The organism is Hafnia sp. CBA7124 (genome assembly GCF_002355555.1).
GTDB lineage: Bacteria > Pseudomonadota > Gammaproteobacteria > Enterobacterales > Enterobacteriaceae > Hafnia > Hafnia alvei.
On record NZ_AP017469.1, the window covers coordinates 3972551 to 4030221 of the forward strand.

Below are 57671 nucleotides of genomic sequence, written 5' to 3' on the forward strand. Positions count from 1 at the left end.
GATGATCGTCCCCGCACGCGGTGCAAGCCCATGCCAAAGTAGTTTGGCTGCGATTGGCAGCGGTGGTGTATATTCCACGCCAGAAGATATGCAGCGTTGGATGCAGCAGTTTCTATCCTCGTCAACCCATCCTCGTAGCCCATATGCCGATAAGTTGCTGAAAATGTACTATCAGCGCGAAAAACTGACTTTGGTTAAAGGAATGGATGTTCCGGGTAAAGCCTCGGCGTTGGGCTTAGGCTGGGTATATATGGCACCGCAAAACGGTTTGCCGGGTATCATACAAAAAACCGGCGGCGGCGGAGGCTTCATTACCTATATGGCGATGATCCCAGACAAAAACGTTGGCGTATTTGCGGTTGTTGCCCGCACTGAACTAACCAAATTTACTAATATGAGCGATGGTGTTAATCAGTTAGTCAGCGAGCTCGCGCAGCAGCAGCAATAACTTTGGCTTGAGTATAATCATATTTATTAAGGGGCATATTTATGCCCCTTAATTCGATCTAAGAATTATATTAAACATATACATAAAATCTATTCCACCCAACCAATAATAATATTTTAATATTGAAAAATATAATAATTTTCACCCTAAATAAATTTAGGTTATCTCCGATAACGCAATTACCACGGAAAAACCTTTCCAAAGATGTGGTTTACTAATGGAGCTACACCTATGTTTAAAAATATTAAAATCGCCAGCGGGATGCTGTTGGTGCTGTATTTATTTGGTTTGATACAAATAGGCTCTAACTTGATTGGCTTCTATTTCATCAAAAAAAATAGCGATAGCATTAGTACGATGAGTGTTATCGCCGATGAGCAAAATGCATTAAGCAGCAGCGGCGCGTATCTCCAACAAGCTCAGTCGGCCATCAATAATATTGTTCTCGAATATGCCGTTAACCCACAAGGCGCTGTTAATAAAGAGTCTCTCCAAGTCGCTCGTGAAAAGATGGCGCTAGCCAATAAGTCTTTTGATATTTTTTGGGGGATCCCTGGGTTAACTAATCACGATCTCAAACTAGGTGATGAGATAAAAAATGCATACAAAAACAACGCCGATAATATAGAGAAACAGATAAACATTGCTTTATCAGAACCCTCCGCAAGCATCGTGGTTGATAAGCTTTTTCAGTTGAAAACCGAAAAATTAGAAACGCGAGCCATATTTCAAGGATGGGTGAAAAAATACATTGGCATCTCGCTTAAAAACAACGACGACGCTAGAGACGCAGCCCTACAGGCCTATTCCGAATTTATTCGTTTGCTCATCATTGCCCTAATTTTATGCGTATTGATGTGCTTAGCCGTACATTTTTGGATTAAAAGAGTCCTCGTTCATCCACTGCGAGAAGCGACTGGATACTTCGAACTCATTGGGCAGGGTGACCTACGTAGCGTCATTAACATACAAAATAGCAACGAGATTGGACTGTTAATGGCTGGGTTGCAAAAAATGCAGGATGGATTACGCACAACCGTTTCTAGCGTGCGACAGGGCGTTGAGTCTATCAATATAGGCACTCACGAAATCTCTGCGGGTAACACTGACCTTTCGAGCAGAACCGAGGAACAGGCGGCGGCGCTGGCTCAGACAGCCGCCAGCATGGAGCAAATCACCGCCACCGTGCAGCAAAACGCCGATAATGCGCAGCAAGCCGCCCAAATGATCAATAGTACCGCCAGCATTGCCCATAGCGGTGAACAGGTGATGGAGTCGGTCATTGCTAAAATGCGTACGATTAACCATAGCGCACAGAAAATGAGCGATATTATCAGCGTAATCGACGGCATCGCCTTCCAAACCAATATATTAGCCCTTAATGCCGCAGTTGAAGCCGCTCGAGCGGGAGAGCAAGGGCGCGGTTTTGCCGTTGTTGCCGGTGAAGTCCGTAGCTTGGCTCAGCGATGCGCACTTTCAGCAAAAGAGATCAACGATCTTATTGCAACGTCTAGCAACGATATTAAAGAAGGGATGTCACTCGTTGAGCACGCAGGAGAAACCATGGCCGACATCGTGCTTAACGTCAACAAAGCAACCAGCATCGTCGACAGTATTTCTTATGCCTCTGACGAACAAAGCCGCGGTGTTGCTCAGGTAAGTATTGCCATTAACCAGATGGATCAGGTGACCCAGCAGAATGCTGCGTTAGTGGAACAAGTTGCCACTACCGCTGCGAATGTAGAAGAGCAGGCCGATACGCTAGCCAAGGCAGTCTCTATTTTTCAACTCACTGAGCAGCTATGGCAGGAGCCAAAAAAGAATCTTGAGTTAACACCGAGGCCAGATCCACACGATACCCATTGGATTTAAACATAAAAAAACGGGCCATAAGAATGGCCCGTTTTATATTTAGAGATTGCGCTACGTCACTACGATTTTCTGAGCAGCATATAAATACTGATCAACAAGAACAGCAGACTTGGCAGCAGAGCGCCTAATACTGGAGGTACGCTGTATACCAAACTTAGCGGCCCAAAAATCTGGTCAAGTACGTAGAACAAGAAGCCAAAGCTGATACCCGTCAATACCCTCACGCCCATCGGAACGCTACGTAATGGACCAAAAATGAAGGACAGCGCCATCAACATCATTACCGCGACAGACAGCGGTGCAAAAATTTTGCTCCACATATTGAGCTGATAACGGCTAGATTCTTGACCGCTTTGCTTGAGGTATTTCACATAGTGGTAGAGGCCGCTAATCGACAGCGAATCAGGGCTCATGGCAACCACGCCCAGTTTGTCTGGCGTTAGGTTGGTTTTCCACATACCGCTAATCGTTTGTGAACCGGTGATCCTTTTGCTGTCGGTGAGATTTGATTCTTCCACCTGCGAAAGCTTCCACTGATTGCCCTCAAACGTTGCTGAGTTGGCATAGCGCAGCTTTTGCAAATGACGTTCTTTATCAAAGGTATAAATACTTATACCTTGAATCGTCTTCTCACCGGTCACACGCTGAATAAAGATAAAATCGCTACCGTCTTTTGCCCATAGTCCGTTTTGCGTCGATAGCAACGAACCGCCATACATCTGTTGGGCACGATAGTTGCGTGCAGCCTGATCGCCCTGTGGCGCAACCCACTCACCAATGGCCATCGTAAGGATCACCAACGGAATCGCGGTTTTCATCACCGAAGAGGCAATCTGCATACGGGTATAACCAGCCGCCTGCATCACCACCAACTCACTGCGCTGAGCCAGCATACCGAGGCCTAATAGCGCACCCAGCAAGGCAGCCATTGGGAAGAAGACTTCAATATCCTTTGGCACGCTGAGCAAGGTGAAAAGACCCGCGCCTGCCGCGGAGTAATCGCCCTGCCCCACTTTACGTAGCTGATCAACGAACTTGATAATCCCAGACAGCGACACCAGCATAAACAGCGTTGCCATGATGGTGCTGAAAATCGTGCGCCCAATGTAACGGTCTAATACTCCAAGCATCAGGCGACTCCTTTACCGGTGATTCGCGCACGGATCCGGCGCATCGGCAGCGTATCCCAAATATTCAACGCAACTGCGAGCAACAGATAGAATCCGTTCACCGCCCAAACCCAGATAAACGGATCAATTTTGCCCTTCGCCGCATTAGAACGTATCGAGCTTTGCAGCAGGAAGAAGATTAGATAGAGCAACATGGCTGGCAGCATACTCAGCACACGCCCTTGGCGTGGGTTAACCACGCTCAAAGGAACCACCATCAGCGCCATCACGAAGACAGAGAACACCAGCGTAATACGCCAGTTCAGCTCCGCACGGAAGTCGTTTTCTTTGGATTCCCACAGCGCTGTCATCGGCGCCTGATCGGCATTGCTTGGATTAAGCACCACCGCCTGATGGCCGATAACGGCTTCGTAATTCACAAAGTCGGTGATACGGAAATCACGCAGCATCGCGGTACCTTCATAGCGCGTACCGGTATCCAATACCACCTGCTGAGAACCGTCTGGTCGCCCTTCCATATGGCCAGTATCCGCCACAACTACCGATGGGCGTTGGGTGCCGTTAGGACGGAGCTGAGCTAAAAAGATATTTTCAAACTTTTTGCCCTTCACGTCGCCCACAAACAGCACGTAGTTGCCATCTTTCGACGGCTGGAATTGTCCTTCTACCATCGAAGCTAAACCAGGGTTTGCCTTGGCTTCGGCCATCACTTCATCAGAGTGGAACGACGACCACGGACTCACCCAAAACGCGTTGACCAATGCAAACGCGCCGGTAATGAAGGCAAGGATCATCGCGGTTTTTATCAGTACGCCTTTGCCTAAGCCGCAGGCGTGCATAACCACGATTTCACTTTCGGTATACAGTTTACCCAGCGTCATCAATAGCCCAAGGAACAGGCTAAGAGGCAGAATAAGCTGAGCCATCTCGGGCACACCCAGCCCAAGGAGAGATAACACTAAGTTTGTCGGAATTTCGCCGTCAACCGCCGCTCCGAGTATCCGCACCATCTTTTGACAAAAAAAGATCAGCAGCAGGATAAATAGAATAGCAATCTGACTCTTAAACGTTTCCCGTACCAGATATCTAATGATGATCACGCTTATTACGCCTGTGAAAACTTGTCTTTTTGCAGGAAAATAGATAATTTCTACGCTAACCCGCCATTTTTATGATGATTATGGCGGCGGTTACAATCAGAATAGCATTACAGCATGTGTCTCAAGTGTAACCTATAGGAACACACTTATAACTGACACATCGTAGAAGGCTAATCACCCACTACGTATGATGCATACCCAAACTTGTTGTCGTTGCAGCAAACAACGAACACCGCAGCAACATCGCGATAAGCAGGGTAAACTGATTGTACAGTAAAACAATTGTACCGTAATCGTTAGCAACGAAAACGAGAAAATAACTACCGATTATATAACGTCCCTCTGCACAGCCCATAAAAAGCCTTGCAGAATGAGAGAAAATCGCGCGATTTCCTATGAAAAAGTGGATAAAAGCCACCATCATCAGAGAAAACCGTGAATGAGTGTTCCAGTCAGTTCAACGGCAAAGGGCCGAGATAATAGTGACTTGAGCAATGTTTCTGGCTTCAAGAAACGAGTATAGCTTAGTCATCGCCCCGCGCCGCTGCCTTTAAGATTCAGGAGAGTGCATGGAGTTCAGTGTAAAAAGCGGTAGCCCGGAAAAACAGCGTAGCGCCTGTATCGTCGTCGGTGTTTTCGAACCGCGCCGACTGTCCCCAATCGCCGAACAGCTCGATAAAATCAGCGATGGCTATATCAGTGCCCTACTGCGCCGTGGCGAACTGGAAGGTAAAGTGGGTCAGACACTCTTGCTGCACCACGTACCTAACGTACTCTCAGAACGCATTTTGCTGATTGGCTGTGGCAAAGAGCGAGAGTTGGACGAACGTCAGTATAAACAAGTCATTCAAAAAACGATTAATACCCTGAATGACACCGGTTCTATGGAAGCGGTTTGCTTCCTGACTGAGCTGCACGTCAAAGGCCGTAATACCTATTGGAAAGTGCGTCAGGCGGTCGAAACAGCAAAAGAAACGCTTTATACCTTCGATCAGCTGAAAAGTAATAAAGCAGAACCACGCCGCCCACTGCGTAAAATGGTGTTCAACGTTCCAACGCGTCGTGAACTCACCAGCGGCGAGCGCGCTATCCAGCACGGCTTAGCCATTGCTGCCGGTATTAAAGCTGCAAAAGATCTTGGCAATATGCCGCCAAACATCTGCAACGCAGGCTATTTGGCTTCACAGGCTCGTCAGCTTGCCGATAGCTTCAGCCCGAACGTTAGCACCCGCGTTATCGGTGAACAGCAGATGAAAGAGCTGGGCATGAATGCCTATCTCGCCGTGGGCCAAGGTTCACAAAATGAATCGTTGATGTCCGTGATTGAGTATAAGGGCAGCAAAAATCCAGATGCTAAACCTATCGTATTGGTTGGTAAGGGTTTAACCTTTGACTCTGGCGGTATTTCAATCAAGCCTGCTGACAGCATGGACGAGATGAAATACGACATGTGCGGTGCCGCTTCTGTATACGGCGTGATGCGCATGGCTGCTGAGCTTCAGCTTCCGCTGAATATCGTGGGCGTACTGGCTGGCTGTGAAAACATGCCGGGCGGTCGCGCTTATCGTCCTGGGGATGTTTTGACCACCATGAACGGCCAAACCGTTGAAGTGCTCAATACCGATGCCGAAGGACGTTTAGTTCTGTGTGACGTGTTAACCTACGTTGAGCGTTTCGAACCTGACGTGGTTATCGATGTGGCTACGTTAACGGGTGCCTGCGTTATCGCGCTGGGTCATCATTTGACGGGCTTAATGGCAAACCATAACCCATTAGCTTCAGAGCTTATCAGCGCATCAGAACAGGCCGGTGACCGCGCATGGCGTCTGCCGATGATGGATGAATTCCAAGATCAGCTAGATTCCAATTTTGCCGATATGGCCAACATCGGTGGTCGTCCTGGCGGCGCGATTACCGCAGCGTGCTTCCTGTCTCGATTCACCCGCAAATATAGCTGGGCGCATCTGGATATCGCAGGCACCGCATGGCGTTCAGGGAAAGCAAAAGGTGCAACGGGTCGTCCTGTTGCCATGCTTTCTCAGTTCTTGCTCAATCGCGCAGGCCTAAACGGCGACGATTAACAAAATTGAGTTAAAATAAAGAGAACCCCCACCCCAGCCCTCGGTTTGAGAGGTGACTGGGAGGGGGTCTTTCGTTATTGTATTTCATTACTTCATAAGTGCTGCACAAGCGTAAGGCTATATCACATCATGAAACAGGCAACCTTCTATCTCATGGAGCATCATCAACCCGATGGTGAACTGGATGCCGTTGAGGCTTTGGCCTGTGATCTCGCCGCCCAACACTGGCGCTCCGGTAAACGAATTTTATTGGCTTGCCAAAGTCAGGAACAGGCTCAAAAGTTAGATGAAGCCCTTTGGGCCCGCGACCCGCACCAGTTTGTGCCGCATAATCTGGCCGGTGAAGGCCCGCATTATGGTGCTCCTGTCGAACTTTCATGGCCGGGAAAACGGGGCAATTCGCCGCGTGAACTGATGATCTGCTTGCAGACCGAGTTCGCAGATTTTGCTACTGCTTTCCATGAAGTGATAGACTTCGTTCCTTATGAAGACGCTTTAAAACAGTTGGCGCGTGAGCGCTATAAAATCTACCGCAGCGTCGGCTTTCAATTGACCACGGCTACGCCGCCAACTCACTGATCGATAAAATCAAAGAACAGACGAACCATGGAAAAGACATATAACCCGCAAGACATTGAGCAGCCGCTCTACGAGCACTGGGAACAGCAGGGCTACTTCAAGCCGAATGGCGACACCAGTAAAGAAAGCTTCTGTATTATGATCCCGCCGCCGAACGTCACCGGCAGCCTGCATATGGGTCATGCTTTCCAGCAGACCATCATGGATACCATGATCCGTTACCAGCGCATGCAGGGCAAAAATACCCTGTGGCAGGTTGGTACCGACCACGCCGGTATCGCCACTCAGATGGTCGTCGAGCGCAAAATTGCAGCCGAAGAAGGCAAAACTCGTCACGACTATGGCCGTGATGCCTTCATCGACAAAATCTGGCAGTGGAAAGAAGAATCTGGCGGCACCATTACTCGTCAGATGCGCCGTCTGGGCAACTCCGTCGACTGGGAGCGCGAGCGCTTCACCATGGACGATGGCCTGTCTAATGCGGTGAAAGAAGTTTTCGTTCGTCTGTATAAAGAAGACCTGATTTATCGCGGTAAGCGTCTGGTTAACTGGGATCCAAAACTGCGCACGGCAATCTCCGATCTGGAAGTAGAAAACCGTGAAACCAAAGGCTCCATGTGGCACCTGCGTTATCCGCTGGCCGATGGCGCTAAAACCGCCGACGGTAAAGATTATCTGGTGGTGGCTACTACGCGCCCTGAAACCCTGTTGGGCGATACCGGTGTTGCCGTTAACCCAGAAGATCCGCGCTACAAAGATTTGATCGGTAAATTCGTGGTTCTGCCACTGGTTGGCCGTCGCATTCCTATCGTCGGTGATGAACACGCCGATATGGAAAAAGGCACCGGCTGCGTGAAAATCACCCCTGCGCACGACTTCAATGACTATGAAGTTGGCCGCCGCCACGCACTGCCAATGATCAACATTCTGACCTTCGACGGCGACATTCGTGACGAAGCAGAAGTCTTGGATACCAACGGCGAAGAAACCGACGTTTACAGCAACGAAATCCCAGAACAGTTCCGTGGCATGGAGCGTTTTGCCGCTCGCCGTGCCGTGGTAAAAGCCTGTGACGAAGCGGGCCTGCTGGTTGAAATCAAACCTCACGATCTTACCGTTCCCTACGGCGACCGTGGCGGCGTGGTTATCGAACCAATGCTGACCGACCAATGGTACGTTCGCACTGCGCCACTGGCGAAAGTGGCGATTGAAGCCGTTGAACAAGGTGAAATCCAGTTCGTTCCTAAACAGTACGAAAACATGTACTACTCTTGGATGCGCGACATTCAAGACTGGTGTATTTCTCGTCAGCTGTGGTGGGGTCATCGCATTCCCGCTTGGTACGACAACGAAGGCAACGTATTCGTTGGTCGTGACGAAGAGGAAGTACGCCGTGAAAATAACTTGGGCGCAGACGTTGAACTGAAACAGGACGACGACGTTCTGGATACGTGGTTCTCTTCTGGTCTGTGGACTTTCTCAACGCTGGGCTGGCCTGAACAGACCGAAGCGCTGAAAACGTTCCACCCAACGAACGTGTTAACCAGCGGTTTCGACATCATCTTCTTCTGGATCGCGCGCATGATCATGCTGACCATGCATTTCGTGAAAGATGAAAATGGCAAACCACAGGTTCCGTTCAAAACCGTCTATGTGACCGGTCTTATCCGTGACGACGAAGGGCAGAAAATGTCTAAGTCTAAGGGTAACGTCATCGATCCACTGGATATGATCGACGGTATTTCTCTGCCAGAACTGTTAGAGAAGCGTACCGGCAATATGATGCAGCCACAGTTGGCTGAAAAAATTGCTAAACGTACCGAAAAACAGTTCCCAGAAGGCATCGAGCCACACGGTACTGATGCCCTGCGCTTCACCTTGGCAGCGCTGGCCTCTACCGGTCGTGATATCAACTGGGATATGAAGCGTTTGGAAGGTTACCGTAACTTCTGTAACAAACTGTGGAACGCAAGTCGCTTCGTACTGATGAACACGGAAGATCAGGATTGCGGTGTGAACGGCGGCGACATGGTTCTGTCCTTGGCAGACCGTTGGATCTTGTCCGAATTCAACCAGACGGTAAAAGCTTACCGCGAAGCACTGGATAACTTCCGCTTCGATCTGGCTGCCAATATTCTGTATGAGTTCACGTGGAACCAGTTCTGTGACTGGTATCTGGAACTGGCTAAACCGGTCATGAACGGTGGTTCTGAAGCTGAACTGCGCGGCACCCGTAATACGCTGGTCTCCGTGCTCGAAGCCCTGCTGCGCTTGGCGCATCCGGTGATCCCATACATCACCGAAACCATTTGGCAGCGTGTGAAAGGCCTGAAAGGGATTACTGCGGACACCATCATGTTGCAGCCATTCCCAGAATACGACGCATCTCAGGTTGATGAAAAAGCGCTGGCCGATCTGGAATGGATCAAGCAAACCATTATCGCCGTGCGTAACATTCGCGCCGAGATGAATATTGCTCCAAGCAAGCCACTGGAACTGCTGCTGCGTGAATGCAGCGCGGATGCTCAGCGTCGCGTACAGGAAAACCTAAGCTTCATTCAGGCTCTGGCGCGTCTGGAAAGCATCACAGTGCTGGCGGCGGGCGATAAAGGCCCAGTTTCTGTCACCAAGTTGGTTGACGGTGCAGAATTGCTGATCCCAATGGCTGGCCTTATCGACAAAGACGCCGAGCTCGATCGCTTAGCGAAAGAAGTGGCTAAGATTGAAGCTGAAATTGGCCGCATCGAAGCGAAACTGTCTAACGAAGGTTTCGTGGCTCGCGCACCTGAGGCCGTTGTTGCCAAAGAGCGTGAGAAGATGAACGGTTACGCCGATGCCAAAGCGAAGCTCATCGAACAGCAAGCGGTAATTGCAGCGCTGTAACTAGCGCGGTAAGCAAAACGCCTATCAGCGGGGAACATTTTGTTCCCCGCTTTTTTTTACCTCGCACGCAGAACGCTTGCATCCTCACTATCAGCGGTGGTATTAAGGAATTTCGTGCGCCATCACGCGGAGCAAACGCCCCGTGACAACAGCCTAAAATAGCGATGTGCGTCGGAACGTTTACACAACGGAACAACCGGGTAATGACTATGACAACAGAAACGCCTTTACGCCTTCAGGTGCGCCGAATCACGGCAAACGACAACGCCGCCATTGCGCAGGTTATTCGTGAAGTTTCAGCTGAATGCGGCCTCACCGCCGACAAAGGCTATACCGTATCTGATCCAAACCTCGATCATCTCTTCGACGTTTATAGCCAGCCACGCTGCGCTTATTGGGTGGTTGAGCTTGATGGGCAAGTGGTTGGCGGCGGCGGCGTTGCCCCGCTTGAAGGCGCAGACGTCAGCCTGTGTGAGCTACAAAAGATGTATTTTCTACCCGTGCTGCGCGGAAAAGGTTTAGCCAAACAATTGGCTATCCAAGCGATGGATTTTGCCCGTGAGAACGACTTTAGCCAATGCTATCTAGAAACCACGGCCTCTCTCACCGCGGCCATAGCGCTCTATGAGAAGCTCGGATTTAGCCATATTACTGAAGCACTCGGCAGCACACGCCATGTGGACTGCGAAGTCAGGATGCTGAGAGAGCTGTAAGCGCTACTTTTTGGCAGGTCGATATATTCGGCCTGCTTCAAGTGATTCGCCATCTTGCCGGTTCTTCCAGCGATAGGACGCTAATATAGCCACCAATAAACCGCTTTCGGCAATCAGCATACTTATTCCCTGCGGGCTGCACCACGTACCTATAATAACCGCAGCATTCAGTATGATTGAAATCCACGCAATCCACGGGAAGAACGGCGATTTGTATTTTATGCTTTCCGCAGAATAACGCCCCGCTTTTACCTGCACACGAAACTGATATTGGCACCATGCAATAACCATCCATGCCAAACAGCCTACCTGCCCAGTACTTGAAATAAGATATAAATAGAGTGTTTGAGCAGAGATATATTTGGTTAGCAATGAAACTAGCGCAATCGCAGCGGTAAATAAAATACCGCGAGCCGGAACACCTTGCGTATTCACTCTTGCGAACATCTTTGGCGCAAAGCCATCCTTTGCCATTGACCACAACATGCGTGAACTGGCATAGATAGCCGAATTGGCGGCAGAAAGCGCAGCCGAAAGAATAACAATAGTCATGAATGTGCCAGCATTAGGTAACCCCGCACGCTCAAATACCCAGACAAATGGACTTACGCCAAGTATCGGGTGATCGTAAGGATAAACCAAGGCCAAAATAGAAATAGCCAGAACATAGAAAAGAATAATACGAATGCCAATCCCTTTAATCACCTTGGGTAACACTGTCTGTGGCGATTCGGTTTCACCCGCCGCGTTCCCCACGAGTTCAACGCCTTGAAAAGAATACACCACGATGGTCATGCAGATAAAAATACTCCACTGCCCGTGAGGGAACCAACCATCGGCTGTTTTTAGCGTAGGCTGCCACGGCGTGCTGCTATACATTTGGAAAATTAAATAAAGGCCAACCAAAATAAATAGAATAATGGCAAAGACTTTAATTGCAGAAAACCAATATTCACACTCACCAAATATTTTTGCGGATAAAAGATTAACCGCCGTTAATAGTAATAAAATACCTAAACAAAAATAATAGACAGGGATATGCGGTATAAATTGATGGGCAATCAACCCCGCCGCGGTCAGATCGGCAGCAAGAGAAAAGACCCAGCTCAGCCAATAAAGCCAACCAATGGTATAGCTCCATATCGGATGGGGGAGAAACTTCAAAGCATAGTGTTGAAATGAGCCAGAATGTGGAAATGCGCAAGAAAGCTCGCCTAAACACATCATCGTCATCATCATGATCCCACCCGCGATAAGATACGCCAGCAGCGTTCCTAGTGGGCCAACAGAATGTAATGGCTCGGCGATACCTATAAACAGCCCTGTTCCAATGGTGCCTCCTAAAGACATCATCAGTAAATGACGCTTTTTAAGCGTGCGCCGTAGTTTCGTTCCCTCTTGCGAGTCAGGCACTTCCTGTATACAACCCATAGGTTTCCCCTACCGGTAGGGGAAACCTACCGGCATCAGGTTAAGTATCAATATTTGAAATGTCTTTGTACGCCACGTGTCTGGCAGGCCATCAGTAAACCGGTGTAATCCAGTTCAAAACTAATAGTATCCCCGACTTTAAGCGGCTGTTGGCTGTCTTCAATATCAACCAGCGTATGATCGCTCGTTTGGCCTAACACCTTGATGGTTTCATCTTGAGGCACACAGTTTTCCGCCGGTACATCTTGGCGACCAAATGCCAACAATGCGCGCTTACGGGTGCCGTGATCGGTAAATGACTTCGGCTGTAGAAAAGCATCCACCCCTAACTCGCCCACCGGAACCGTTGGTTTACTATTCAGCTCAATAATTTCTGCGTGCAGCAAATACATGTCTGAACAGGCTTTACCGACATCTTTTTGCGAATGGTGGAAAGCGTCCAAATATTTCATATCGACATATTCAATGCCAAACTCGTGTAATCCGCCAATCCGCAGGTGATTTAATCCTACCGGCCAAATACCTTTATCTAATAGGTGATAACTGGTGCAGTTCCCAGCCGAGAGATGCTTAATTTTCGTGCCGGTATCGGCTTCAATACGCGCGGCAATGGCAAGAAAATCCTCCCCGTTTTTTACCGTTGGCAGCACTGTGCCATAGCAGTTGAAATTAGTCCCTAGCCCGTATAATGCCAATCCAGACAGCTCTTCAATCAGCTTTACGGTTGATAAAATTTGCTCATAATGCGCAAACCAAATTCCCTCCCGCAAATCGCCCATATCAATCATTAACAGGACTTGATGCGTTTTTCCCTGACGCTGAGCTTCATCTGACAGCGCCTGCATCACGGCAGGCTCACTGTTCAGGCTGATATCTGCGTAACGCACTACGTCTTCAATTTCACTCAGGCAAGGGCTGCGTAATAAGCAGGTCGTACAGCCCGTGGCGCGGATTTTTTTTAAGTTATAAGTACGTGATTCTGCAATCACGTTAATCCCGCCGTCTATCACGGCCTGAGCCGTTTCAATACAGCCATCAAAGACTTTATTCACCGCCATCACTTCTATGCCATGCGCGGCTAAAAGTTCTTTCTCGATGCGGGCATTGTCAGTCAGCTTTTTTAAATTAATTTCAAGCGTTGGCATATACATGTTACTTCACCTCACCAGCAAGCAATTTTGCATTTCTGCGTTGAGCACGGTGATAAATCACTTCTGCCACAACGACGGCTAATAGTGCCCCTCCGATAATTTTTCCGGCATATTGGAAATATCCCCCCATATCGATCTGCGAAGGTGGAATAAACAGCAGGCATACGGCAAAAGCGATTGAAATAAAGCCGAGAGCAGGCAATAGAATCGGTAAAATACGGCCGGGAATTCTGAAACTACGAGGCGTATCCGGTTGAGTAATGCGCAGACGATAAAATGCAGGGAACATCACCAGATAAGGAATAAAATAGGTGATAGTAGTTAGCGCGGTCAGCATCCAGTACGCAGCGGCAACGCTAGGTGACACAAAGGTTGAAAAGCATAAAACGGTAACAATTAGCGCCTGCATTGTTAGTGCAAAAGCAGGTGTTTGATATTTGGGATGCAGCTTGCCAATGCGTTCCCCAAGCAAATTATCTTCGCGCGAAGCTTCTTGCAGCATATAAATAGGGCCAACCAGCCAAGAGTTAATTTGCCCCAGCGCCCCGAAGAACATACAAATAGCCATCACTGGCAATAGCCAAGGCATATGCAAGGTATCAGCCGCCGAGCGCATCGCCTGCATAACGCCCGCTACGATATCAGTATTCCCCGCCGGTAAAAGCGTATTCAGCGCCCACGTTCCCACCATATAAATACCGACAATAACGCCAGCGGAAACCGCCATGGCTCGTGGGAAATCACGCTGAGGATTACGTGTACGGCCTGCAATCATTGGGGCAACTTCTAATCCAGCAAAGGCAAACATCATGCTAGATAAGAACACCACGGTATCCCAATGCCTTAAATCAGGGATCCAATTAGCCGCCGTGGCATAATCGGTTTGCATTTTGTGTCCGGTACATAGCCAAACAACGGCTAATAGAATCAAAATGGCAGAAGGAATAAAGACGCCGCACCATGCGCTTACGCTATTAATAATTTTAGTCCACTGCATGCCGCGAATATTAAGCAGCGTCAGCAGCCAAAATATCACCATCGAGCCCACGCCGATAAAGACCTTACTTTCGGCCAGACTGTCGCTAAACATATAACCCAGCGCAGTAAAACCGAATTGCAGCATCAGCGGGAAAAAAAGGACGCAAGAAAACAGGAAACAGACCACCACAATCCACGCGATACGTTTACCAAATGCTTCTTTAATCCAAACAAAAATACCGCCGTCTTTTGGCCACCCGGTAGAAAGCTCACCGCATACCATGGCTAATGGGAAAAACAGGCAGAAAGCCGCGATTACCCACAGCAGCATAGCCGATGCCCCATAGGGCGCCACGTTGGGTATTTGTCGTAAACTCAGAATCGCAATGACGTTCATAAAGACGATGTCTTTGATTCCAAGCAGACTTGAGTTGCTATTACTCATGATCATCTCCAGAGAGAAAATCAGAGGGCGACAACCGCCCTCTGTCGCAAAGGGCAAATTAGAAAATGTCGTACTTGACCATATCTTCGTAGGTATCTTCACGGCGGATCAGACGATCTTTACCCTGGTTGTCGATCATCACGACCGCAGTACGTGGGCGGTTGTTATAAACCGTCTGGCTCTCAATGGTGTAAGCACCCGCATCAAGGAACACCACAACATCGCCAATCTGAGTATCGTGTGGCAGTAAAAACTCTTCGCCTTTGACGCCCATATGGAAGTAATCGCCACCGTCACACAGCGGGCCTGCCAGCTTGATATATTGATCGTGTTGCTCGGTGATCCGAGAGGCGTTATAGACATAGAAGAACCAATCGAAATGCTGGCTATCAGACAATACGCTGTAGCCTGCATCGACAAACTTCCATTCAACGTGGCATTCAACGTTACCGTCTAGGTCATAGTTGGTTTTACGTTTTTCACAGGAAACATCGGTTAACAGAACAGCGGCAGAACCCGTGACTTTGCGCCCTGGCTCAATACAAATCTCAACGTCGGTACGCCATTTATGCACTTCATGAATCACCGCATCAGCAAAGTCCTGAGCCGTGATCCCTGCATACATATTGTCTTTTAACGGATCGCCATTCTCTTCGTCGTATTTGTAAGGCACTGGAATACCGCCCCCCACGTTGATCAAATCAAATTTGATCCCCAAAACCTCTTCTAAACGACGCGATTCATCCACCAAAACCTTGGTCGCTTTAGCAAATGGCTCAGACTCTGGCACCTGATCGCCCACATGCATATGCAGACCACGCAGCTTCACATAAGGCATTTGTAAAATACGGCGGCAGGTTTCCTCAGCCTGTTCGAGATCCAGTCCTGATTTAGCATGAAACGCGGTCACAAGCTCAGCGTGCGTTGCGGAAGGAACGTTTGGCTCAACGCGCACACAAACGTTGGCGGTTTTTTTCAGGCGACGAGAAATTTCATCAATATGATCAAGTTCATATAGGCTATCGACGTTAATCAGATAGAGTTCATTATCAATCGCATATTCGAGATCTTCTGGTTTTTTCACCACGCCGTTAAATACGATTTGGCTCCCAGAAAAACCAATTTCCAAACACTTACGCACTTCATAAAGTGAGTTAGCTTCCGCACAAATGCCCGCATCTTTGATGGCTTTTAACACCCCCATCACCGAACAGGTTTTTGAGGCAAAGAACGTTTTGGTTTTGGCATGTGCGGAAAAAGCCTGCTCGATTTCTTTGATATTGCGCACAATCTCAGGCTCAGAAAACACATAAAACGGGGTACCGTATTTTTTTGCCAGTGCTTCGACATCTAAACCTTCAAAGCACAGTTTTCCATTGTTGCTGGTGAAACGACGATCGTGCTCAATCACATTTTGACGCAGTTGGTTGTAGTTCTTAACGATGTTATCTGACATAAAATCCTCTGCTTATCGATGGTTTAATGCGTGATATGTCCCTACAGATAACATTGTTACTGCAACCGTCATGCCATAATTATTTATCTTTAAAATCAATAAAATAAAAAAATCCCTACTAATAATTTCGGTCATATATTCTAAAAATTGCCTAAGTGACGAAAATCCGTCACCCAGTGAAAGGACCAAAAAATGCCTCCGCTCGACCCAGAATTGCAGTATGCCCTTGAGATGTTTTCGCGCTTTTTTGATCTTATTCATCAACCGTTAGCGATAATTAATCGTGATGGTGAATACGTTTATTACAACCAAGAAAGCGCAGATTTGGATGGCTATACCGTAGAGCAAGCACTCGGCCACCACATGCTAGACGTCTATCCCAAGATGAAAGAATCACAGAGCACCATGCTGCACTCGCTAAAACAAGGAGTGGAATACATCGGCCATTATCAGGTTTATTACAACGCTAAAGGGCAGGCGGTGGATTACCAGCACACCACTGCGCCGCTGTATGCACGCAACGGTGAGATGGTAGGCGTGATTGAAATTGGTAGAAATATGTCTAGCGTGCGCCGCCTACAAGAGCAGGTGGTGGAACTAAACCAGCTGCTTTATTCGAATCAAGCTGAAAACACCCACGATATCATTACGGAAAATCCCGCTATGCTGGCGCTGATAGACAAAGCTAAACGTCTAGCCGTCAACGATATTCCGGTTGTTATTGTGGGTGAAACAGGGACAGGCAAAGAGCTGTTTGCTCGCTTAATACATCGCTGTAGTAAACGCGTGAATAAGCCATTTATCGCCCTCAACTGCGGTGCGCTCCCCTCAACGCTGATAGAAAGTACCTTATTTGGCACCGTTAAAGGGGCATTCACCGGCGCTGAAAATAGCCAAGGCTACCTTGAGCTGGCAGACGGCGGCACGCTATTTCTTGATGAGCTCAATGCCATGCCCATCGAGATGCAAAGCAAATTGCTGCGTTTTCTACAGGATAAAAGCTTCTGGAAACTCGGCGGAAATCATGAACTGCACTCCAACGTGCGCATTGTGGCAGCAATGAACGAGTCGCCAACGCAGCTGATTAAACACAATAGAATGCGTGCCGATCTCTTCTATCGGCTCGGCGTCGGAATGCTGGCGCTGCCGCCGCTCTCCACTCGCCCAGAGGATATCCTGCTGCTAAGTCGTTATTTCATCGATAAATACCGCGATGATGTTGAGCATGATATTCAGGGGATCAGCGAGAATGCCTGCGGTATTCTGCTAAAACGCGCATGGCCGGGTAACGTGCGTATGCTAGAAAATACCATCGTGCGCAGCATGATTATGCAAGAACACGATGGGCCATTAGAAAACATTGCCTACGATGAAGAATGCCCAGAACTGTTCCCTGAAAATGCAGCTCCAATTACCGAAGAGCAGCCCATGTCCGCCAGAACATTTGAATGCGATGGCGACCTTGTCAGCCAAGTCGCATATTTTGAACAACAGCTCATCACAAAGGCGTTGAATCAGGCGAATAGCAATGTGGCAGAAGCGGCAAAAAGGCTGGGAATTTCACGAACGACCCTGCACTATAAAATTAAAAAATATGCCATCCGCTTAGGCGTATTAGCGACCCACGCATAGTTAATATATAAAAAAATCCGGTGCCATCGCTGGCACCGGATTCGCTATTCTCACTATGACGTTAACTATGCTAACTATGCTAACTATGCAATGTTAAAGATCAGCATCTATACCCTAAATAATTCAAGTTGCTTGAAGGCGGCAAACCCGTGAATCCCTAGGAGCTTACTTAAGTAAGTGACTAGGGTGAACGGGTGTAGCCAACGCGTAAGCAGCTTGAAGTATGACGGGTATAAGGATTAGTGGCGAACGCCATTGTCATCCTCATCAACGCCTTCTGCGTCATCATCTTCGTCGTCGTCACCGTCTTCACCGTTAGGATCTTCGAAGTAGGTGCCCCAGCCGTCGTAGTTCACGTTCATCTTCTCAGCGAGGTTCACCAGCTGTTCAACCTGAGTATCGATCACTTCCGCATTCAGGCCAACTTCGCTGATCACATCGCAGCACATCAGCAGCGTACCGTCTTCAACTTCCAGCTCTTCAGCATCAGTCACTTCGTAGCCGAGTTTAAAAGCTTCAACCGCCGCTTTTTCTAACAGCTCAAAGTTATCCGCCGAAAGGTGATGTTCAATGGTGTATAACGCGTCTGGATCGCTGCCGTCGTCCAGCAGTTCTTCAATGATCAGGCGGGTTTCTTCACGTTGTTCTTCTAATAGCTCAGGATTTGCCATGCCTTTGTCCTCAATCTGTATGCAATCACGCTACTTTCATTCTCCCACAGCCGCGCTCATGCCTCCATAAGAAACGTGAATATTTATCTCTCAGGGGTTGATTTTGAATTTTAATACACATAATGTGAATATTAATTCATGCAGCACAATAAAAACACAACTGGGGATGAGCACTATGAGTCAGCTATATCAGCATCATTTTCTTAGATTACTGGACTTCACGCCTGCAGATATCGCATATCTACTCACTTTAGCCGCTGAACTTAAGCAGGCTAAGAAAGCAGGTAATGAACCTCAAACGCTGAAAGGCAAAAATATCGCGCTCATCTTCGAAAAAGACTCCACCCGAACCCGCTGCTCTTTCGAAGTTGCCGCTTACGACCAAGGCGCTAATGTCACCTATTTAGGCTCAAACGGCAGCCAAATCGGCCACAAAGAATCCATCAAAGACAGCGCGCGCGTGCTGGGCAGAATGTACGACGCCATCCAGTATCGCGGCTGGGGGCAGGACGTGGTGGAAACCCTGGCACAGTATGCCGGTGTGCCGATTTGGAATGGATTAACCAATGAGTTTCATCCAACCCAAATTTTAGCCGACCTGCTCACTATTCAAGAACATATGCCAAATAAGCCGCTGTCACAGGTGAAACTGGCATACCTTGGCGATGCGCGTAATAACATGGGTAATTCATTACTGGAAGGCGCGGCGCTGATGGGGATGGAGCTGCGTCTCGTTGCGCCAAAAGCCTGCTGGCCGGAGGCCGAACTGGTGGCTCAATGTCAGGCAATAGCCGACAAAACCGGCGCGAAGCTGGTTTTAACCGAAGATCTGGCGGAAGGCGTGAAAGACGCCGATTTCCTTTACACCGACGTTTGGGTTTCCATGGGCGAACCAAAAGAGGTGTGGAAAGAACGTATTGCCCAACTGCTGCCTTATCAAATCAACATGAACGTCATCAAACTGACCGGCAACCCGCAGGTGAAATTCCTGCACTGTTTACCGGCTTTCCATGACGATCAAACCGCCGTGGGCAAACAGATGGCCGAGCAATATGGGCTGAATGGCGGTATGGAAGTCACCGACGAAGTATTTGAATCCGAGCACAGCATCGTGTTTGACGAAGCGGAAAATCGTCTGCACACCATTAAAGCCGTGATGGTAGCGACGTTAGGCAAACTGTAATAACTCAATAAATCAGCGCGCCTGATATTCACGGCGCGCTGATTTTGTTTTATAGAACAGCCGCAGTTTCTGGTGTAATACAGGTGCCTTTCTCCCGACGTAAAATCGCTTCGGCATCAGCTAATGCACCGATAAATGCCGTTCCGCCCGTTTGTTCAACAAACGCAATCACCGCCTCTGCCTTCGGCCCCATCGCGCCATCAGGAGCCGCAAACGGGCGCAATACCTCAGGGGTAACATGTCGTAATGCCCGCGCCTGTGGCGTTCCCCAATCCTGATAAACCGCATCCGCATCGGTCAAAATCATTAAATATTCCGCATGTAACTCTTCGGCTAACAACGCGGCTGATAAATCCTTATCAATAACAGCTTCAACACCGCAATATCCCTGTTGGCTTGCGACAACCGGCATTCCACCGCCGCCCGCACAAACCACAATATGATCGCTATCTAACAGGCACTTGATCGAGGCCAGCTCAACCACTTTTCTCGGCTTAGGCGAAGCCACCACGCGACGAAAATATTGGCCATCCGCTTTCATCGTCCAACCATAGCGGAGTTTAGGTTCATGCTGTTGGTCAGGCAGATAGACAGGGCCAATAAATTTACTCGGCTGCTGGAATGCAGGATCGTCTGCCTCAACTTCAATACGCGTCAGCAGGCTAACCACCTGAGGAATGTTCTCTTTCTGCCCTAACGACTGAGCAATCATATAGCCCAACATTCCTTGCGTTTCAGCCACTAAAATATCCAGCGGATACGCTGGGGTTTGCTGATCTAGCGCACCTTGCAGCGCTAGCAATCCCACCTGCGGGCCGTTGCCATGCACAATCACGACGCGATAATCGTTGGCTAGCCCAGCAACCACCTCAGCCACCTGAGCGATATTTTTGTACTGGTTTTGAGCCGAAAGAATTTCTCCACGCTGTAAAATAGCGTTTCCCCCGAGCGCTATGACGACGGTTGGTTTCATTTCATACCCCATAAAAAACGTTAATTTGTTGGGATAAAATTAAGTTTATTTAAAATATAAAATGTGATGGTGGCTACATTTAAAATACAGTCTATTATTTTTTTATAATTGGCATATCACAGAGCTGTTTAATTAAATAAAATTGAATAATAGATTTTTTAATTTTTTTTATTAATAGACCGTAGAATAAGAAAACTTCCCTTACAATAGATCAAGTGTGATTTATCTCACCAGAATCCCTCTACGATTATTATAGCTTACCGTCATAGCGATTTGGCACGAACCATTTTTATTATAGCTATGCCCAATAATTTCAATATTTTGGTCGTAAGCATTCTTGACCCCAGTACCTCTGATCTAAGTCAGTGATAGGGATGAGCAGGACGGCTAACGCGCCATAAGCAAGAGATGCTGGGTATTCAGGGGAGTATCTTATGTCACAATCGATAGAGCATGCGAGCGCACCGCAAAAAACAGGCATACCCGCTTGGTGGATAACCGTATTTTTATTTTGGCTCGGCTGGATATTTATGTATGCAGACCGTACGGTATTAAATCCGGTGATGGGTGAGTTGGAAAAAGAATTCGGATTAAATGGAACACAACTAGGAATATTAAATTCAGTGTTTTATTTCTCCTATGCATTGTTGCAAGTTCCGGCAGGGATCTTAGGAGATAAAATTGGCAAGAAAAAAGTATTAGTTCCTGGATTCTTATTATTCGGTATTTTTACCGCCGTCACAGGATGGGCGAAAAGTTGGACAACGCTACTATTTTCCCGTGTCATCACCGGCGCAGGCGAAGGAACTTATTACGGCCCTCAATATGGCTTATCTTCGGAACAAATTCCCAAAAAATATCGTTCTCTCGGTAGTGCCATCATTAACAGCGGTATGGCATTCGGCATTGCTCTCGGGCTGATGTCATCAAGCTGGTTAGTTTACGATCAGGGCCACAGCTGGAGAATGCCATTTTACGCCATGGCCGTGCCTAGCATCCTGACCGGCTTAGCGATCTGGTTCTTCGTTAAAGAAAAGAAACGCAGCGCGGTCACCGCCGATGGCGTTGCGGTTAAAAAAGGTAAATTCAGCGATTTATTAAAAAACCGCAATCTGCTGCTGGTCTATCTGATGGTGTTTTGCAGTCTGTTCGGATTCTTCGTCATTCTGACATGGCTACCGTATTACCTCCAAAGCGAGCGTGGGATCCCAGGCAGTGAAACCGGCTTTATCTCGTCCTTAGTGGCATGGATTTCGATCCCCGGCGCCCTGCTGTTCTCAACCATTTCTGACCGTTTGGGAAAACGTAAACCGCTCATTTTGATTCTGGTTCCTCTCGCGATTCTGAGCATGCTCTCAATTGTTTGGATGCCAACCATGGGCGGCGTTATTGCAGCGCTGTGTATTTATGGTCTGGTGGGCAAGCTTGCGCTTGATCCCGTTCTGGTGGCGTTGGTCGCCGACAGCGTGGACGAAAATAACTACAGCACCGCCTTTGGTTTATTCAACTTCATCGGCATGAGCTCCTCTATTTTAGCGCCGATCATCGCCGGTGCCGCTCGCGATATCACCGGCAGTTTGGCCTCCAGTTTCTATGTATCAGCAGCCCTCTTGGTCATTGGCCTGTGCGGCATGTTGTTCCTGAAAGAAAAGAAATAATCCGAGGGAATTAAAATGATTTATGCATCTGTAAAAAAAGGCAGTTTTCAGGATTCTGTAAGCCTGATGCTGATATCACGCAAGCTCAGTGAGTCACCGCAGGTGGATGAGGTCTCCGTCATGATGGGCACTCCAGCCAACAAATCACTTCTGGAGACCACCGGTTTTTGGCATGAAAGTTTTACCAGCGCTACGCCAAATGATATTTGCGTAGCCATCCGTACTCATGAAGAGATCCCAGATATTGCGCAGCTTATTGGCCGTCAGCTAGAAATCGAGCTGAGCGCTATCGCCCAAGGGCAAGCTTCTGGACAACATTTGCAAAAAGTTCGCCGCTGGGACAGCGCACAGCAAAAGCTTCCCGATGCTAATTTGCTGCTCATTTCCGTTGCCGGTGAATATGCCAACGATCTGGCGCGTCAGGGATTGGAAAACGGCAAAAACGTTATGCTGTTCTCCGACAACGTGCCCGTTGAACAAGAACTCGCGCTGAAACAAACCGCACGTGAAAAAGGGCTGCTGGTGATGGGGCCAGACTGCGGCACCGCCATGGTCGCCGGTGCGCCTTTAGCCTTCGCCAACGTACTCCCTAAAGGCTCTATCGGGGTGATTGGGGCCTCAGGCACGGGTATTCAAGAACTTACCTCGCAGATCGCGCTACTCGGCCACGGCGTCACCCATGCTCTGGGTCTCGGTGGCCGAGATCTTAGCGAGGCCATTGGCGGCATCAGCGCGTTAAGCGCCCTAGAAATTCTCGCCGGTGATGATCAAAGCAAAGTACTGGCCTTCGTGTCTAAACCTCCGGCCGAAAGCGTACGCAAGCGGGTGATAACTGCCATGCAAGCGGTGGCAAAACCGGTTGTCGCGCTCTTCCTAGGCACTAAACCCGAGCAAAAACATGAAGGTAATGTTTGGTTAGCCAGTTCATTAGCCGAAGCCGCTCACCTTGCTGTGATGCTCGCTAGCGTCGAAGAAATTGCCGCTGCCCAGCCGAGCGTCATCGGCAAGAAAATCCTAGGTCTCTATGCCGGTGGTACGCTGGCGGCTGAAGCCGCAATGTTATTGGCTGAGCAGATAAATGCCAAAACCGATAGCAAACACGATCGCGGCATCATGCTGCACGCTCAGGGGCATACCCTTATCGATCTGGGTGACGATGCGTATACCGTTGGCCGCCCACATCCAATGATTGACCCTACCAGCCGTTCACTTGAGATCCAAAAAATTGCCCACCAGCCAGACATTGGCGTGCTGCTAGTCGATGTGGTGTTGGGCTATGGCGCATGTGCCGATCCTGCCACCGCAGTGTTAGAAGCGGTCGATAAAGTCCGCACGGCACGGGGCGCCGAGAATCCACTGGTGGTCATCGCAACCGTAACCGGTACACAGCAAGATCCTCAGCCGCGCGCTGAGCAGATCGACACGCTGATTAACGGCGACATCGTCGTCATGAATACGCTGCAAGAAGCGGTGTTACTGGCTCATCATCTGATTGTTCGCGTGCCAGAAACCCCTCACTACCCCCGTAATCCACTGCTTGATGGCGTCAAAGTCATCAACGCTGGCCTGCGCAGTTTTGCTCAAGACTTGCAAAGCACCGGTTGTCCTGTCGTGCATTACCAATGGGCCCCTATCGCGGGCGGCAATGCTCATTTAGCCAGTTTGCTAAAACAATTAAATTAAGAGGTCTGCTATGTACTCATCTATTGCGCACGCCAATGAGGCGATCGTTGCACGCATTAAAGAAGCTCGCCCATTCTGGACCGGCGTTCATTTGGCTAAAGAGGTGATCCCTACTTTACGTAAAGGAAAAACCTTGCTGCATGCAGGCCCTCCAATTGAATGGCAGGACATGACGGGACCAATGCGTGGAGCATGCCTCGGCGCGTGCCTCTATGAAGGTTGGGCTCAGAATGAACAACAGGCGCATGCGCTGTTGGAAACGGGTGAGATCATCTTTATTCCTTGCCATCACGTTAACGCCGTTGGCCCTATGGGCGGGATCACTTCGGCCAATATGCCGGTACTTGAAGTTAAAAATCACGTCCACGGCAACAGCGCCTACTGCAATTTGAACGAAGGTATTGGCAAGGTCATGCGTTTCGGTGCCTACGGTGAAGACGTCCAGCGCCGCCTGTGCTGGATGCGTGACACCTTAGCACCGGTATTGCAGCAAGCACTCAGCGAAACTGAAAACGGCATCGATCTTAGCGCACTGATGGCTCAGGCCATCACCATGGGGGATGAATTCCACCAGCGTAATATTGCCGCGTCAGCGCTGCTGATGCGCACACTAGCACCTAAAATTGCGCTACAGAATGACGATAAAGCACGCTTGGGTGAAGTATTACAGTTCCTCAGCGTGACCGATCAGTTCTTCTTGAACCTCGCGATGGCCTATTGCAAAGCGGTAATGGATGCCGCCGCAGATATCAAAGCCGGTTCCATTGTGACAGCCATGACACGTAATGGCCGAGACTTCGGCATTCGCGTCAGCGGGCTGGGCGATCGCTGGTTTACGGCGCCGGTGAATACGCCGCAAGGGCTGTTCTTTACCGGCTTTAGCCAAGATGATGCGAATCCTGACATCGGCGATAGCGCCATTACGGAAACCTTCGGCATTGGCGGTGCGGCGATGATTGCGGCACCTGGCGTAACCCGATTTGTCGGTGCCGGTGGCATGGATGCAGCTCAAGAAACTTCGGAAGAAATGAGCGAAATCTATCTGCAACACAACCCGCTGCTGCAGATCCCATCATGGAATTTCCAAGGTGCCTGTTTAGGTCTGGATATCCGTCGCGTCGTCGAAACAGGGATCACGCCGCTCATCAATACCGGCATTGCTCATCGCGAAGCGGGTATTGGCCAAGTCGGCGCAGGCACCGTGCGAGCACCGCTGCCTTGCTTTGAGCAAGCGCTAGAAGCGCTGGCTGAAGCGATGAATATTCATGCATAAGGTCTATGCATAACACACCAAGCGCCTGCCTACTGGCTGTAATATTGTTCATTTAAGCCTGATTTTAGGGGGAGCACACCGATGGGGTCGTAGCGGCGTAAGCCGCCGGAGCGCCCCGCGGTGTGCTAGACCCGTGTATCTCGATCGCTTAAACAATCAGTATTATGCCTCACCGTAGGCGCTTTCTCTCCTTCAACCCTTAGGAGAACGGATAATGATTTGCTCTCCTTTAGCCGCCAGTGACTGCCTGCCGCCAATACACGGTGTCTGGGTATGCGAAAATCGATTTAATCACGCCATTAATCTGCGTAATGCATCCAATCAGTTATTAACCTTGCATCGCTATGGGCACGGGATTAGCCCGATGGGATGGCTCATACGCCGCGCTGACTTTGACCAGCTAAGCCATTATTTAGCCCCCGGTACTCGTTTGACGGCGATTAACGGTGGGCTATTTACCCCGCATATTCAGTTGCTCAAACCACGACGCACGCTGCATTTACGCATATCCGAGAAGCTTTCCATTGCGCCACAGCACTTTGAAAAATACCTTTCGCGCCATAGCGCTATCACCGGATTATGTGGGCCGCTTAATCAAGCTCCCCAATCGCCGTCACCTTACACCGCTATTTTCACCCAGCAGCTTTCTCGCTGGGCGCAGGGCTTCGCCCCAGACTGGCGTTCTATTATTGGTTTAGGCCCCGGTTTAACCCCCAGCGGCGATGACATGCTCGTTGGCATGATGGCCATTCTTCACGCCACGTCACAGACGGCGCTGCGCCCTTCACTGCTTCCCAGCGACAACCTGCTGATAGCTTTAACCACCAGCGTCAGTGCCAGCTATCTTTACTATGCACAACGCGGCTATTTCAGCACCACAATACACGCGCTTTTACGCCGACTTGCACGTGGCTCACAGGCTACGGAGAGCTCGCTTGAAAGCGTCCTGCATCATGGACATACTTCGGGGGCGGATACTTTATTGGGAATGGTTCTCACTCTGCGCTGGCAACATGCTTATCAACGGAGGGTTGAATACGATGTTTGATCAAGAGACGCTCCGCACGTTTATTCGAGTCGCTGAAACACGCAGCTTCTCTAAGGCGGCGGAATACCTACATAAAACGCCCGCGGCCATCAGCTATCGTATTAAAACGCTGGAAGAAAGCTTGGGAACACAGCTGTTCCTACGCACCACGCGCACCGTCAGCCTCACGCCCGCTGGCGTTCATTTGCTAGAACGCTGCCATCAGTGGCTAAGCTGGATCGATGCCATGCCCGATGAACTCAGTCAGGTCAACGACGGCGTGGAACGACAGGTCAATATTGTGGTCAATAACCTGCTTTATAACGCGGCATCGGCGGCAAAACTGCTGACATGGCTCAATCATCGTTTTCCTTTCACCCAGTTTCAACTTTCACGTCAGGTCTACATGGGGGTCTGGGATGCGATGCTTTATGATGATTTCCAACTTGCGATTGGCGTTACCGGCTCCGAATCACTTTCCAACTCGATACGCACTCTCCCCTTCGGCGAAGTGAGCTGGGTGTTTGTGCTTGCCCCCCATCATCCCTTAGCCGCCAGCACTACGCCCTTAACCAACACGCTATTACGCGGCTATCCAGCCATCAATATCGAAGACACCTCGCGGAACTTAACCAAACGCGTGGCTTGGCTTTTACCTGGGCAAAAAGAAATTAAAGTGCCAGATATGCAGACTAAGCTCGAGTGCCATCTTGACGGGCTCGGCGTGGGTTTTTTACCTAAGAATATTTGCCAGCCTTTTATCGATCGCGGCCAGTTACTCACGCGGGAAGTCGACAACAAACGCCAGCCATCACCTTTGTCGCTTGCATGGAGCAAAGACCGCAATGGCAAAGCGGTGCAGGAAATCGTTTCACTGTTTAAACATGGGGATGAGCGGATTCGTGGTTTTCTGACCAATATCGACAAATACACGCTGCGGTGAGGGTTTCTGCAAGACTTAGTCATCGCAGTCGCGCAGACTGCGATGAATCACCAATCTATTGACACTCAATCACTTCACTAAAATCTTCACGACCGCTTTTTTAACCGGTGCATTCTCACCCACGGTGCACATGGGCTTATGTAACTCACCGGGGTAGAACACCACGAAATCACCTGCGTTCATGATAAAGCTTTTCTCTTCTAAGCCCTGCTGCTCTAGAGGCAAAAAGGCAATGTCTTTACCCTCAAGCCATTCAGCGCGGCCTTGCGGTGCGGCTAGATTGCTAAAGACCATTTTTTCCTGCCCGGCTAAAACAATTTGGATATCCAAATATTTACCGTGCAATTCCTGACGGCGCTCTTCCGCTGGAGAGGTTGAATCGTTAAAAATCATCACGAACTGATTTTCGCCATCCACATCAAACTTGCCTAGCGCAGAATCCGCATTGAAATTCGCCATAACATGTTGAATCGCCTGCTTGAGCTGAGCAGGTAAATAAGGCAATAGTTCTAGATGATTAACATTTCCAGTGATCATACATTCCTCAACATTTCTCTTAAATTATTTTGAAACATCGTTTTAGTATAAAGAAACAGGAACATCTGAAACGAGGTGCCAACCACAATTTAGTGAGGATTGCCGCCAACAAAAATCCCCCAAATCAGGGGGATTCACGTCAGACAGTTATGCGTCTACAAGCCAATAAATACTTTCATATGGCCGCAGCGACTGAGGAACTGCGCTTTGCTGAGGATAGTTACTCATCAGCACACGCCCCTGTTTCGACAACTCGCCGCTTATCTCCAGCGTCTGCGTTTGCGCGCTCAGGTTTGCCAATACATATAGGCTTTTCCCCTGAGAGCTACGACGGTAGCACCATTGCGCCGGATGATTTGGCAGCAAATCCTCATAGTCGCCGTGGGTCAGCAACGGCAATTGCTTGCGCAGCTTAATCAACGACTGGTAGCAGTAATACACCGACGTTTCATCGGCTACCTCCGCCTGAGCGTTAATCTCGGTATAATTACCCGCGGGTTCTATCCACGGCGTTCCCTGCGTAAAGCCCGCATTTTGACTCGCATTCCACTGCATTGGGGTGCGGCTGTTATCGCGCGATTTAGTCGCCAGAATCGCTAACAGCTCTGCGCTGTCTCGCCCCTGTTCGCTGAGCTCTCGGAACATATTCAGGCTTTCAACATCGCGATACTGCTCGATATCGGTAAAGCCCGGATTAGTCATACCCAGCTCTTCGCCCTGATAGATATACGGCGTGCCTTGCATACCATGCAGCACCATTGCCAGCATTTTTGCCGACAGGCTCCGCCATTCACCCTCATCACCAAAACGCGACACAATGCGCGGCTGATCGTGGTTACACCAGAACAGCGCGTTCCACGCTCGGTTATGCATTCCCTGCTGCCAATAAGCAAAAATCCTCTTCAACTCAACGTAGTCTGGCTTCGCCAGCGTCCATTTTTCACCACCGGGATAATCCACCTTCAAATGATGAAAATTAAACGTCATCGAAAGCTCGCTGCCGTCTAGCGCCGCATAGCGCTGACAATGTTCAAGCTGCGTTGACGACATTTCACCAACGGTCATTAAGCCCCGAGGCTTAAAGACATCACGGCCAAACTCGCTGAGAAACTCATGAATACGCGGACCGTCTGTATAAAAACGACGCCCGTCCCCTTGCAGATCGTCTGGGAAATCCTGCTGCTTAGACACCAGATTGATCACGTCTAAACGCAAACCATCAACGCCTTTGTCCGCCCAGAAATGACACACGGCTTTCAGTGCTTCACGCACCGGCGGATGTTCCCAGTTGAGATCTGCCTGCTGGGGTGCGAACAAATGCAGATAATATTTCTCTGCGCTTTCAGACCATTGCCACGCGTTGCCACCAAACTTTGAGCGCCAGTTATTCGGCAACGCCTGCGCTTCGCCGTCACGCCAGATATAAAAATCATGCTTCTCGTCGCTAGGATCCTGCGCCGCAACAAACCATGGATGCTGAGTCGACGTATGGTTAAACACCATGTCCATCACGATACGCATTCCACGCTGATGAGCTTCATCAACCAAACGCTCAAAATCCGCCATCGTTCCGTAATCAGGATTGATAGCGCAGTAATCAGCAACGTCATAGCCATTATCAATTTGCGGCGACGGATAGACCGGCGTCAGCCACAGTGCGCTCACGCCAAGCTTTTGCAGATAATCCAGACGCTGAATAATCCCGTTGAGATCGCCTGTGCCGCTGCCGGTACTGTCTTGAAAACTTTTCGGGTAGATTTGATAAATCACACCGTTTTGCCACCACGGCACTGTTTCGCTCATCGTCATATTCCTATTTTCACTCTACGGCCACGAGACTCGCAGCCGTATTCATTCGTTATACCGGCAACTCGCCGCGTTTCTGTTTGCGCTTATAAATCAAGATAGTTAGGGCAAGAGGCACTACAATCGCAACCACCATCGCCACGGCATAAATTCCCCAGAATTTCGGTTGAATTGAAAGGATACCCGGCAATCCACCCACGCCGATGCCGTTAGCCATCACGCCAAACAAACCACAAATCAATCCGGCACAGGCACCGCCAATCATGGCGCACAGCATCGGGAAACGGTATTTAAGGTTGATACCGTACATCGCAGGCTCGGTAACGCCGAGGTAGGCAGAAATCGCCGCAGGCACCGAAATTTCACGTTCGTTAGCTTTCCGGCTAATGAAAATAATCGCCAACACGGCAGAGGCTTGAGCAATATTCGACAGCGCAATAATCGGCCATACTGGCGTTCCGCCCATGCTTTGCACCATCTGCATATCGATCGCTAGCGTTGTCTGATGCACGCCGGTAACCACCAACGGTGCATACAAAAAGCCAAACAGCGCCGCGCCAATCGGAGCAAAACTGCCAGTCATCACCGCTTTCACAGCCCATGCAACGCCGTCGCCAATCATGCGACCAAACGGGCCAATCAGGGTGTGCGCCAAGAACACCGCCAGAAGCAGTGACGTCACCGGCACGACGACCAGATACAGGTAATCGGGGATCAGGCGTTTTAAGCGAGTCTCAATCCAACCCAAGGCTAAACCCGCCATCACGGATGGAATCACCTGTGCTTGATAGCCAACTTTTTCAATCGTGAACCAGCCAAAATTCCATACTTCAGGCAACTGCTGGCCCAGCATGTACGAATTCATCAGCTGTGGAGAAACCAACGTAATCCCCAGCACGATACCGAGGATCGGCGTACCGCCCATCTTCTTCACCGTTGACCAGCAAATACCTACCGGCAGATAGAAGAATATCGCTTCGCCCAGTAGCCACAGGAAGTCATAAACCGTTTTCCACGCCGGATGTAATGCCGTCAACGGCTGTCCATCCACCAACGGAATATCGCCGATCACATTACGGAAACCGAGGATCAAACCACCGCTGATTAACGCAGGCAGCAACGGGAAGAAGATCTCGGCGAAATGCGAAATCGCAATTTCCCACCAGCTCATATTCTGACGAGCGGCTTTCTTGGCCTGCTCTTTGTTACTGGCATCGACGTGTGCCGTGCTAATCAACGCCTGATACCAATCGCCCACGTCCGTGCCAATGACAACCTGAAACTGCCCTGCATTGGTGAAGCAGCCCTTCACCATCGGTAATTCTTCAATCTTTTTAGGCGCAGCCAGCGCCGGATCGTTCAGTACAAACCGCAGTCGGGTAAGGCAATGACTGACGGTAGCAATATTTTCACGCCCGCCCACCAGTGCGATCAGCCGATCAACCTGATCTTGTTTTACCTTGCTCATATTGAGTACCTGTAGAGTCGTTCTAATTTCAGAGTAACGTGGATCGGCGCCATACTTTCGATCCATAAAAACTGAGTTGCATAAAGCGTAGTCACTATGACGGTTTTATGGAACGGGAACGTTCCCGAAACTAGGTATTGATCACAAGATTTGTGGTGGGGGATGAGGGAGGGGGAGGAGAATGGCAGCGGTCTAGACAGTGAAAGGTTTCGTACGCCTGTACTGTATATGTTGGATCAGTGGAGGGTTTCGTACGCCAGTCGCCTGTACTGTATATGTTAGATCGGTGGAGGGTTTCGTCCGCCAGTTAGCTTTTATATTCCCATGAAACCGCTGTCGTAGGCGTCCGAGAAGAGGTTGCCAGCGCGCAACCTCTTCACTCTCGCGCTTTTTACCGAGTCGTTTGGCCGACCGGTCTCGGAGCGTACATCCTGTACGCCCTCAACCTGCCACCAGCATCCCTGCTGGCGGCTCTAAAATGCATTCTTTCAACACGAAAACACAAAAGACAAAAGACAAAACCCTATCTGGTTTCTTGTTTAAGTTTAGGTAGTGGGAGCAGTGGAAACAGGATGTTTCCACTAGGGGAGGAGGCGCCAGGGATGGCGCATGCCGACCCGGCGCGGAGATGGCATCTCGGATAAAAGCGCGCGAGTTGAGAGCCCCCGCGCAACGGGGCTCTCATCGGACGCCTTCGATTGACGTTACATGTGCAAACCGTTATTGATAGGCGAACGAAATCTTTCACAGATCCAACATATACAGCACTAACGACTGACGGGTGAAACCTTACCCCAACGCCCGCGCCAGCAACGAAATCGGATGCTCACATTTCTTACTCGTCGACATCTCAATCTGCCACTTACAGGTTTCGCAATCCGTTACCACCAGATCCACCCCGCTCTCTTCGATCTGGCGGAATAACCCCGCGCCAATTCCCTGCGATGTCTCGTAGTTCTCTTTCTTGAAGCCATAAGTTCCCGCAATACCACAACATTGGGAATCCAGAACCGTCAGCTCTACGCCGGGGATCATTTGCAGCAGAGCCAGCGTATACGGCGTCCAGCCCATTTTTTCCATATGACACGGCGTGTGGTACGCGATCTTCATCGGCGTCGATTTCAGCTTTAACTCACGTCCACCGTCTAATAAGCGGTAGAGATAGCGCGTTGCCAGCTCAACGTGTTCACGCACCTGTGTGGTATCCACATCCAGCACGTGCGGATATTCATCACGGATGGTAAATGCGCAGGTTGAAGACGTGGCAACCACCGGAATGCCTTTGCCAATCACGGCGTCGGTCAAAGACTCTGCGTTAACGCGAGCCTGCTTTTTCGCCTGTTCGATAAACCCATTCGCAATCAACGGTACACCGCAGCATTTTTCACGCTTCAACAGCTGCACGCCGATACCCATGGCGTTAAACACGCTCACCAAGTCTTTGCCGAGCTGCGGATGGTTATAGTTAACGAAACAACCGTGGAAGAACGCGACCTGTTCGGCGAACTTGGCCTGTTCTGCGGCCTGTTTTTTGTACCAATGACGGAATGTCCCCAGCGAATATTTTGGCAACTCACGGCGATGGTCGATCTTCAGCGCTTTATCCAACAGCTTGCGCACTGGTTTCAGACCGGTAGTCATATTCACAATCGGCGCGAACGGCGTTGATAGCGTCCCCATCAGATCGGTATGGCTGAGGATAGCGTCACGCAGCGTTGGTTTATGCTGGCTATAATTCGCCTTAGCGCGTTGAATAATATCGCCAATTTTTACGTCTGATGGGCAAGCGACCTCACAGCGTTTGCAGTTGGTACAGTATTTCAACGCATCATCATAAAGCAGAGGATCTTTTAAACGCAGACGTTCACCGTCTGGCCCTGCCTGCTTTGGCCCCGGATAATTCGGATTAACCTTCGCAACAGGACAATAGGTGGTGCACACCGTGCATTTAATGCAGTTTTCAAAGCTGTTATCTGCGAGCAGGTTCATAGCGCGCCCTCCGCTTTTGCCAAAATTTGTTCCGCCGCATGCAGCGCCGTTAGCATTGAAACACCGGCACCACAGCCTTGCTGAATAGGATCGTATCCCCCCAGAACAGCACCAATGACGCGTAGATTACTCACGACTTTGCCACCTACTGTTGGGCGCAGTTGCTCATCGGTGCTCACACCAAACTGCAAATACGGCTGAGGCGAGAACATATTTTCAGTGCTCCAGTTAGCCCGCTCGTTTTCACTGATAACGTCTAAGCCAAACACAGGTTCAGTCACGCCGTTGAAATCAGCCTTAAGTCCATTACTGAAGAAACTACCGCTCGCCAGAACTACATTTTTCGCCCGCAAAGGAATGTCAGTGTGGTTACGCGTGTAAATTCTCGCTTCTTGGCCCTCTTCCAGATCGGCTCTTAACACCGCATCACCGGGCATGATCACGCCACCCAGCGCCTGAAAACGGCGGCGAAGCAGATGATGCAAACGCATTCCCAGCACCGATGGCGGCAGCGTTGGCAACAGTAATAACGGCACTCTGACTCGTGAGCGCAGATGTTCTAATGCGTCAGCTTGTTCCATGCCAACACAGGCAGGCATGATGATGGCATCCACCTGCTGGGCAAGACGGTTAAGTTCGTCAATCAACAGCTGTTGGTTATCAGGTAAATCCAACACGCGCGCAATATTCACCGCGCGGAATTCACTTGGGTTATTTCGTAAACGATCTAACGCGGGCAGCGTGAGCTCCGCGATTTTGGTTTCTATGCCCTGCTCGGCCAACGAATTCGCCACGAGATGCGGCTGGAAATCGAGGAATCCTTCAATACCGGCAACCAGCACGCGTTCCCACGGCAGCGGCTGATCCAGTGCGCTCACCGGCACTTCGTTTGGGCTCAGCCACGTTGCTCTGCGCGTTCCCAACGGCGTGACGCGTAAATGGTTTTGTTGACAGCTTCCCACTAATGCCAGCCCGCTGCGTTCCAGCAAACGTTCCGATTCCGCGGCATAACGCACCACGGCATCATGCCCCATTAAGCTATAAGGATGCTGTGGAGCCTGAGCCGACAAAGATTCCAACACGGCCAGCGGTTGCTCTACGGCGCTGCCGTCAGGCAGATGACATAACAGATCCAGCGAGCCAGAAGAAAAATGCAGCGCGCTTTGACCCGAACTCACAATGGCGCATTTTTGCCCAGCCTCAGCTAATCGAATACCGCACAATAGCCCAGCCAAGCCGCCGCCAATCATTACCGTGTCAAATTTCATTGTCATTCTCCTGAGCGCCCTGATTCTGCGCGGGTGCTTCCATGCCGCATAAACCTTGATAAACCCAAGCCGTAAATTCGCTTTCGCGCAGCGCGTCGCCCCATGCTATTGGGCGCACGCCTTTCCAACGTTCATTAAGGAAATGAGAGAGCTGATCGATAGATTGCTTCGGCGTGGTAACTTTAAAACGATTAAGCAGACCCGCAGCGCGGCAGGCGCAAAGCTCGCCCTGACAGGTGCCCATGCCCACACGGGTACGTCGGCGCAAATCCACCAGATTATTCACCGTCAGAGAATCAACCGCATAGCGCACTTCCCCGGCGGTAACGGCTTCACATTCACATACCAAACTGTTGCTAAGACGATCGCCCGCCAGCATACGATCGGCGCGATCGCCATGACGATAAACCGCCGACCCCCTGATCGTGGCAGGCAACGAGATCACCTTACGCAGCGTCTCTTCGGCGGAATGTTGAGATCCCGGCAGCGCCTCGGTCGCGGTGGTACACGCGGTTGTAATACCGAGTTTCTCACAGACTTTATCTGTCGCCCATTCCGCCATCAGGCGATAGGTCATCAGCTTGCCGCCGGTGATAGTAATAAAGCCTTCTAGGCCATCTCGAACCGCATGATCGAGCAGCACAATGCCGCGGCTCACATTACGCCCGCTTGGATCGTCGTCGCTGGCAACCAACGGGCGCACGCCCGCATAGGCGCGCAAGATTCGCGTTCTCGCCAATTTAGGCGAAAGCTTCTCGCCCTCGCGGATCAAGATATCGACTTCTTCCGGCGTCACGATCATGTTGTCGATCTGATCGTAATCGATGTGCGTTGAGGTGGTGCCGATCAGCGAAATGGTATCGCCCGGCACCAAAATATCGGCATCGGCGGGCTTGCGGCAACGGTTGATCACCATATTGTTGATGCGATGCCCAAGGATCAACAGCGCACCTTTGGCTGGGAACATGCGTACCCGTAAATCGGCATACTCAGCAATGTGCTGACCCCAAATCCCCGCAGCATTCACCACGATTTGTGCATGAATTTCATAGCTTTCACGCGATTTATGGTCGATAACGCGCACGCCGGTGATGCGATCGCCGTGGCGTAATAATCCGCTCACTTCGTGATAGGTCAGCACCTGTGCGCCATGCTCACGCGCATCCAACATATTGGCGGCGGTGAGACGGAATGGATCAACGGTGCCATCAGGCACGCGTACCGCGCCAATCAGAGCGGGGTTAGCCGCAGGCTCCAGACGTAGCGCCTCTTTAGGATCGATGGCCTGCGCATCAATACCCGCTTTTTGACAGGCCTCGATAAAGCCAGATTGAAAACCTAAATCATCTTCAGGAAGCGTGATAAACAGGCCATCTGAGCGTTCAACGCAGTGACGAGCAATGCGCTTAAGAATTTTGTTTTCTTCAATACATTCACGCGCGGATTCGCCGTCGGTTACCGCATAACGCGCACCGCTGTGCAAAAGGCCGTGATTGCGCCCCGTTGCGCCCGTCGCAATATCGTGGCGCTCCAATAAAATACAACGCAGGCCACGGCGTGCGCAGTCACGTGCAATCCCTGCACCGGTCGCACCGCCCCCGATGATGATGACATCAGTCTCTTGTGTCGCTGGGCTTTGTAGCATGTGTGGCTCCCGACCTTAATCACAACAATGAATGTACTGATAAATAGTTGTGCTTATTAAGACATAACCCACACAGAAATTGTTTGATAAGGAGCAAATACGCGCACAAAACGAAAGTGATTAGCGCGTATTTCACCATTTTTGTGATCATTATCACTAGATGTATGTGATTTTTGGTTTCAAAAAATTAACTAACCGCTCAAAATCAGCATCGCATTCATAAAACTGTAACAATTTGCGCGATCTCTCACAGTAACGAAATGCGCGTTTGAATACTCTACGCTCGAAAAAGAAAATGGAATGACCACCACTGAACGGAAAATAGCGTAAGACAACACCATTGCTGTTCTATTTTTTGTTGGCACACAGCAAACCTTAACCGGGCTCACTGGGGAATCGGTTCAGGATACATATAAAGAAGAGAAAGCCATCGGAGGCATATCTACATGTTAAGTATTTTTAAACCCGCAGCGCACGCGAAGCGCTTGCCTGACGCTCAGGTCGATCCGACCTATCGTCGTTTACGTTGGCAGATCTTCATGGGGATCTTCTTCGGCTACGCTGCCTACTATCTGGTGCGTAAAAACTTTACGCTAGCAATGCCGTACCTTATCGAACAAGGTTTCTCTCGTGGCGATCTGGGCTTTGCCCTTTCCGGGATTTCAATCGCGTACGGTTTCTCGAAATTCATTATGGGTTCGGTCTCTGACCGCTCGAACCCGCGCGTATTCTTGCCTGCCGGTCTGATTTTGGCCGCTGCCGTGATGCTCTTTATGGGCTTTGTGCCATGGGCAACCTCCAGCATTGCGGTCATGTTCGTTCTGCTGTTCCTGTGTGGTTGGTTCCAAGGGATGGGATGGCCTCCATGTGGACGTACCATGGTTCACTGGTGGTCACAGAAAGAGCGTGGCAGCATCGTTTCCGTGTGGAACTGTGCGCATAACGTCGGCGGCGGCTTGCCACCACTTCTGTTCCTGTTGGGGATGGCATGGTTTAACGACTGGCACGCGGCGCTGTATATGCCAGCCATCGCAGCCATTGTTGTTGCTCTGATCGCTTTCGGCCTGATGCGCGATACTCCGCAGTCTTGTGGTTTGCCACCGATTGAAGAGTATAAAAACGACTATCCGGATGATTATTCTGAGAAAGCCGAAGAAGAGCTGACCGCTAAGCAAATCTTCATGCAGTACGTGCTGCCTAACAAACTGCTGTGGTACATCGCTATCGCGAACGTGTTTGTTTATCTGCTGCGCTACGGCATTCTGGATTGGTCACCAACCTATCTGAAAGAAGTGAAACACTTCGCGCTGGATAAATCCTCTTGGGCTTACTTCCTGTATGAATATGCGGGTATTCCAGGCACCCTGCTGTGCGGCTGGATGTCGGATAAAGTGTTCCGCGGCAACCGTGGCGCCACCGGCGTGTTCTTCATGGTTCTGGTCACCATCGCCACCATCGTTTACTGGATGAACCCAGCCGGCAACCCTGGCGTCGATATGGCTTGTATGATTATCATCGGCTTCCTGATTTACGGCCCTGTTATGCTTATCGGCCTGCACGCACTAGAGCTGGCACCGAAAAAAGCAGCGGGTACCGCAGCGGGCTTTACCGGTCTGTTCGGTTACTTAGGTGGCTCGGTTGCAGCCAGCGCCATCGTGGGTTACACCGTTGACTTCTTCGGCTGGGACGGCGGCTTTATGGTGATGATTGGCGGTAGCATTCTCGCCGTTATCCTGCTGTTAGTCGTGATGATCAACGAGAAAAAACATCACGAAGAAATCGCGGCAAACCGCGGGAACTAATTTTTAAAAAGTTTCACTAGGCCGTGTCGTTGCTTCCTGCGTCACGGCCTTTTTTTTACCCAAATAGACCCAAAATAATTCGAGTTGCTTGAAAGCCGCAAGAGAAAGAATCCCGATGAACTTACTCTGGTAAGTGATTCGGGTGATTGAACGCAGCCAACGCATGAGCAGCTTGAAGTATGGCGGGTATAGACCTCTAAAAATAAGGAAAACCTCTATGACCCTACGACTCAATACCATCATGGCAGGATTGCTATTAAGCGGCACGCTGGCGATGAGCGCGCAGGCCGCCGATAAAGTGGTTATTGCGCACCGCGGCGCGAGCGGCTATCTGCCGGAACATTCCCTGCCTTCTAAGGCCATGGCTTATGCTCAAGGCGCAGATTTTCTCGAGCAGGATTTGGTGATGACTAAGGACGACAAATTAGTTGTCCTGCATGACCATTATCTGGATCGTGTGACCGATGTTGCCGACCGTTTCCCCGATCGCGCACGTAAAGATGGGCGCTACTACGCGATTGATTTCACCCTCGACGAAATCAAATCGCTGAAATTCACCGAAGGTTTTGACATTAAAGACGGCAAGCGCGTGCAAAGCTATCCGGGCCGTTTCCCAATGGGAAAATCTGATTTCCGCATTCACACCTTTGAAGAAGAGATCGAGTTTGTCCAAGGGCTTAACCACTCAACGGGCAAAAACATCGGGATTTACCCAGAGATAAAAGCGCCGTGGTTCCACCAGCAAGAAGGCAAAGACATCTCCACCAAAGTGCTACAGGTGCTGAAGCAATACGGCTACACCGGCAAGAACGACAATGTTTATCTGCAATGTTTCGATCCAAACGAGCTTAAGCGCATCAAAACCGAGTTAGAGCCTAAGATGGGCATGGATCTCAAACTGGTTCAGCTGATTGCTTATACCGACTGGAATGAAACCTATGAGAAAAAACCAGACGGCACGTGGGTGAACTACGACTACGACTGGATGTTTAAACCGGGTGCGATGAAGCAGATTGCGCAATATGCCGACGGCATTGGGCCGGATTACCACATGCTGGTGGGCAAAGATGCTACCCAAGCTAATCCAAAACTCACCGAGATGGTAACCGATGCTCACGCCGCGAAAATGGTAGTGCATCCCTATACCATTCGCGTTGACGCCTTGCCAAATTACGTCAGCAACGGTGACCAGCTTTACGATCTGATCTACAACAAAGCAGACGTTGACGGCGTATTCACTGACTTCCCAGACAAGGGCGTTCAGTTCCTTGAGAAACAGGGACAGCATAAATAATATTTACCCTTTCACAGGGGGCTTTCGCCCCCTGCATAAACATCGTTTTCCCTTCCTCCCTATCAATCCTGAAAATCTACACTAAGCTTGAAAGGCGATTAAAAAACCGTCTGATTAATTTTTTTAATCATCGAATTTCGACGGTTTCAAACACTGAACTCAGGATTAAAGCGGTTGCCTTCCGCCTACGTCCTTATATTCCATGCTGTACTACGTCGTAGATCCATCGTTTGAAGGATGAACTGCTGGCTTTGTCGTTAAGGCCGGTCACTCACAAATAAAACCGAGGATACAGATATGAATAAATACTTACTTGCTATTGCCGGTGCCTCTCTGCTCTCTTTCTCTGCATTTTCTAACGCGGCTGATGAAATCAAACATTCCGATATGGAAAAATACACCAAAATTGGTGACGTCAGCGCCGAAGTGCGCGACGGCACCATGGATGACATCGTGAAAAAGCTGGAGAAAAAAGCCGAAGAGAAAGACGCTGACGCTTATCGCATTACCTCAGTCGGAACAGAGGGCATGGGCGATATTGCCCGCGGCACCGCCGAAATTTACAAGAAGAAGTAAACTATTTGCACCACCGACCACTATTCCGTGGTCGGTTCTCACTTCCTTACCCTAACGTTTCTGCCATACTCATCCCAGTATCCTTTTTAAACTCATCGTTTTGTTAGTGGATAAGGACAGGGACTATGAAACTCATTGGCAGCTATACCAGCCCCTACGTGCGCAAAATTTTTGTTATGTTGTTGGAAAAAGGGCTGACATTTGAATTTGTTAACGACATTCCGTGGGAAAGCACCAGCCATGTTCCACAATATAACCCGCTAGGGAAAATTCCCGCGCTCGTCACCGCCGACGGTGAGATCTTTTATGACTCCCCTATCGTTGCCGAATACATCGATCTGTTAGACGCCGCGCCAAAATTCGTACCGGAAGATCGCCAACAGGCGCTGCGTGTACGTCAGCTAGAAGCGCTTTCTGACGGCATCTGTGACGCCGCGGTGCTACTGGTTCAGGAAATGATGCGCCCAGCCGACAAGCAGAATAGCGACTGGATTGTGCGCCAGCGTGGCAAAATCGATCGTGGCTTAGACGCTTTAGAACAACACGCGAAAGAAGGTAAGTGGCTCAACGGAGCACAGATGACGCTGGCTGATATCGCTACCGGATGCTGTCTTGGCTATCTCAATTTTCGTCGGGTCGCGCCGAACTGGAGTTTAGAGCGCCCTGAGCTGGTTAAACTGGCGGAGCGTTTGTTCCAACGGGAGAGCTTTACCCGCACAGAACCACCGGTAACCTGATACTCGCTGTATTCTTAGGCTCTCAGCCTTTATCATATTCACTATTACGATGATAAAGGCGTGAGATCACCATGTCCGTAGACAGCCAGACTCTTTATAGCCAGCTCCCCTCCGTCGATACGCTGTTACGCGACGAAACTTTCCAACCCTTGTTGGAAAATTATGGCGCACAGCTCGTCACCCAAACCTTACGCAGGCTGCAACAGCAGGCGCGAGACAGTATTCGCGTTCAGCAACAGCTTCCTGCATGGTGTGAAAACTGGGCTCTTGCAGTTGAACATCAGCTTTCGGTCAGCCAAAAAGACGCACTCCAGCAGGTTTTTAATCTGACGGGAACCGTATTACATACCAATCTTGGCCGCGCCCTGTTAGCAGAACAGGCTATCGACGCCAGCGTCATGGCAATGCGTCACTCCGTCACGCTGGAATACGATCTCGACGGCGCAGGCCGTGGCCATCGCGATCGCGCGATCGCCGACCGCCTGTGTGAATTAACCGGCGCGGAAGATGCCTGTATCGTTAACAACAATGCGGCTGCAGTGCTGCTAATGCTGGCCACGCTGGCAAGCCATAAACAGGTTATCGTTTCACGCGGCGAACTGGTTGAGATTGGCGGTGCGTTCCGTATCCCTGACGTCATGCTGCAGGCCGGATGCGAACTCACAGAAGTGGGCACCACCAACCGAACTCACCTCAAAGACTATCGTCAGGCCATCAACGAAAACACCGCGTTGCTGATGAAGGTACACACCAGCAATTATGCAATTCAAGGATTTACCTCCGCCGTAGATGAAGCCGAGCTGGTGGCGTTAGGTCGTGAAACGGGGATCCCCGTTATTACCGATTTGGGCAGTGGTTCGCTGATTGATATGACCACCTACGGTCTTCCCGCCGAGCCAATGCCGCAAAAGCTGATTGCCGACGGCGTAGATTTAGTCAGTTTTTCCGGCGATAAATTATTAGGCGGGCCGCAGGCCGGTATTATCGTGGGCAAACGTGAGCTGATTGAACAGCTGCAAAACCATCCGCTCAAGCGCGCGCTTCGCTGCGGTAAAATGACGCTGGCAGCGCTTGATGCCACGCTCCAGCTCTATCAACAGCCAGAGAAACTCGCTCAGGCTTTGCCGACGCTGCGACATATGACCCGCACCGAAGCTGAGATCCGCGCCTGCGCCGAGCGTCTATTGCCTCCATTACAGCACCGCTTCGCCAAGCAGTTTAACGTGAGCATCGCACCTTGCCAGTCGCAAATCGGCAGCGGATCGTTGCCGGTTGATCGCCTGCCAAGTATTGCCATCACCCTGATGCCGCACAGCGGAAAAGGCGGCGAACTCGAAGCGCTGTCTCAGCAATGCCGAGCGCTATCCCGCCCAGTGATTGGTCGCATCAGTGAAGGAAAACTGTGGCTCGATCTGCGCTGTTTAGAAGATGAAGACGGACTTTTATACGCGTTATTACAGGAGTTACGTTCATGATTATTGCTACCGCTGGGCACGTTGACCACGGTAAGACCACGCTGTTACAGGCGCTAACGGGCGTGGATGCTGACCGTTTACCGGAAGAAAAACGCCGCGGTATGACCATCGATCTCGGCTACGCCTATTTGCCATTAGACGATGGCAACGTGCTGGGTTTTATCGACGTTCCCGGCCATGAAAAATTCCTGGCCAATATGTTGGCCGGTATTGGCGGTATTCCTCACGCCCTGTTAGTCGTGGCCTGCGACGATGGCGTTATGGCGCAAACACGCGAACACCTAACGCTGCTGCGGTTAGCGGGCAAACCGGCATTAACCGTGGCGTTAACCAAAGCCGACCGCGCCGATAGCGCCCGTGTGGATGAAGTCCACCAGCAAGTCACCGACGTACTGCATGAAATGGGGTGGTCTGACGCGCCGATTTTTACCACGGCAGCCGCTCAGGGTGAGGGAATCGATGAGCTGCGTGCGCATCTTATTGCCTTAACCGAAACACCAGCCCATCTCGATCAACGCTTCCGTTTAGCCATCGACCGTGCTTTTAGCGTGAAAGGTGCGGGTTTAGTGGTTACCGGCACGGCGCTCGCAGGCCGCGTGGAAGTGGGTGAAAATCTGTGGCTAACCGGTTGTGATAGACCCGTGCGCGTACGCGGCATTCATGCCCAGAACCAGCCTTCTGAACATGCCCATGCGGGTCAGCGTATTGCGCTAAACCTCAGCGGCGACGTCAGCAAAGAGCAGATCAGCCGCGGTGATTGGCTGCTGGCACAGCGCCCTTCGGAAACAGCGAGTACGCGTATTTTAGTTGCGCTTGATCTCATTGCGCCCATACAGCACTGGCAACCGCTACATCTGCATCATGCTGCGAGCCACATTACGGGCCGTATTTCGTTATTGGATGAGCAGGCTCCGATGGAAGGCGTTCAGTTGGCTGAGCTGGTGCTCGATAGCCCGCTGTGGCTGGTCGAAAATGACACCCTGATCATGCGTGATATTTCAGCACGCAGCACGCTGGGTGCAGCCCGAGTATTGCAAACCACCTCTCCGCGCCGTGGTAAGCGTCTGCCTGCATTTTTAGATTGGCTCAAACAGCTCGCCCATGCGCAAAGTGATGCCGAGGTATTAGCCTTACGCCTGCCTAAAGGCACGCTTTCTATTCCTCAGTTCGCCTGGGAGCGCCAGCTCACGGCAGAACGCTGTAGCGAGCTTTTCCATGCCGATAATCTGCTGGTGGTCGGTGACTACGCATTATCACGCGAGATAGCGGAACGCTTCCAACAGCGTTTGTTAGACACGTTGGCGCTGTTCCACGAGCAGCATAACGATCAGATGGGCGTTGGTCGCGCGCGCCTGCGCCGTATGGCACTGCCCGTCGAACCCGAATCGCTGGTGTTTGCCCTCATTAATCATCTGCTGGCTAATCAGCAAATCGTCAACAGCCGCGGCTGGCTACATCTGCCACAGCATGGTTTAACCCTGAGCGACGCCCAGCAGGTGTTGTGGGAGCGTACACAACCGCTGATTCAGGATGCGCCATGGTGGGTGCGCGATCTCGCCAAGGAAGTGAACGCCGAAGAAAATGAAATGCGCCAATTACTGCGTCAGGCGGCATTGCTTGGCTACATCACCGCCGTGGTCAAAGATCGTTACTATCGCACCGAGCGTATGCATCAGTTTGCCGATTTGATCCGCGCCATGGATGCCACGCAGGGCAGCACTTCCGCCGCAGATTTTCGTGATCGTCTGGGCGTAGGCCGTAAATTGGCGATCCAAATTCTGGAGTTTTTTGATCGCAGCGGCTTCACTCGCCGTCGTGGAAACGATCATCTATTGCGAGATAGCGCGCTGTTCAAAGACGATTAACCATCTATCATGGCTTTTTGGTGCGCATTTGCGCACCAAACTGTGATCCCTTCCGAATAAATACGCCCTCCTTGTCCCTCATATATTCAGCCACGCTACGCTTATAGAGCAATATATATACGTTTCACTGTACCTGACACTATGGACTCAAGGAGACAGTAATGACGAATCACGCTCTTGATATTCTCACTCCCGGTAGTGGCAACTCCCCCCTCAAACTCAAATCACGTTATGAAAACTTTATCGGCGGAAAATGGGTGCCACCCGTTGAAGGAGAATATTTCTCTAACCTGACCCCTGTCACCGGACAAGCACTTTGCGAAGTGGCCAGCTCCAGTAAGAAAGACGTGGATTTAGCGCTCGATGCCGCCCACGCCGCCAAAGATGCCTGGGGAAAAACCTCAGTACAGCAACGCGCCAGCGTGCTGTTTAAGATTGCTGACCGCATGGAGCAAAACCTAGAATTGCTGGCTCACGCTGAAACGTGGGATAACGGAAAACCGATCCGTGAAACCCTGAACGCCGACGTTCCTCTTGCCATCGATCACTTCCGTTACTTTGCCTCCTGTATTCGCGCTCAAGAAGGAGGTATCAGCGAAATTGATAGCGAAACGGTGGCCTATCATTTTCATGAGCCGCTTGGCGTCGTAGGACAGATCATCCCGTGGAACTTCCCTCTGTTGATGGCCTGTTGGAAAATGGCACCTGCGCTGGCAGCAGGCAACTGCATCGTATTAAAACCCGCTAAGCTAACGCCGATGTCCGTGCTGATCATGATGGAGCTGATCGGCGATTTGTTGCCAGAAGGCGTGCTCAACGTGGTAAACGGTGCAGGTGGCGAAATTGGCGAATATCTAGCAACCTCACCGCGCATTGCTAAAGTGGCGTTTACCGGCTCCACGGAAGTGGGTCAGCAAATCATGGGCTATGCGGCGAAAAACGTGATCCCCGTTACGCTTGAACTGGGCGGAAAATCACCCAATATTTTCTTCGCCGACGTGATGGACAAAGAAGACTCCTTCTTTGATAAGGCGCTGGAAGGGTTTGCCATGTTCGCCTTTAACCAAGGCGAAGTCTGCACCTGCCCAAGCCGTGCACTAGTGCAGGAATCGATCTACGAACGCTTTATGGAACGCGCGATTAAACGTGTGGAATCCATTCGCTCAGGTAACCCACTCGATAGCAATACCCAGATGGGCGCTCAGGTTTCCGCAGGCCAAATGGATACCATTTTGAAATATATCGAAATTGGTAAAAAAGAGGGCGCTCGCGTCCTGACCGGCGGTGGCAAACGGCTTCTAGAGGGCGGACTAGGCAGTGGATATTATTTAGAACCCACCATTCTGTTTGGCAAAAACAGCATGCGCGTTTTCCAAGAAGAGATTTTTGGCCCAGTACTGGCCGTCACAACGTTCAAAAATCAGGCGGAAGCGCTTGAGCTGGCTAACGATACCGACTACGGTCTCGGCGCAGGCGTATGGACGCGTAATGGCACCGTCGCTTATCAGATGGGCCGAGGTATTCAGGCCGGTCGCGTGTGGACAAACTGCTACCACGCCTATCCGGCACATGCCGCATTCGGTGGCTATAAACAGTCTGGCATCGGGCGCGAAACCCACAAAATGATGTTAGAGCATTACCAGCAAACGAAATGCCTGCTGGTTAGCTATAGCGAAAAACCTCAAGGGTTCTTCTAATACGAAAAAGTATTAGGTCAATAAACCCTATTTCCCTCTCCCCTTCACCGGGGAGAGTTAAACTGGCGAACAACGCGTATAGACCCCAACTGTTCATCACCGGCGTTTCGCGCTACACTTTTTTTATTTGAATCAGTCCCTTTGCCGTGAAAAAACTATTCCACAGATTCATATCTTTGTTTAAACCGCACTGGTGTCTGGCCGTGTTGGTGGCCGCGTATGGCTATCTCTTCATGCGTCCGGTGATGCTGCGAGCGTTTGACTATGTGCCAAACGCCATCAGTTCGTTCAGCTCATGGAAAGAGACGCTTTCTGTTACTGGCCTACTTGAAATCCCGCAGTTTGTGCTTGGGTTTGGCTTAATACTGATGGCGTTCGGTTTGCTGCTGCGCGCACGCGTAGCCTGGGCATTCTCGTTATTGTTGTTATTCGTGACCGGCCTGCTCAGCTTTCTTTCACCTCAGGAAATGCTGAACCTGTTTCTGTACGCCGTGATATTGCTGATTTTACTGATCGCCTATTGGCGGCGCTTTGACCACGCCAGCTTAGCCGCCGGTGGTCTATTTGCGTTAGTCAGCTTTGCGTCTTTACTGCTGTATGCCGTTTTTGGTTCGCTCTATTTAGGTGGCGAATTTGTTCCGCCTATTTTAGATATGCCAACGGCGTTCTATTTCTCGGTCGTCAGTATGTCAACGGTAGGCTTTGGCGATATTGTTCCTCATACGGCAACCGCTCGGCTATTTACCGTCTCCGTTATCGTTATGGGGATTACCGTATTTGCGACGTCAATCAGTGCCATTATTGGGCCAGTGATTGGCGGTAATTTAAAACGATTGGTGAAAGGCAGGATTTCTCACGTGATGCGTAAAAACCACTTTATTATCGCGGGTGCCACTCCGCTCGCATTGAGCGTTTATCTCGGGCTTAAACAGCGTGGAGATGCACTCACCGTTATCGTACCGCCCAATGTGTCTCATGAATATCCACCGGATACGGACTTAATTATCGGCGATCCGTCTAATGCCCAAGTGCTGATCGAAGCCGGTGCGGCGAAGGCGAAATTCATTCTGGCGCTGCGTGACGATGACGCAGAAAATGCATTTATCGTGCTGGCGGCGAAAGAGGTCGCCAATGCCAATACCAAAACCATTTCGGTAGTTAATGCCAGCAAACACCTACAGAAAATTAAGCGTGTGCAGCCTGATATGGTGTTCTCACTTCAACTGCTCGGCAGTGAATTACTGGTGCGCACGCTGAGCGGTGAGCCCATCGACGATAAACTGATTACCGAGCTCTTCTTCGGTAATACGTCATCAGTGAAAGACGCTTAACCTCAATTTGTTACCGCGCTAAAAACAAAACAGGCCAGCTTTTGCTGGCCTGTATAGCATTGATAATCGAGATATTAGCGACGTACTGCGATCGCTTCGATTTCAATTTTCACGTCTTTAGGCAGACGTGCAACTTCAACGCATGAACGCGCTGGGAACGGCGCATTATGCTCAGTGAAGAACGCTTCGTAGGTCGCGTTAACGGTCGCAAAGTCGTTCAGATCTTTAACGAAAACGGTCGTTTTCACAATATCTGATACTTTCAGACCAGCAGCTTCAACGATAGCCTGCACGTTTTCCAGAGACTGGCGCGCCTGTGCGGAAACGTCTTCAGCAACCTGACCATTCTTCGGGTTCACAGGGATCTGACCAGAAGTGATGATCATGCTACCCAGATCAACGCCCTGAACATAAGGACCGATGGCGGCAGGTGCGTTCTCTGTACTGATGATGCGTGACATATCTGCTCCTATAGGATTTCGGATGTATGATGAACATTAAGAATAAATTCGTCACCATTATAGGGAAGCAGCCTACTAAAACCCACCCGCTGCCTCGCAAACCCGAGTTAAATCTGGAAATTTGTATTGAGCTTTAATCTAAATCCCCTGCATCACAGCATGATGTTCAAACTCTTTTTCACAGTACTTACACTTCAATAACACTTCATCTTGGCGCACGCGAACTTTGAAGCTGGAAGACACCGGTTCGCTGCGGCTGATGCAGTTGCTGTTTGGGCAGTCCAATACGTGGTCAATCTGCTCTGGCAGCGTTGGCGTGAGCTTAAGAACCACTTCGTAGTTATCGATGCGGTTTACCGTCGCTTTTGGCGCATAAATCGAGAGTTGGTTGACCTGCTCTTCGGTCAAAAAGATGTTCTCGATTTTAATCAGGTCTTTACGGCCCTGCGCATTCGAAGGCAGGTTTAAGCCGATAGTAATGCGTTGATCGGTCTCGGTGAGTTTGAACAACGTTAATAGTTTGAAGCCAACCTGCGCTGGAATATGGTCAATCACCGTGCCACGTTTAATCGCTTCTACCTGTAATTTATTATCGTGTGTCATCTTAGCGTCCTCGATTAAAAGTTCAGTTCAGCATTCAAAACCAGAGCCAACAAAGCCTGACGGGCAAAGATGCCGTTTCCTGCCTGCTGGAAATAATAGGCATACGGCGTTTTATCAACGTCGTTGGTGATTTCATCAATACGTGGCAGAGGATGCAGCACTTTCATGTTGTCACGCGCGCCTTCTAGGGACGCGGCGCGCAGCACAAACTGAGACTTCACGTTGACGTATTCAGACGGGTCCAAGCGCTCTTTCTGTACGCGGGTCATATACAGAATATCCAGCTCCGGCATCACTTCTTCGATACTGGTATGCAAGCTGTATTGAATGCCTTTTTCATCCAGCATCTTCAAGATATATGCGGGCATCGCCAAAGCCTCTGGCGCGATGAAATAGAAACGATTTCCTTCAAACTTCGCCAACGCCTGCGTCAATGAGTGTACGGTGCGGCCATATTTTAGGTCACCGACCATTGCGATATTGATGTTATTCAAACGTCCCTGCGTTTCCTGAATCGTAAACAGGTCGAGCAGCGTTTGGGTTGGATGTTGGTTCGAACCATCACCCGCGTTAACGACCGGAATCGAACCACAAAACTCAGTAGCCAGTCGCGCCGCGCCTTCCTGCGGGTGACGCATCACAATGGCGTCCACGTAGGTGCTGATAACCGAAATGGTATCTGCCAGCGTTTCGCCCTTCTTACCCAGCGACGTATTGCTGCTGTCGGAGAAACCGACGACCGAAGCGCCAAGGCGATGCATGGAGGTTTCGAAAGAGAGACGGGTACGCGTTGAGGCCTCGAAGAACAGGCTGGCAATCACTTTGTGTTTCAACAATTCTGGCTGCGGATTCGCCTTCAGGCTTGCAGCAGTGCGTAATACCAGCTCCAGTTCCTCACGATTCAGATCGTTTATGGAGATGATATCTTTGTTATACAACGGATTAGCCATTTCTTGTTCTCCTGTTTTTCGCGCCCGCTGGCCGGGGCTACTGGATGTTTAAAATGTAATCAACCCGATCGCTGGGCAAAAAAAAGCCCCTCATTGAGGGGCGATTAACGATCGTTTTAGCAACGGAAGAAAAAAACGGTGGCAGCCGCCTTGTTCAGGCAGGGCGTCTAGTCGACAAGCGACCCAAACAGCACTGATAGCCACAACGTTTTTCATGCAGTCTCCCGGCAAATTGTCGGGCATTATACTCACCCGCAGCGATGCTGCAAGCGCTAAATCACGATTTTTATGATCCTACGCAAACGATTTCTTTTCCTAAGCCCTATTCGTCGCACGGTTAGGATTTAATCAATTAGCGCATGCTGGTATTTTTCCAACATGGTCGATAGCCGTTTGACCGGGATCGTAACAGTGTACGGAGCCTGATAGTGTACCAAGCGTTCCTGATACTGATTCAGTTCGTCTAACAAGCGGAAAAAGTATCCTCTTCGCTTGCTGTCGCCACCTGCTGAAATCACCTTATTGGCGGTCGCACGTATCTGTTTATGGAAATCGGACAGCTCTTGGTTGACCGGAATCGGCGCATTGCGTAAACGCTGGTGGGCGATGATCAACGTCAGCGCCAAACGGTATTTAGCAATGTCATTCGGGAACAGATTCAACAACTGGAAGAGCTGTTGGTACAGCGCCGGTAAATGGTTTTCATTGCGCCGCGCCTGATTGGTGGTTAACGCCGATACCGCGCTGTACACAAAACCATTGAGTAAGGCGCGTCCTGTCCGAGCTTTTGAACGATCGCGGATCAAGAACAGCACGATCATCGCCACAAAGCAGCCGATGATCTGGCCAATCGCGTTGTCTAAAAAGCTGCTTACCGGAAACGACATCGGATTGCTTAACACCATGATGTTAATCGTCGAAGCCAAGGTCCCCAGCGATCCTAAACGACGTTTTTGCACTTCCAAACCGATAACAAACGCCATCAGCCCCAAACTAATACACAGCAACAACATGCTTTGCTGGGTCGCGGGAAGGATCAGCATGTAAAACAGCGAGCCTATCGGCAGCGCCATAATCGTGCCTAACAGGAAATCAATCGATGCCATGCGTGGGTTCGGCGTGCGCATCGCCAGCGCGGTCACCACGGCAATCATAACCATACAGCCACTGCCGGATGTCCAACCGGTCCATAGCCAGAACATTGCACCAATGGACGTAGCGGCCCACGTACGCAGGCCGTTGATCATCGCATGATGGCGCTCTGCGGAGGCGGGTTTGACCACATACTCGCCTTCCAGAACATTTTCTTCTACCGAGCTGATACTGCTGTTGGTATGCACCCCTTTCGCCAATAGCAGGTAGCGCGTAGCGGCGCCAATCCAACTGCTGATGGTTAGCGGCACCGAGTCCGTGGGCTGCATCGATAGCAACTGACGCAGCTGTTTCATCCGTTTGTGAACATCACCGATAGTTTCTACCGGCTCGAGGATCAGAACCTGCATTTCGCTTGGGATACGCTCCGGCGCATTTGAGCTGATAAAGAAGGTTTCACAGGCCTGGGTGATAAGCGTTAAAGAAACGGTGTTCAACGCTTTCAAACGGCGGTTTACACGCACCCATCGAGTGGATTCCAACATCAGATTGCTGCGCATCCCATTGAGCGCGTTGGTGCCTTTCACTAAATCGTTCCACGACTTATCCAGCACGTCTCGCTCGTCAGGCCGAACGCACATTTGCAGTAATCGGAATTGATCGACGATGAGCGAGCTCACCACGCGGTCAATATCACTTTTGATAGAACGTGGCGAAAAGATAATGTCGGCCAGCACCGCACACACGATCCCTAATACGATTTCACTACAGCGCTCAACCGCATACAGCGGGCTCAACAAGGGTTCCGTTGCCGTTGTCACCACGATAATAAGCGCGGTATAGCCCGCCAAACCAAAGGCATAAGAGTTCTCCACGCGTACCAGCGAAGAGATCCAGGTACATAGGCCCGCCCATGCGCAGCACAGGAGCATCATCACCAGCGGCGCACGGATAAACAACATCATGATCAGCAAACCGCCAATCGAGCCGATAAATGTCCCGATAATACGTAGCCAACCACGGTGACGGATCGCGCCAGAGAAAGGTTCGCCACCCGCAGCAAACGCCGGGCCTGCGGCGACAATAGCCGCGGTTAAAACCGACCAGCGCGGTGTTTCCAGTTGCAAATGAAAGCCAAGAAACAGCGCCAGCACGATAGCAAATGCTAACTTACAGGCAAAACGTAAGCGCAAAAACATGCCACCATTATTCATCATTGCCTCTGTCTGCGCTAAAAAGTGATAGGGACTTGCACGTTAACGTGCGTACAAATCCCCAGTGAAAATAAGTGTAAATATCGTTGGGAGGGCTTAACCAAATTCACGCAGACGATGTAGCAACTGCACAATCGGCGATGATGATTTACGCTCAACGTCTTGCTGGTTGCTCACTACCACGGTGGCCGTTGTCCCAGCCGGATAAGGCGTTTCTTGCTCTTTGTTGTCGAGCAGAATTTTCACCGGAACACGCTGCGCCAAACGAACCCATTCAAGGTTAGAGTCAACGGTCGCCAAGCCTTTGCTATCCGCAGTAGAGCTTTTGTTATTCACCCCTGCGGATACGCTGTCTACGGTGCCGTAAAGGATACGGTTACTGCCTAGCGGCGTAATCTCCACGCGATCGCCGCGCTGGATGCCGTCGAGTTTGGTTTCTTCCATGTAGGCCAGAATATAGAAGGTGCCTTTTTTCACCAGCGCGACTGCCTTAGCACCACGGTTAATGAACTCGCCCTGATGAACGTTTAGGTTGGTGACCCAACCATCGGCCGGTGCACGCACCACGGTACGTTCTAGATCCAGTTTTGCCAGATCGCGCGTTGACTGTGCTTTCGCCAACTGCTGACGCACCGTTGCCAGCATATTGCTTGACTGGTCGATCTCTTCTTGAGACATCGCCTGAACACCTAAACGTACACGACGCCCAGCCTCTTTCGCTTTTTCACTGACCAGAGTTTGGTAGTAGCGCACATCGGCTTCAGCCTGATTTAGCGCTTCTTGATAACGTGGCTGATCGATAACAAACAGAATCTGCCCTTTCTTCACCAACTGGTTATCATGAATAGGCACGTCCGATAGCAGGCCACTGACGTCTGGCGCAATGGCAACGACGTCGGCGGTGAATTTGGCATCACGCGTCCAGGGGGATTCGGTATAAAAGGCCCATGCTTTAAACACGGCAATTGCCGCTACTATCACGATAATCACGGTGATAGCGATGCGGGTCATTTTTATCATAATTTGATTCACAGTGACCTCAGACAAATAAGCAGGTAATCAAGTAGAACAAACAGCAGTACAACGCGGTATTAAACAACGCCGGATGCCAAACAAAATCGTAGATCCCCGTCGGCTGTAATACCCGCCGGAACAATAAAAACAGCAGCAAAGCCACCAGCAGTTCAAAAAACACCGGTGGAAAGGACAGGCCAAAAACGACCATTACCGGTAGCAGCCCCATAATTCTCTCCACTCAAATAATATTTAGCCTAGCTCAACGCGGCATTCTTCGTTGGCTGCATAGCGTGACGAACGATAACTTTTGCCTTGCGCGATCCACTAACCGCCCTCACCCTGAAATGCTGGTTGATGGCGTTTAACTCAGAAAAAGGATGTCTGTCAGAGGATGTGAGCTACAGGATCTGATGGCAGAAGGACATTTCGTCGTTTCGATACACAGAGGATTATTTCCGCATCGTCAATGACAATATCTTAGCGCAATAATAATCACCATGTATAGAATATGTGAGCTAAATCACTTTTTATTTAAAATAAACAATCAGTCGTTTTTTTAAGCTATCATCGTTACCTCAAAGGCTGATTGTAAGGCGTTTTCTCCCATGCAGCCTCACTTCCCTATTAAGGTAGATTGAACAATGGAACGACTTAAGCGCATGGCCGTGTTTGCCAAAGTAGTTGAATGCGGCTCCTTTACTAGCGCAGGACGCCAGCTTGAGATGAGCGTTTCGTCCATAAGCCAAACCATTTCCAAGCTGGAAAATGAGCTGAATATTAAGCTACTCAACCGCAGCACGCGCAGCATTGGTTTAACCGAGGCAGGGAAAATTTATTATCAAGGCTGCCGGAAAATGTTGCTTGAGGCGCAAGAAGTCCACGAACAGATTTACGCTTTCAACAATACGCCAACGGGCACCTTACGTATCGGTAGTTCATCCACCATGGCACAAAATGTATTGGCGCCGATGACGGCCAGAATGCTGCGTGAATATCCAGGATTGTCGATTGATTTAGTCACCGGTGTACCTGCACCAGACCTTATCGCTGACGGGCTCGATCTGGTGGTTCGTGTGGGTGCATTACAAGACTCTAGCCTTTTCTCTAAGCGCCTAGGCTCTATGCCAATGGTGGTCTGCGCAGCAAAAAGCTACCTTCAGCAGCACGGAACGCCAGAAAAACCCGCAGACATCACCAGTTTTAGCTGGTTAACCTACAGCGTTCGCCCCGACAGTGAATTTGAGCTGATTGCGCCAGAAGGGCAAACCCTGCATCTCTCGCCTCAGGGCCGCTTCGTCACCAATGACTCACAAACGCTCATCCGCTGGCTGAGTGAAGGCGTGGGCATTGCCTACGTGCCACTGATGTGGGTCATCGAAGAGATAAAACGCGGTGAAGTTGAAATTCTCTTCAGCCGTTACCAATCCGATCCAAGGCCGGTTTACGCCTTACATACCCAAAAAGATAAGCTGCCGCTCAAGGTGCAGGTTTGTATTAACTACCTTAGCGAATACTTCACCAAGGTTGGGGAGATTTATCAGGATTATCGGCAGGAGGAGTGAGGGTCCGATTGCCCCAACCTAGCCCTCCCCCTCGCGGGGGAGGGAACAGATCGGCGCTCAATTAAAGATCTCGATCTGCTCCTCCCCCTGACAAGGGGGAGGCTGGGAGGGGGTCTATGGCGAGGAAGATGTAGCTTACGCCGTTCCCCCCACCGTCATTGAATCCAGCTTCAGCGTTGGCTGACCAACGCCAACCGGCACGCTCTGTCCTTCTTTGCCGCATACGCCAACGCCTTTATCCAGCGCCAGATCGTTACCGACCATAGAAATCTGCTGCATGGCTTCAATGCCTGAACCAATCAGCGTTGCGCCTTTCACCGGCTTGGTGATTTTGCCATTCTCAATCAGATAAGCCTCTGACGTAGAGAAGACAAATTTACCTGACGTAATATCGACCTGACCACCAGCAAAATTCGGCGCATACAGGCCATATTCAACGCTGGAAATAATATCCTGCGGCGATGATTTGCCCGCCAGCATATAGGTATTGGTCATGCGCGGCATTGGCAGATGCGCATAAGATTCACGACGACCGTTACCGGTTGGCGCAAGCCCCATCAGGCGAGCATTCATTTTATCCTGCATAAAGCCTTTCAGAATGCCGTTTTCAATCAGTACGTTGTATTGACCTGGAACGCCTTCATCGTCGATTGCCAGAGAGCCACGACGTCCACTAATCGTGCCGTCATCGACAACGGTACACAGTTCGGAGGCTACCAGTTGCCCCATCTGGCCACTGAACACCGACGTACCACGACGATTAAAATCACCTTCTAAGCCATGACCAACCGCTTCATGCAACAGCACGCCCGGCCAGCCTGCGCCAAGCACGACCGGCATTGAACCGGCTGGAGCCGCCACCGCAGACAGGTTTACTAGCGCCATACGTACCGCTTCTTTGGCAAAAGCATCGGCACGCACATCACCATCGACGAGCTCGAGGAAATATTCGTAACCAGAACGACCACCGCCGCCGCTTGAACCACGTTCACGGCGACCATCCTCTTCTACCAGCACGCTGACAGAAAGACGCACCAGCGGGCGAACATCTGCCGCCAAAGTGCCATCTGTTGCAGCCACCAGAATTAACTCATACACCCCAGTAATGCTGGCAGACACTTCCTGCACACGGGGATCTTCCGCACGCGCAATATTATCAACGCGATGCAGCAGAGCAATTTTCTCTTCACGCGGCAGGCTTTGCAGCGGATCAATGGCGGGATACAGCAAGCTATAAGGCACGTTGCCCAAGGTATGAACTTTGCCATTACCCTGTTCACGTACAATGCTACGCGCCGCCTGTGCGCTTTGATTCAGCGCATTAAGGGTAATCTGGTCAGCGTAGGCGAAGCCGGTCTTCTCACCGCTAATAGCGCGCACGCCAACGCCCTGATCGATATTGTAAGAACCGTCTTTAATGATACGGTCTTCAATCACCCAAGACTCATGGTAACTGGACTGGAAATAGAGATCGGCGTAGTCAAGCTGACGTTCAGCCAGTGTACCCAATACTGAAAACAGATCTTGATGACTCAGTTTGTTAGCAGCCAATAGCTGCTCACTAACGAACGTCAGACTCATAGCGTTTTACTCTTCTTGATCCAAAGGATTAACCAGCTTCGGCTGGAATCGGTTGTGTTGTGCGACCGGCATCTGGGTGCGAATATTTTCAAGTGAGTGAGTATTCACCTTCACTTTAATCGGCATGACCAAATCGGCATTCTGTTCAATAACATTGCCCCAGCCATCCACCGCCATGGTATGTCCCCACGTACGGCGCGTTGCGCCATGACGACCAACCTGAGCCGGAGCCAAAATATAGCACTGAGTTTCAATTGCGCGAGCACGCAGCAAGATTTCCCAATGAGATTCCCCAGTTACGCGGGTAAACGCCGCAGGCACGGAAATAATTTCGGCGCCTTTATCACGCAACGCTTGGAATAAACCGGGGAAACGCAGATCATAACAGATAGTCATACCCAATTTTCCCACTGGGGTATCGACCACGGTCAGATGTTCACCGTGCTGATAGGTATCAGATTCACGGTAGTGACCATGCGTATCTTTAATATCAACATCAAACATATGCAGCTTATCGTAACGCGCTTTCAGCTCGCCTTGATCGTCAAATAACAGGCTGCTGGCAGTGATTTGCTTGCTATCTTCACGGCTAATTAGCGGCATTGAGCCAATCAGGATCCACACCCCGTAACGGCGCGCCATATCACGAATAGCATCCTGCAACGGGCCTTTGCCTTCTTGCTCGGCCTGCTCGTGATAGGCTTTCGAATCAGCAAACAACAGTGCGTTTTCTGGCGTCATCACCAGCTTGATATTGTTATTCAACTGCTTGATTTGCTGTTCTATTTGCGCCAGATTCGAACGGGTGTTATCTCCGCTGCACAGTTGCAATAAAGCAATATTTGCATTCCTCATCGTGCTATTTCTCCTTTGGCTGGCGTAAAACTTCGTTAATGGTTGGGTGATCCAAACTGCCTGTAATGTTGTAGCGTATCAGCGATATTTTATTCCACAACGGCGCCAATACTCTTGATGCAGCAAACACGGCGGCTCCAACGACAGGGTTGATAACAAATGCCGTTGCAACGCCGACGGTAGCCGAAATCTCCGGCGCGATGACCGCCTGCATGTCGATACGGCGAGTCACAAGGTTCACGTTACCGTCCATCGCAATATCAGCGGCTAAGCCATCTACCAGTAAATCATTGGTGGATAGAATACCATCCTTAAACTTACCATTGCCGCGAATGCTGTCATAGTAGAACCCTTGACCGAACGTATCGCTAAAATCGAGTTTTAGTTTACGCAGCAGGGCGTCGAAGCTCACTAACCGGAGCAGTTGTCCAGCGCGACCGCCGCCCGCATTATCAATTTCACCTTTACCCAGCTTACTGCTTAGCGAACCATTAAGCGAGTTCACCTGCGGCCGCCACGGTTCGCCTATCCAGTTCAAATCAAGATGAACATCAAACGGAGAGTTTTTCAGCGGCGAGCTAAAACCAAAATAGTCGCTGCTGGTGGTAATGTTAGCGCCTTTAACCTGTACTTTCAGCCAAGTATGATCTTTGCTGTTACTCTGATTCCACATGCCGCTCAGCGTAACTTTGGTATTTCCGGTATCAATTAGGCCGTTTTTCAGCATCAGTTGATCGCCGTTCGGCGTTAGATCGGCATTTACCTGACGTAGACGCTGTCCCATCATCCAGCAGTCTTGGCAACGCAGGATCATGCTTGGCCACTGACTAAAGGAGACTCGTTCCACGGCCGGTGGCGCATCGCTGTTTGCTGAAGGCGCAGCACTTGGAGACACAGTGCTCCACTGCGGGTTGTAATATAGGTAGGCCACGTTGGCGCGTAACACGTTGTTATTATCTAAATCAGCTTCGCCGTTAATTTCACGCCCTTTAGCGCTGATATGCGTGCCATTCGCCAATTTTGAAGCCGAAACGGTCAACTGATGCCACGTTTGTCCCGCTAAAATGAGCTGTGGTGTGGTTAGGTTAACCTGTTGCGGGTAGCTGAAGTTTGAAGCTGCGGTTCCCGCCTTCTCTCCCAGCGCGGGAGCCAGCGCCGCGAGCCACTCTTCACCATCGAGAGCCGGCAGATTCAACGTTAACGACTCGCTTTCAGGCAACGTAGGGATTTTACGGCTATTGTCGCTCCACGCGGCACGAGCCAGCTTCACACCGTGTTTTTGCAGAATAATTTGGCTATTAAAGTGATTTTTCGGCCCCAGATTCCCTGTCAGCATGAAACCATTCAAATCGCCTTTAGCATTCACTACCAATGGTAATGCCTGGCCATGTGGTTTATCTAACGGTGACGGTAAGTGACTGCTTACATTTTTCAGATCCGCGTTAACCTGAACGTCATACGATGGATGGCCCTTATGCGGCAGCTTAATCGCCACTTTGGTATTCCAAGGCGCAGAGCCCGCAACCTCTTTCGCTA

At 50.3% G+C, this 57671-nt stretch carries 45 protein-coding genes (2 of these 45 running past the window's edge); 22 read left to right on the top strand and 23 right to left on the bottom strand.

The features are described from left to right. Positions 1-448, top strand: the 3' end of a protein-coding gene (ampH, locus tag CPY98_RS18030; RefSeq protein ID WP_096388554.1) for a D-alanyl-D-alanine-carboxypeptidase/endopeptidase AmpH. 704 nt of this gene lie to the left of the window's left edge; 448 of the gene's 1152 nt are visible here — the last part of the coding sequence; its start codon lies beyond the left edge, outside the window; it ends in the stop codon at positions 446-448. A 231-nt stretch (positions 449-679) separates the two neighbouring features. Beyond that, a complete protein-coding gene (locus tag CPY98_RS18035) occupies positions 680-2320 on the top strand; it encodes a methyl-accepting chemotaxis protein (RefSeq protein WP_096388555.1) in 1641 nt (546 codons plus the stop codon). A 59-nt stretch (positions 2321-2379) separates the two neighbouring features. Here the strand turns inward: CPY98_RS18035 and lptG are convergent, their stop codons facing one another. Both lptG and lptF read right to left on the bottom strand, forming a co-directional pair. Continuing rightward, complete coding sequence (lptG, locus tag CPY98_RS18040) at positions 2380-3450, bottom strand: LPS export ABC transporter permease LptG (protein ID WP_025798351.1); 1071 nt, start codon at positions 3448-3450, stop codon at positions 2380-2382. After that, entirely contained in the window at positions 3450-4550 is a 1101-nt protein-coding gene (lptF, locus tag CPY98_RS18045; RefSeq protein WP_025798354.1) for an LPS export ABC transporter permease LptF, read from the bottom strand. The genes lptG and lptF overlap by 1 nt, the downstream gene beginning before the upstream one ends. Positions 4551-5119: 569 nt before the next feature. On the opposite strand from lptF, the gene pepA reads away from it, so the two are divergent. From pepA to CPY98_RS18065, 4 genes are all read left to right on the top strand, one after another. Then, positions 5120-6631 carry a leucyl aminopeptidase gene (pepA, locus tag CPY98_RS18050; protein WP_025798357.1) on the top strand — a complete coding sequence of 504 codons (1512 nt, stop codon included), beginning with the start codon at positions 5120-5122 and terminating at the stop codon, positions 6629-6631. 129 nt (positions 6632-6760) lie between these two features. After that, positions 6761-7210, top strand: a complete 450-nt coding sequence (locus CPY98_RS18055) for a DNA polymerase III subunit chi (protein WP_025798359.1) — start codon at positions 6761-6763, stop codon at positions 7208-7210. A 27-nt stretch (positions 7211-7237) separates the two neighbouring features. Next, the gene (locus tag CPY98_RS18060) at positions 7238-10093 is read left to right on the top strand and encodes a valine--tRNA ligase (protein ID WP_096388556.1); all 2856 of its coding nucleotides are present in this window, start codon (positions 7238-7240) and stop codon (positions 10091-10093) included. Between the two features lie 209 nt (positions 10094-10302). Beyond that, entirely contained in the window at positions 10303-10806 is a 504-nt protein-coding gene (locus CPY98_RS18065; RefSeq protein WP_025798363.1) for a GNAT family N-acetyltransferase, read from the top strand. 3 nt (positions 10807-10809) lie between these two features. Here CPY98_RS18065 and CPY98_RS18070 read toward each other — a convergent pair whose 3' ends face one another. The 4 genes from CPY98_RS18070 to lysA are packed head-to-tail and all read right to left on the bottom strand — an operon-like array spanning position 10810 to position 16267. Then, on the bottom strand, positions 10810-12237 hold the full coding sequence (locus CPY98_RS18070) for an amino acid permease (protein WP_096388557.1): 1428 nt from the start codon (positions 12235-12237) through the stop codon (positions 10810-10812). A 47-nt stretch (positions 12238-12284) separates the two neighbouring features. After that, positions 12285-13388 carry an alanine/ornithine racemase family PLP-dependent enzyme gene (locus CPY98_RS18075; protein WP_096388558.1) on the bottom strand — a complete coding sequence of 368 codons (1104 nt, stop codon included), beginning with the start codon at positions 13386-13388 and terminating at the stop codon, positions 12285-12287. Between the two features lies 1 nt (position 13389). Continuing rightward, positions 13390-14811 carry an APC family permease gene (locus CPY98_RS18080; RefSeq protein ID WP_025798367.1) on the bottom strand — a complete coding sequence of 474 codons (1422 nt, stop codon included), beginning with the start codon at positions 14809-14811 and terminating at the stop codon, positions 13390-13392. 58 nt (positions 14812-14869) lie between these two features. Beyond that, positions 14870-16267, bottom strand: a complete 1398-nt coding sequence (gene lysA / locus CPY98_RS18085; RefSeq protein WP_043489055.1) for a diaminopimelate decarboxylase — start codon at positions 16265-16267, stop codon at positions 14870-14872. Between the two features lie 192 nt (positions 16268-16459). On the opposite strand from lysA, the gene CPY98_RS18090 reads away from it, so the two are divergent. Continuing rightward, complete coding sequence (locus CPY98_RS18090; RefSeq protein WP_043489052.1) at positions 16460-17899, top strand: sigma-54-dependent Fis family transcriptional regulator; 1440 nt, start codon at positions 16460-16462, stop codon at positions 17897-17899. 239 nt (positions 17900-18138) lie between these two features. On the opposite strand, the gene rraB is transcribed toward CPY98_RS18090, so the two are convergent. Continuing rightward, on the bottom strand, positions 18139-18570 hold the full coding sequence (gene rraB / locus CPY98_RS18095) for a ribonuclease E inhibitor RraB (RefSeq protein ID WP_025798374.1): 432 nt from the start codon (positions 18568-18570) through the stop codon (positions 18139-18141). 166 nt (positions 18571-18736) lie between these two features. Here rraB and argF point away from each other — a divergent pair, with 166 nt between their 5' ends. Next, positions 18737-19753: an ornithine carbamoyltransferase gene (gene argF / locus CPY98_RS18100; RefSeq protein WP_172625159.1), complete on the top strand. Its 1017-nt coding sequence runs from the start codon at positions 18737-18739 to the stop codon at positions 19751-19753. 49 nt (positions 19754-19802) lie between these two features. Here argF and CPY98_RS18105 read toward each other — a convergent pair whose 3' ends face one another. Next, positions 19803-20726: a carbamate kinase gene (locus tag CPY98_RS18105; RefSeq protein WP_043489043.1), complete on the bottom strand. Its 924-nt coding sequence runs from the start codon at positions 20724-20726 to the stop codon at positions 19803-19805. Between the two features lie 434 nt (positions 20727-21160). Between CPY98_RS18105 and CPY98_RS18110 the strand changes: the two genes are divergently transcribed. The 5 genes from CPY98_RS18110 to allS all read left to right on the top strand — a co-directional run bounded on the left by CPY98_RS18110 (position 21161) and on the right by allS (position 27310). Next, positions 21161-22384, top strand: a complete 1224-nt coding sequence (locus CPY98_RS18110) for an MFS transporter (RefSeq protein ID WP_096388559.1) — start codon at positions 21161-21163, stop codon at positions 22382-22384. 15 nt (positions 22385-22399) lie between these two features. Then, positions 22400-24067, top strand: coding sequence for an acyl-CoA synthetase FdrA (fdrA, locus tag CPY98_RS18115; RefSeq protein WP_046448947.1), 1668 nt, complete (start codon positions 22400-22402; stop codon positions 24065-24067). A 10-nt stretch (positions 24068-24077) separates the two neighbouring features. Beyond that, complete coding sequence (locus tag CPY98_RS18120; RefSeq protein ID WP_096388560.1) at positions 24078-25340, top strand: DUF1116 domain-containing protein; 1263 nt, start codon at positions 24078-24080, stop codon at positions 25338-25340. 214 nt (positions 25341-25554) lie between these two features. After that, positions 25555-26388: a DUF2877 domain-containing protein gene (locus CPY98_RS18125; RefSeq protein ID WP_096388561.1), complete on the top strand. Its 834-nt coding sequence runs from the start codon at positions 25555-25557 to the stop codon at positions 26386-26388. After that, positions 26381-27310, top strand: coding sequence for an HTH-type transcriptional activator AllS (gene allS, locus CPY98_RS18130; protein ID WP_043489034.1), 930 nt, complete (start codon positions 26381-26383; stop codon positions 27308-27310). Before CPY98_RS18125 ends, allS begins: the two co-directional genes overlap by 8 nt. Before the next feature lie 69 nt (positions 27311-27379). Here allS and CPY98_RS18135 read toward each other — a convergent pair whose 3' ends face one another. From CPY98_RS18135 to glpA, 6 genes are all read right to left on the bottom strand, one after another. Then, positions 27380-27847, bottom strand: coding sequence for a YhcH/YjgK/YiaL family protein (locus tag CPY98_RS18135; RefSeq protein ID WP_046448944.1), 468 nt, complete (start codon positions 27845-27847; stop codon positions 27380-27382). Positions 27848-27994: 147 nt separating this feature from the next. Then, positions 27995-29650: an alpha,alpha-phosphotrehalase gene (gene treC, locus CPY98_RS18140; RefSeq protein ID WP_096388562.1), complete on the bottom strand. Its 1656-nt coding sequence runs from the start codon at positions 29648-29650 to the stop codon at positions 27995-27997. 55 nt (positions 29651-29705) lie between these two features. Further along, the gene (gene treB, locus CPY98_RS18145; RefSeq protein WP_043489028.1) at positions 29706-31121 is read right to left on the bottom strand and encodes a PTS trehalose transporter subunit IIBC; all 1416 of its coding nucleotides are present in this window, start codon (positions 31119-31121) and stop codon (positions 29706-29708) included. Between the two features lie 789 nt (positions 31122-31910). Then, positions 31911-33110, bottom strand: a complete 1200-nt coding sequence (glpC, locus tag CPY98_RS18150) for an anaerobic glycerol-3-phosphate dehydrogenase subunit GlpC (protein WP_025798398.1) — start codon at positions 33108-33110, stop codon at positions 31911-31913. Further along, on the bottom strand, positions 33107-34378 hold the full coding sequence (gene glpB, locus CPY98_RS18155; RefSeq protein ID WP_096388563.1) for a glycerol-3-phosphate dehydrogenase subunit GlpB: 1272 nt from the start codon (positions 34376-34378) through the stop codon (positions 33107-33109). The genes glpC and glpB overlap by 4 nt, the downstream gene beginning before the upstream one ends. Continuing rightward, a complete protein-coding gene (glpA, locus tag CPY98_RS18160) occupies positions 34368-36023 on the bottom strand; it encodes an anaerobic glycerol-3-phosphate dehydrogenase subunit A (RefSeq protein WP_025798402.1) in 1656 nt (551 codons plus the stop codon). Before glpA ends, glpB begins: the two co-directional genes overlap by 11 nt. A 446-nt stretch (positions 36024-36469) precedes the next feature. On the opposite strand from glpA, the gene glpT reads away from it, so the two are divergent. From glpT to kch, 8 genes are all read left to right on the top strand, one after another. Then, a complete protein-coding gene (gene glpT, locus CPY98_RS18165) occupies positions 36470-37825 on the top strand; it encodes a glycerol-3-phosphate transporter (protein ID WP_025798404.1) in 1356 nt (451 codons plus the stop codon). Between the two features lie 241 nt (positions 37826-38066). After that, positions 38067-39119, top strand: a complete 1053-nt coding sequence (gene glpQ, locus CPY98_RS18175; protein WP_369828325.1) for a glycerophosphodiester phosphodiesterase — start codon at positions 38067-38069, stop codon at positions 39117-39119. 297 nt (positions 39120-39416) lie between these two features. Beyond that, positions 39417-39695 (top strand): DUF1471 domain-containing protein, encoded by a 279-nt coding sequence (locus tag CPY98_RS18180; RefSeq protein WP_025798408.1) that lies wholly within the window; start codon positions 39417-39419, stop codon positions 39693-39695. A 125-nt stretch (positions 39696-39820) separates the two neighbouring features. Then, the gene (locus tag CPY98_RS18185) at positions 39821-40432 is read left to right on the top strand and encodes a glutathione S-transferase (protein ID WP_043489015.1); all 612 of its coding nucleotides are present in this window, start codon (positions 39821-39823) and stop codon (positions 40430-40432) included. Positions 40433-40503: 71 nt separating this feature from the next. Next, positions 40504-41907: an L-seryl-tRNA(Sec) selenium transferase gene (selA, locus tag CPY98_RS18190; protein ID WP_096388565.1), complete on the top strand. Its 1404-nt coding sequence runs from the start codon at positions 40504-40506 to the stop codon at positions 41905-41907. Continuing rightward, a complete protein-coding gene (selB, locus tag CPY98_RS18195) occupies positions 41904-43772 on the top strand; it encodes a selenocysteine-specific translation elongation factor (protein WP_096388566.1) in 1869 nt (622 codons plus the stop codon). Before selA ends, selB begins: the two co-directional genes overlap by 4 nt. 161 nt (positions 43773-43933) lie before the next feature. Beyond that, complete coding sequence (locus tag CPY98_RS18200) at positions 43934-45469, top strand: aldehyde dehydrogenase family protein (RefSeq protein ID WP_040046144.1); 1536 nt, start codon at positions 43934-43936, stop codon at positions 45467-45469. 146 nt (positions 45470-45615) lie between these two features. After that, a complete protein-coding gene (gene kch / locus CPY98_RS18205) occupies positions 45616-46800 on the top strand; it encodes a voltage-gated potassium channel protein (RefSeq protein ID WP_025798419.1) in 1185 nt (394 codons plus the stop codon). 74 nt (positions 46801-46874) lie between these two features. On the opposite strand, the gene ridA is transcribed toward kch, so the two are convergent. The 6 genes from ridA to aaeX form a co-directional block, all read right to left on the bottom strand. Next, positions 46875-47261, bottom strand: coding sequence for a 2-iminobutanoate/2-iminopropanoate deaminase (gene ridA, locus CPY98_RS18210; protein WP_025798421.1), 387 nt, complete (start codon positions 47259-47261; stop codon positions 46875-46877). A gap of 138 nt (positions 47262-47399) precedes the next feature. Continuing rightward, on the bottom strand, positions 47400-47864 hold the full coding sequence (gene pyrI, locus CPY98_RS18215) for an aspartate carbamoyltransferase regulatory subunit (protein WP_046448934.1): 465 nt from the start codon (positions 47862-47864) through the stop codon (positions 47400-47402). Between the two features lie 14 nt (positions 47865-47878). Then, a complete protein-coding gene (gene pyrB, locus CPY98_RS18220) occupies positions 47879-48814 on the bottom strand; it encodes an aspartate carbamoyltransferase (protein WP_025798423.1) in 936 nt (311 codons plus the stop codon). Positions 48815-49158: 344 nt separating this feature from the next. Further along, positions 49159-51120 carry a p-hydroxybenzoic acid efflux pump subunit AaeB gene (gene aaeB / locus CPY98_RS18225; RefSeq protein WP_096388567.1) on the bottom strand — a complete coding sequence of 654 codons (1962 nt, stop codon included), beginning with the start codon at positions 51118-51120 and terminating at the stop codon, positions 49159-49161. Between the two features lie 96 nt (positions 51121-51216). Further along, positions 51217-52140: a p-hydroxybenzoic acid efflux pump subunit AaeA gene (aaeA, locus tag CPY98_RS18230; RefSeq protein ID WP_038503050.1), complete on the bottom strand. Its 924-nt coding sequence runs from the start codon at positions 52138-52140 to the stop codon at positions 51217-51219. Between the two features lie 19 nt (positions 52141-52159). Beyond that, on the bottom strand, positions 52160-52363 hold the full coding sequence (aaeX, locus tag CPY98_RS18235) for a p-hydroxybenzoic acid efflux pump operon protein AaeX (RefSeq protein ID WP_004097177.1): 204 nt from the start codon (positions 52361-52363) through the stop codon (positions 52160-52162). 415 nt (positions 52364-52778) lie between these two features. Here aaeX and aaeR point away from each other — a divergent pair, with 415 nt between their 5' ends. Further along, positions 52779-53699 carry an HTH-type transcriptional activator AaeR gene (gene aaeR, locus CPY98_RS18240; protein WP_025798429.1) on the top strand — a complete coding sequence of 307 codons (921 nt, stop codon included), beginning with the start codon at positions 52779-52781 and terminating at the stop codon, positions 53697-53699. Positions 53700-53834: 135 nt separating this feature from the next. On the opposite strand, the gene tldD is transcribed toward aaeR, so the two are convergent. The 3 genes in view from tldD to yhdP are tightly spaced (at most 6 nt apart) and all read right to left on the bottom strand, a layout consistent with a single transcriptional unit that may run on beyond the window. Next, positions 53835-55280, bottom strand: coding sequence for a metalloprotease TldD (gene tldD, locus CPY98_RS18245; protein WP_096388568.1), 1446 nt, complete (start codon positions 55278-55280; stop codon positions 53835-53837). Between the two features lie 6 nt (positions 55281-55286). Beyond that, positions 55287-56135 (bottom strand): deaminated glutathione amidase, encoded by an 849-nt coding sequence (gene nit1 / locus CPY98_RS18250; RefSeq protein WP_025798433.1) that lies wholly within the window; start codon positions 56133-56135, stop codon positions 55287-55289. 4 nt (positions 56136-56139) lie between these two features. Further along, positions 56140-57671, bottom strand: the end of a protein-coding gene (gene yhdP / locus CPY98_RS18255; protein WP_096388569.1) for an AsmA2 domain-containing protein YhdP. The gene runs 2278 nt beyond the window's last position; 1532 of the gene's 3810 nt are visible here — the last part of the coding sequence; the start codon falls outside the window, past its right edge; it ends in the stop codon at positions 56140-56142.

Excerpts from the sequence above, each read along its gene's own strand:
- CPY98_RS18185 (WP_043489015.1), top strand. The coding sequence starts at position 39,821 with ATGAAACTCATTGGCAGCTATACCAGCCCCTACGTGCGCAAAATTTTT.
- CPY98_RS18075 (WP_096388558.1), bottom strand. The coding sequence starts at position 13,388 with ATGTATATGCCAACGCTTGAAATTAATTTAAAAAAGCTGACTGACAAT.
- CPY98_RS18035 (WP_096388555.1), top strand. The coding sequence starts at position 680 with ATGTTTAAAAATATTAAAATCGCCAGCGGGATGCTGTTGGTGCTGTAT.
- glpB (WP_096388563.1), bottom strand. The coding sequence starts at position 34,378 with ATGAAATTTGACACGGTAATGATTGGCGGCGGCTTGGCTGGGCTATTG.
- CPY98_RS18055 (WP_025798359.1), top strand. The coding sequence starts at position 6,761 with ATGAAACAGGCAACCTTCTATCTCATGGAGCATCATCAACCCGATGGT.
- argF (WP_172625159.1), top strand. The coding sequence starts at position 18,737 with ATGAGCACTATGAGTCAGCTATATCAGCATCATTTTCTTAGATTACTG.
- treB (WP_043489028.1), bottom strand. The coding sequence starts at position 31,121 with ATGAGCAAGGTAAAACAAGATCAGGTTGATCGGCTGATCGCACTGGTG.
- allS (WP_043489034.1), top strand. The coding sequence starts at position 26,381 with ATGTTTGATCAAGAGACGCTCCGCACGTTTATTCGAGTCGCTGAAACA.
- treC (WP_096388562.1), bottom strand. The coding sequence starts at position 29,650 with ATGAGCGAAACAGTGCCGTGGTGGCAAAACGGTGTGATTTATCAAATC.
- rraB (WP_025798374.1), bottom strand. The coding sequence starts at position 18,570 with ATGGCAAATCCTGAGCTATTAGAAGAACAACGTGAAGAAACCCGCCTG.
- lptG (WP_025798351.1), bottom strand. The coding sequence starts at position 3,450 with ATGCTTGGAGTATTAGACCGTTACATTGGGCGCACGATTTTCAGCACC.
- fdrA (WP_046448947.1), top strand. The coding sequence starts at position 22,400 with ATGATTTATGCATCTGTAAAAAAAGGCAGTTTTCAGGATTCTGTAAGC.
- CPY98_RS18120 (WP_096388560.1), top strand. The coding sequence starts at position 24,078 with ATGTACTCATCTATTGCGCACGCCAATGAGGCGATCGTTGCACGCATT.
- ridA (WP_025798421.1), bottom strand. The coding sequence starts at position 47,261 with ATGTCACGCATCATCAGTACAGAGAACGCACCTGCCGCCATCGGTCCT.
- aaeX (WP_004097177.1), bottom strand. The coding sequence starts at position 52,363 with ATGGGGCTGCTACCGGTAATGGTCGTTTTTGGCCTGTCCTTTCCACCG.
- pepA (WP_025798357.1), top strand. The coding sequence starts at position 5,120 with ATGGAGTTCAGTGTAAAAAGCGGTAGCCCGGAAAAACAGCGTAGCGCC.
- CPY98_RS18200 (WP_040046144.1), top strand. The coding sequence starts at position 43,934 with ATGACGAATCACGCTCTTGATATTCTCACTCCCGGTAGTGGCAACTCC.
- aaeR (WP_025798429.1), top strand. The coding sequence starts at position 52,779 with ATGGAACGACTTAAGCGCATGGCCGTGTTTGCCAAAGTAGTTGAATGC.
- selB (WP_096388566.1), top strand. The coding sequence starts at position 41,904 with ATGATTATTGCTACCGCTGGGCACGTTGACCACGGTAAGACCACGCTG.
- lysA (WP_043489055.1), bottom strand. The coding sequence starts at position 16,267 with ATGTCAGATAACATCGTTAAGAACTACAACCAACTGCGTCAAAATGTG.
- tldD (WP_096388568.1), bottom strand. The coding sequence starts at position 55,280 with ATGAGTCTGACGTTCGTTAGTGAGCAGCTATTGGCTGCTAACAAACTG.
- glpT (WP_025798404.1), top strand. The coding sequence starts at position 36,470 with ATGTTAAGTATTTTTAAACCCGCAGCGCACGCGAAGCGCTTGCCTGAC.
- CPY98_RS18080 (WP_025798367.1), bottom strand. The coding sequence starts at position 14,811 with ATGAGTAATAGCAACTCAAGTCTGCTTGGAATCAAAGACATCGTCTTT.
- pyrI (WP_046448934.1), bottom strand. The coding sequence starts at position 47,864 with ATGACACACGATAATAAATTACAGGTAGAAGCGATTAAACGTGGCACG.
- CPY98_RS18070 (WP_096388557.1), bottom strand. The coding sequence starts at position 12,237 with ATGGGTTGTATACAGGAAGTGCCTGACTCGCAAGAGGGAACGAAACTA.
- CPY98_RS18110 (WP_096388559.1), top strand. The coding sequence starts at position 21,161 with ATGTCACAATCGATAGAGCATGCGAGCGCACCGCAAAAAACAGGCATA.
- nit1 (WP_025798433.1), bottom strand. The coding sequence starts at position 56,135 with ATGAGGAATGCAAATATTGCTTTATTGCAACTGTGCAGCGGAGATAAC.
- CPY98_RS18090 (WP_043489052.1), top strand. The coding sequence starts at position 16,460 with ATGCCTCCGCTCGACCCAGAATTGCAGTATGCCCTTGAGATGTTTTCG.
- CPY98_RS18060 (WP_096388556.1), top strand. The coding sequence starts at position 7,238 with ATGGAAAAGACATATAACCCGCAAGACATTGAGCAGCCGCTCTACGAG.
- glpC (WP_025798398.1), bottom strand. The coding sequence starts at position 33,110 with ATGAACCTGCTCGCAGATAACAGCTTTGAAAACTGCATTAAATGCACG.
- aaeA (WP_038503050.1), bottom strand. The coding sequence starts at position 52,140 with ATGATAAAAATGACCCGCATCGCTATCACCGTGATTATCGTGATAGTA.
- aaeB (WP_096388567.1), bottom strand. The coding sequence starts at position 51,120 with ATGAATAATGGTGGCATGTTTTTGCGCTTACGTTTTGCCTGTAAGTTA.
- glpQ (WP_369828325.1), top strand. The coding sequence starts at position 38,067 with ATGGCAGGATTGCTATTAAGCGGCACGCTGGCGATGAGCGCGCAGGCC.
- pyrB (WP_025798423.1), bottom strand. The coding sequence starts at position 48,814 with ATGGCTAATCCGTTGTATAACAAAGATATCATCTCCATAAACGATCTG.
- glpA (WP_025798402.1), bottom strand. The coding sequence starts at position 36,023 with ATGCTACAAAGCCCAGCGACACAAGAGACTGATGTCATCATCATCGGG.
- CPY98_RS18125 (WP_096388561.1), top strand. The coding sequence starts at position 25,555 with ATGATTTGCTCTCCTTTAGCCGCCAGTGACTGCCTGCCGCCAATACAC.
- CPY98_RS18065 (WP_025798363.1), top strand. The coding sequence starts at position 10,303 with ATGACAACAGAAACGCCTTTACGCCTTCAGGTGCGCCGAATCACGGCA.
- selA (WP_096388565.1), top strand. The coding sequence starts at position 40,504 with ATGTCCGTAGACAGCCAGACTCTTTATAGCCAGCTCCCCTCCGTCGAT.
- CPY98_RS18105 (WP_043489043.1), bottom strand. The coding sequence starts at position 20,726 with ATGAAACCAACCGTCGTCATAGCGCTCGGGGGAAACGCTATTTTACAG.
- CPY98_RS18135 (WP_046448944.1), bottom strand. The coding sequence starts at position 27,847 with ATGATCACTGGAAATGTTAATCATCTAGAACTATTGCCTTATTTACCT.
- CPY98_RS18180 (WP_025798408.1), top strand. The coding sequence starts at position 39,417 with ATGAATAAATACTTACTTGCTATTGCCGGTGCCTCTCTGCTCTCTTTC.